Annotated in this window: 43 protein-coding genes (1 of these 43 running past the window's edge); 22 read left to right on the forward strand and 21 right to left on the reverse strand. The window is 52.2% G+C overall.

Features of this window, described 5'->3' with window-relative positions; genetic code table 11:
- The first annotated feature begins 595 nt into the window (after window positions 1–595).
- Complete coding sequence (locus RAC89_RS23430; protein WP_306616177.1) at window positions 596–1,105, forward strand: metal-dependent hydrolase; 510 nt, start codon at window positions 596–598, stop codon at window positions 1,103–1,105.
- Here the strand turns inward: RAC89_RS23430 and RAC89_RS23435 are convergent.
- On the reverse strand, window positions 1,080–1,589 hold the full coding sequence (locus RAC89_RS23435) for a DUF421 domain-containing protein (protein ID WP_373430046.1): 510 nt from the start codon (window positions 1,587–1,589) through the stop codon (window positions 1,080–1,082). The two genes, RAC89_RS23430 and RAC89_RS23435, sit on opposite strands and share 26 nt — an antisense overlap.
- Before the next feature lie 169 nt (window positions 1,590–1,758).
- Here RAC89_RS23435 and RAC89_RS23440 point away from each other — a divergent pair, with 169 nt between their 5' ends.
- Window positions 1,759–3,471 (forward strand): stalk domain-containing protein, encoded by a 1,713-nt coding sequence (locus RAC89_RS23440; protein WP_306616179.1) that lies wholly within the window; start codon window positions 1,759–1,761, stop codon window positions 3,469–3,471.
- Window positions 3,472–3,492: 21 nt separating this feature from the next.
- The gene (locus RAC89_RS23445) at window positions 3,493–5,283 is read left to right on the forward strand and encodes a stalk domain-containing protein (RefSeq protein ID WP_306616180.1); all 1,791 of its coding nucleotides are present in this window, start codon (window positions 3,493–3,495) and stop codon (window positions 5,281–5,283) included.
- Window positions 5,284–5,310: 27 nt separating this feature from the next.
- On the opposite strand, the gene RAC89_RS23450 is transcribed toward RAC89_RS23445, so the two are convergent.
- Window positions 5,311–6,072, reverse strand: a complete 762-nt coding sequence (locus tag RAC89_RS23450) for a YheC/YheD family protein (protein WP_306616181.1) — start codon at window positions 6,070–6,072, stop codon at window positions 5,311–5,313.
- Between the two features lie 224 nt (window positions 6,073–6,296).
- On the opposite strand from RAC89_RS23450, the gene RAC89_RS23455 reads away from it, so the two are divergent.
- Both RAC89_RS23455 and RAC89_RS23460 read left to right on the forward strand, forming a co-directional pair.
- Window positions 6,297–6,803 (forward strand): class I SAM-dependent methyltransferase, encoded by a 507-nt coding sequence (locus tag RAC89_RS23455; RefSeq protein ID WP_306616182.1) that lies wholly within the window; start codon window positions 6,297–6,299, stop codon window positions 6,801–6,803.
- 61 nt (window positions 6,804–6,864) lie between these two features.
- Window positions 6,865–7,632 (forward strand): sugar phosphate isomerase/epimerase family protein, encoded by a 768-nt coding sequence (locus RAC89_RS23460; RefSeq protein WP_284645354.1) that lies wholly within the window; start codon window positions 6,865–6,867, stop codon window positions 7,630–7,632.
- Window positions 7,633–7,737: 105 nt separating this feature from the next.
- Here RAC89_RS23460 and RAC89_RS23465 read toward each other — a convergent pair whose 3' ends face one another.
- The 3 genes from RAC89_RS23465 to RAC89_RS23475 all read right to left on the reverse strand — a co-directional run bounded on the left by RAC89_RS23465 (window position 7,738) and on the right by RAC89_RS23475 (window position 17,028).
- Window positions 7,738–9,435: a hypothetical protein gene (locus RAC89_RS23465; protein ID WP_306616183.1), complete on the reverse strand. Its 1,698-nt coding sequence runs from the start codon at window positions 9,433–9,435 to the stop codon at window positions 7,738–7,740.
- Window positions 9,432–16,223, reverse strand: coding sequence for a DUF7507 domain-containing protein (locus tag RAC89_RS23470; RefSeq protein ID WP_306616184.1), 6,792 nt, complete (start codon window positions 16,221–16,223; stop codon window positions 9,432–9,434). The genes RAC89_RS23465 and RAC89_RS23470 overlap by 4 nt, the downstream gene beginning before the upstream one ends.
- Before the next feature lie 163 nt (window positions 16,224–16,386).
- Window positions 16,387–17,028, reverse strand: a complete 642-nt coding sequence (locus RAC89_RS23475; RefSeq protein WP_306616185.1) for a methyltransferase domain-containing protein — start codon at window positions 17,026–17,028, stop codon at window positions 16,387–16,389.
- A gap of 200 nt (window positions 17,029–17,228) precedes the next feature.
- On the opposite strand from RAC89_RS23475, the gene RAC89_RS23480 reads away from it, so the two are divergent.
- From RAC89_RS23480 to RAC89_RS23500, 5 genes are all read left to right on the forward strand, one after another.
- The gene (locus tag RAC89_RS23480) at window positions 17,229–17,486 is read left to right on the forward strand and encodes an aspartyl-phosphate phosphatase Spo0E family protein (protein WP_306616186.1); all 258 of its coding nucleotides are present in this window, start codon (window positions 17,229–17,231) and stop codon (window positions 17,484–17,486) included.
- 728 nt (window positions 17,487–18,214) lie between these two features.
- Window positions 18,215–19,582, forward strand: a complete 1,368-nt coding sequence (locus tag RAC89_RS23485) for an aldehyde dehydrogenase (RefSeq protein ID WP_306616187.1) — start codon at window positions 18,215–18,217, stop codon at window positions 19,580–19,582.
- Between the two features lie 201 nt (window positions 19,583–19,783).
- On the forward strand, window positions 19,784–21,019 hold the full coding sequence (locus RAC89_RS23490; RefSeq protein ID WP_306616188.1) for an aminopeptidase: 1,236 nt from the start codon (window positions 19,784–19,786) through the stop codon (window positions 21,017–21,019).
- A 104-nt stretch (window positions 21,020–21,123) separates the two neighbouring features.
- Window positions 21,124–22,446, forward strand: a complete 1,323-nt coding sequence (locus tag RAC89_RS23495) for an FAD-dependent oxidoreductase (RefSeq protein ID WP_306616189.1) — start codon at window positions 21,124–21,126, stop codon at window positions 22,444–22,446.
- On the forward strand, window positions 22,424–23,314 hold the full coding sequence (locus RAC89_RS23500; protein WP_306616190.1) for an RNA polymerase sigma-70 factor: 891 nt from the start codon (window positions 22,424–22,426) through the stop codon (window positions 23,312–23,314). The genes RAC89_RS23495 and RAC89_RS23500 overlap by 23 nt, the downstream gene beginning before the upstream one ends.
- Before the next feature lie 50 nt (window positions 23,315–23,364).
- On the opposite strand, the gene RAC89_RS23505 is transcribed toward RAC89_RS23500, so the two are convergent.
- The gene (locus RAC89_RS23505; RefSeq protein WP_306616191.1) at window positions 23,365–24,297 is read right to left on the reverse strand and encodes an AraC family transcriptional regulator; all 933 of its coding nucleotides are present in this window, start codon (window positions 24,295–24,297) and stop codon (window positions 23,365–23,367) included.
- Between the two features lie 126 nt (window positions 24,298–24,423).
- On the opposite strand from RAC89_RS23505, the gene RAC89_RS23510 reads away from it, so the two are divergent.
- Complete coding sequence (locus RAC89_RS23510; RefSeq protein ID WP_306616192.1) at window positions 24,424–26,298, forward strand: ADP-ribosylglycohydrolase family protein; 1,875 nt, start codon at window positions 24,424–24,426, stop codon at window positions 26,296–26,298.
- 146 nt (window positions 26,299–26,444) lie between these two features.
- Here RAC89_RS23510 and RAC89_RS23515 read toward each other — a convergent pair whose 3' ends face one another.
- The 6 genes from RAC89_RS23515 to RAC89_RS23540 all read right to left on the reverse strand — a co-directional run bounded on the left by RAC89_RS23515 (window position 26,445) and on the right by RAC89_RS23540 (window position 31,133).
- On the reverse strand, window positions 26,445–27,239 hold the full coding sequence (locus tag RAC89_RS23515; RefSeq protein WP_306616193.1) for an SDR family NAD(P)-dependent oxidoreductase: 795 nt from the start codon (window positions 27,237–27,239) through the stop codon (window positions 26,445–26,447).
- 119 nt (window positions 27,240–27,358) lie between these two features.
- Entirely contained in the window at window positions 27,359–28,363 is a 1,005-nt protein-coding gene (locus RAC89_RS23520; RefSeq protein WP_306616194.1) for an AraC family transcriptional regulator, read from the reverse strand.
- 231 nt (window positions 28,364–28,594) lie between these two features.
- Complete coding sequence (locus tag RAC89_RS23525) at window positions 28,595–29,110, reverse strand: CBO0543 family protein (RefSeq protein ID WP_306616195.1); 516 nt, start codon at window positions 29,108–29,110, stop codon at window positions 28,595–28,597.
- A gap of 127 nt (window positions 29,111–29,237) precedes the next feature.
- A complete protein-coding gene (locus RAC89_RS23530; protein ID WP_306616196.1) occupies window positions 29,238–29,786 on the reverse strand; it encodes a hypothetical protein in 549 nt (182 codons plus the stop codon).
- Window positions 29,786–30,604, reverse strand: a complete 819-nt coding sequence (locus RAC89_RS23535) for a hypothetical protein (protein WP_306616197.1) — start codon at window positions 30,602–30,604, stop codon at window positions 29,786–29,788. The genes RAC89_RS23530 and RAC89_RS23535 overlap by 1 nt, the downstream gene beginning before the upstream one ends.
- 133 nt (window positions 30,605–30,737) lie before the next feature.
- Window positions 30,738–31,133, reverse strand: coding sequence for a zinc ribbon domain-containing protein (locus tag RAC89_RS23540; protein WP_306616198.1), 396 nt, complete (start codon window positions 31,131–31,133; stop codon window positions 30,738–30,740).
- 231 nt (window positions 31,134–31,364) lie between these two features.
- On the opposite strand from RAC89_RS23540, the gene RAC89_RS23545 reads away from it, so the two are divergent.
- Both RAC89_RS23545 and RAC89_RS23550 read left to right on the forward strand, forming a co-directional pair.
- Window positions 31,365–31,808, forward strand: a complete 444-nt coding sequence (locus RAC89_RS23545) for a helical membrane plugin domain-containing protein (protein ID WP_306616199.1) — start codon at window positions 31,365–31,367, stop codon at window positions 31,806–31,808.
- A 37-nt stretch (window positions 31,809–31,845) separates the two neighbouring features.
- Window positions 31,846–33,027 carry an NAD(P)/FAD-dependent oxidoreductase gene (locus RAC89_RS23550; RefSeq protein WP_306616200.1) on the forward strand — a complete coding sequence of 394 codons (1,182 nt, stop codon included), beginning with the start codon at window positions 31,846–31,848 and terminating at the stop codon, window positions 33,025–33,027.
- 58 nt (window positions 33,028–33,085) lie between these two features.
- On the opposite strand, the gene RAC89_RS23555 is transcribed toward RAC89_RS23550, so the two are convergent.
- Window positions 33,086–33,562 (reverse strand): ferritin-like domain-containing protein, encoded by a 477-nt coding sequence (locus RAC89_RS23555; RefSeq protein ID WP_306616201.1) that lies wholly within the window; start codon window positions 33,560–33,562, stop codon window positions 33,086–33,088.
- 143 nt (window positions 33,563–33,705) lie between these two features.
- Here RAC89_RS23555 and RAC89_RS23560 point away from each other — a divergent pair, with 143 nt between their 5' ends.
- Window positions 33,706–34,413, forward strand: coding sequence for a DUF421 domain-containing protein (locus tag RAC89_RS23560; protein WP_306616202.1), 708 nt, complete (start codon window positions 33,706–33,708; stop codon window positions 34,411–34,413).
- A gap of 92 nt (window positions 34,414–34,505) precedes the next feature.
- A complete protein-coding gene (locus RAC89_RS23565) occupies window positions 34,506–35,237 on the forward strand; it encodes a polysaccharide deacetylase family protein (protein WP_306616203.1) in 732 nt (243 codons plus the stop codon).
- On the opposite strand, the gene RAC89_RS23570 is transcribed toward RAC89_RS23565, so the two are convergent.
- The 6 genes from RAC89_RS23570 to RAC89_RS23595 form a co-directional block, all read right to left on the reverse strand.
- The gene (locus RAC89_RS23570; protein ID WP_306616204.1) at window positions 35,234–36,757 is read right to left on the reverse strand and encodes an oligosaccharide flippase family protein; all 1,524 of its coding nucleotides are present in this window, start codon (window positions 36,755–36,757) and stop codon (window positions 35,234–35,236) included. The genes RAC89_RS23565 and RAC89_RS23570 overlap by 4 nt on opposite strands.
- A gap of 80 nt (window positions 36,758–36,837) precedes the next feature.
- Complete coding sequence (locus RAC89_RS23575; protein ID WP_306616205.1) at window positions 36,838–37,956, reverse strand: amidase domain-containing protein; 1,119 nt, start codon at window positions 37,954–37,956, stop codon at window positions 36,838–36,840.
- 171 nt (window positions 37,957–38,127) lie between these two features.
- Entirely contained in the window at window positions 38,128–40,017 is a 1,890-nt protein-coding gene (locus tag RAC89_RS23580; RefSeq protein ID WP_306616206.1) for an ABC transporter ATP-binding protein, read from the reverse strand.
- 272 nt (window positions 40,018–40,289) lie between these two features.
- On the reverse strand, window positions 40,290–42,578 hold the full coding sequence (gene metE, locus RAC89_RS23585) for a 5-methyltetrahydropteroyltriglutamate--homocysteine S-methyltransferase (RefSeq protein WP_306616207.1): 2,289 nt from the start codon (window positions 42,576–42,578) through the stop codon (window positions 40,290–40,292).
- Between the two features lie 146 nt (window positions 42,579–42,724).
- A complete protein-coding gene (locus RAC89_RS23590) occupies window positions 42,725–43,624 on the reverse strand; it encodes a LysR family transcriptional regulator (RefSeq protein WP_284645379.1) in 900 nt (299 codons plus the stop codon).
- Window positions 43,625–43,928: 304 nt separating this feature from the next.
- Window positions 43,929–44,609: a hypothetical protein gene (locus RAC89_RS23595; RefSeq protein WP_306616208.1), complete on the reverse strand. Its 681-nt coding sequence runs from the start codon at window positions 44,607–44,609 to the stop codon at window positions 43,929–43,931.
- A gap of 199 nt (window positions 44,610–44,808) precedes the next feature.
- Here RAC89_RS23595 and RAC89_RS23600 point away from each other — a divergent pair, with 199 nt between their 5' ends.
- The 3 genes from RAC89_RS23600 to RAC89_RS23610 all read left to right on the forward strand — a co-directional run bounded on the left by RAC89_RS23600 (window position 44,809) and on the right by RAC89_RS23610 (window position 49,363).
- Window positions 44,809–46,890: a sensor histidine kinase gene (locus RAC89_RS23600; protein ID WP_306617742.1), complete on the forward strand. Its 2,082-nt coding sequence runs from the start codon at window positions 44,809–44,811 to the stop codon at window positions 46,888–46,890.
- The gene (locus RAC89_RS23605; RefSeq protein WP_306616209.1) at window positions 46,859–47,524 is read left to right on the forward strand and encodes a response regulator transcription factor; all 666 of its coding nucleotides are present in this window, start codon (window positions 46,859–46,861) and stop codon (window positions 47,522–47,524) included. The genes RAC89_RS23600 and RAC89_RS23605 overlap by 32 nt, the downstream gene beginning before the upstream one ends.
- Window positions 47,525–47,758: 234 nt before the next feature.
- Window positions 47,759–49,363: a copper amine oxidase N-terminal domain-containing protein gene (locus RAC89_RS23610; RefSeq protein ID WP_306616210.1), complete on the forward strand. Its 1,605-nt coding sequence runs from the start codon at window positions 47,759–47,761 to the stop codon at window positions 49,361–49,363.
- Between the two features lie 65 nt (window positions 49,364–49,428).
- On the opposite strand, the gene RAC89_RS23615 is transcribed toward RAC89_RS23610, so the two are convergent.
- Complete coding sequence (locus RAC89_RS23615; protein ID WP_306616211.1) at window positions 49,429–50,628, reverse strand: ROK family transcriptional regulator; 1,200 nt, start codon at window positions 50,626–50,628, stop codon at window positions 49,429–49,431.
- Window positions 50,629–50,824: 196 nt separating this feature from the next.
- On the opposite strand from RAC89_RS23615, the gene RAC89_RS23620 reads away from it, so the two are divergent.
- Both RAC89_RS23620 and dgoD read left to right on the forward strand, forming a co-directional pair.
- Entirely contained in the window at window positions 50,825–51,697 is an 873-nt protein-coding gene (locus RAC89_RS23620) for an AraC family transcriptional regulator (protein WP_306616213.1), read from the forward strand.
- Window positions 51,698–51,769: 72 nt separating this feature from the next.
- The gene (gene dgoD / locus RAC89_RS23625; RefSeq protein WP_284645385.1) at window positions 51,770–52,918 is read left to right on the forward strand and encodes a galactonate dehydratase; all 1,149 of its coding nucleotides are present in this window, start codon (window positions 51,770–51,772) and stop codon (window positions 52,916–52,918) included.
- Between the two features lie 136 nt (window positions 52,919–53,054).
- Here dgoD and RAC89_RS23630 read toward each other — a convergent pair whose 3' ends face one another.
- Entirely contained in the window at window positions 53,055–56,021 is a 2,967-nt protein-coding gene (locus RAC89_RS23630) for a discoidin domain-containing protein (protein ID WP_306616214.1), read from the reverse strand.
- Window positions 56,022–56,323: 302 nt separating this feature from the next.
- On the opposite strand from RAC89_RS23630, the gene RAC89_RS23635 reads away from it, so the two are divergent.
- Window positions 56,324–57,445, forward strand: a complete 1,122-nt coding sequence (locus RAC89_RS23635) for an ABC transporter ATP-binding protein (RefSeq protein ID WP_306616215.1) — start codon at window positions 56,324–56,326, stop codon at window positions 57,443–57,445.
- A 31-nt stretch (window positions 57,446–57,476) separates the two neighbouring features.
- On the forward strand, window positions 57,477–57,671 hold the beginning of the coding sequence (locus tag RAC89_RS23640) for an extracellular solute-binding protein (RefSeq protein WP_373430049.1). 2,766 nt of this gene lie beyond the right edge of the window; the window shows 195 of its 2,961 coding nt (coding positions 1–195); the start codon lies at window positions 57,477–57,479; its stop codon lies beyond the right edge, outside the window.

Raw genomic sequence — 57,671 nt, forward strand, 5'->3', positions numbered from 1 at the left:
CTCCCATGACAGACCTCGACCTTTTAGTTTATTTTATTGTACCAGGTCGCTGATAGAGTGTGTCTACTTTCTAGTCTAGCTCCAAAAAGGGGTCTACAATTGCAAAAGTGCGATAAGAAGCGAAGAAACGGGCCGCTGAGCAGCGAACAGATTCGTCCAATTGCAGATTTGCAGCTAGAGGCACGTGGGAAGCGTGAAAAGGGGTCCGCAATTGCAAAAGTGCGATAAGAGGCGAACAAGCGGGCCGCTGAACAGCGAACAGAATCGTCCATTTGCAGATTTGCAACAAATGGCACGAAGGAAGCGCGAAAAGGGGTCTGCAATTGCAAAAGTGCGATAAGAGGGAACAAGCGGGCTGCCAGCAGCAAACAGAATGGTCCAATCGCAAATTTGCAACTTGAGACGCGGAGGTGGCGCGAAAAGGGTCCGCAATTGCAAAAGTGCGATAAAACGCGAATAAACGGGCCACACGGCAAAAGAACAGATAAGCCCGGTGTTCGGCAGCGCTACTACGAGAAAGCTTCTTTAGCACTATTATTCGATGTGAAGTAATATGATACAATGGAGCTTAGATCACCGAACGGAGGTTCTTATTTTGCTGCAAAAAACACACGGTGTTGCCGGAGTGCTCGCCGCGGAGCTCGTTATTTTACAATCAGGAGTACCTATCCTTTCATGGGAAGCAGCTGCCGGTGTATTGATCGGTTGCTTTGCCGGTCCGTTAGCCGACATAGATAAACCGGGGTCCGTCATGGCAAAGCTCTTTTTTCCATTGTCCGCCTTGCTCAGGTTTCTCCAAATCAAGCACAGAACGTTGACGCATTCTCTTGTTTTCCTTCTCGCTTTAACCGTTCTGGCTATACCGCTGCCGTCCTTCTATTTCTGGACGTTCCTGTTCGCTTATGCCACTCATCCGCTGATTGATTTACTCAACGAGCAGGGGGTGAGACTGCTGTGGCCCGCTCCATTCAAGATTAGGCTGCTGCCCAAATGGCTTGCGATCGAAACGGGATCCGCAGCGGAGGTTATATTTCGCTGGGGTCTTATCTTCGTAGGCGTCTTGCTTCTCGGTCAGGAAGTTATCCAGTGGTATGGGAATCGCTAGGGTTCAAATCCCTGGGGGTGAGGCTTCGATATTCTTTTTTCTTTAATACGGACAGCGCGCCGTTGATTTCTAGGATTGCATACTCCACCTCTTTAACATCGAAAACATCCTTACCACGTAATCCTTGTTCTAAGGCCTCCATGGAATATTTGTATTTAAGGAGGTTCTCCTCAACAAGGAGACCGTCCTTAATAATGACTACCGGCTCTCCGGAAATCAGCTTGCGCGCCGTTTGGCTTTTGAGAGACAGCTGCATTAAGCTATAGCCGATACCACTGATAAGAAGAAGCGATAGTAAAAAATACTGCATTTTGATATTGATATTGAAGGCCATGTTACCGCCTATAGTTCCTAAGGTCATAGAAAGTACAAATAAATGGTGAGAGCTATGTGAGATGAGACGCCTACCTAAGAGCTTGGTGTATGCCCACAACCAGCAAAAAGCCAATATGGTCCTTAGGATAACTTCTAAATAGGGTGACATTAGGATGGATCTCCTTTGATGATAAGAATAATTACCATAAATAGGATAACCAAAATCCTCTAATATTAACGCTCAAGTCCCTTCAACTGGGAAGGGATGATTTTTGTCTCAAATTCTGGTACAGTGGGCTTACCGGCAATTCTATTACTAGTAAAAGGAGTTATTTCGCTTGAACAAGAAATACTTGATTTCAACGGCCCTGCTGCTCGGGTTGCTTGCAGCACAGGGGCAAGCGGCGGATGCTCAAGTGTCCGGCACCACCATCAAGCTCAAGCTGCAGGATAGCGAGACCGCGGCGGAAGTGAGCGGCCTTCAGACGACTTTAGCTACAGCTCCGGTCATAGTAGACGACAGCTTCTACGTGCCCATTCGTTGGGTTAGCGAGCAGCTGGGTATGACCATGGCATGGAAGGCGGAGAGCCGGAGGATCGGACTGACGGCACCACATGCTTATATCGAATGGGATCTGAACCGGGCAACGGCCTCGGTTAACGGGATCTCCGTACCTTTAGAAGAAACGTCGATCATTCAGAATGATAGTTTGCTAGTAAAGCTGAGCTGGATTGCACCCTATATGGGAGTGACCTATGTGTACCAGCCGAACCCGAGCAGGGTGGAGCTTACCTATACCGGGCCGACTAAGACGGCTTACCGTGAATCGGTGTATACCGAGAACATCCAGCCGAACTCTCGGCCTATTGCCAAATTCGTTACCGATAAGGCCGAATATCGCAAGGGAGAGCCGGTAGCCTATGTCGATCTGAGCTATGATGCCGATGCCGAGGGCTTGCCGGAGTACCGTTGGATCGGTCAGAAGGACGCCTTCTTCGAGCCAGGTACGCACGCGGTAACGCTGCAGGTGCGCGATGGGAGCGGTCTGTGGAGCGAGCCGTTTACGCAAAGCGTCAAGGTGACGAACGATACCTTCCTGACAGAGGAGCAATTCCCTTGGTATGCGAAGTCGGTGGGTACTTTGGCCAAGCTCAGCAGTGCGGCATGGAAGCGGAACTTAACCGACGCGCCTGCGATATCCTCCGAGATTACCGAGCGGAACGAGAGGCTTCAGGTCGTGAGCGGCGTAAATCATACCATTGGGCAGAGCGGGTTGCTTAAGAAGCAAACTATCAATGGAAAAGTAAGGCTGTATTCCCATCATGTTCTTGGAGTAAAGGAATCCAAGCAGTTCGCCATCCTTCTGCATAACCCGAATCCTACGGAAACACGACACATCTCCGTCAGCAAACAAGGCATGGGGGGACCGACCTTGTTTCATGGCGCTTCTGCAGCTTCGGCAGTGGCAAGCTTTATGACCGAGCCCGCACTTGATCAATCGATCGAGGTCAAGCCTGGCGAGACAGTAACCTTACAGCGGTACACCCTTCAACCGGGACAAGGCTTTATACATATAAAGGATATGGAAAGCGACGGGCCATTGGAGGCCGGCTTTGTTGTGACAGGGGAGTTTGACTCCATCCGAGCCCTTCCTACTTATGCAGCAGTTACTGATGCAGTAGTTGCTTCGAGTACCGGCGCATCGGAAGTAAAGCTCCAAGCCTACGTGAAGAACTTGACCGCGGTATCCCAATGGACTACGCCGGCGCCTGATGCTACGAATGTAGGTACCGTATACAAGATGCGAATGACCTTCCCGAGTAAAGCGGCGATCGGACTGAGAGCCCCCGACGGTCTTGTGAATGGAACGTTGAAGGTTAACGGCAAGGTTATGCAGCTGCCCGAAGGCGGTCTAACGGAGCAGGACGGCGCTCTACTCATTTATCGTTCTACGGGCCTTGAGGCGGAAATTACGATCGAATGGATGGCTGCACCGGGAAGCACGTCTTCCGCACAATGGATTTACTACCCGCTGGAAGAAAAAAGGTAGGAAAGGACAGGACTAACGGTTATGATAAGCAAAAATAAATCCTTCATACTATGCCTTGGCGCTTCCCTGCTGCTGGGGGCGTTCGTCAGTCAGCAGCACGCGGCGGCTGCAAGCACCACAGCAGCTGCCGTTCCGGAGCATCAACAAATGTTTCTCTACCCTTTGGAGAAAACCGCCTACAGTAACGGAGTCAAGCTGGAAATGCAAGCTCCGCTCGTCGAGCGCGAGGGACGGCATTATATTCCTGCTGTGGAGCTGCCGGGCTTGTTCGGCACTCCCGTCCAATGGAACGAGTCCACAGGTTCGGTTCAGATCACGACACCGAAGGTATTTCTTGAGGCGTCTCTGACGGAGCAGTCTTTCTTTATTAATGGCGAGAAGCAGCCATGGGGCAAGAACGCCTTGCTTCAGGAGAACCGGTTGTATCTGGATATCACATGGCTGGAGCAATGGATCGCTTTTCACTCGAAATTCAATAAAGAGCTAAGCCGTATGGAGCTGCAGTATGTGAAGCCGTCGGCGGATCGTACGCTCTTTACGAATGATGCCATGCCCAATGTAAAGCCCGTTGCGAAGTTTGCCGTCGACAAGGAAGCTTACCGGATCGGTGAGCCGATCCATTATACGAATATAAGCTACGATCCGAAGGGAACCGCGCTGAAGTCCAGCGACTGGATCGGAAATGCCGACGTGATCTACACTCCGGGGCTGTATAAGGTATCCCTAACCGTGCAGGATAGTCTGGGGAACTACAGCGAGACGTATTCCCAGAACATACTTGTACTGGACGAGCCCTATTTAAATGAGTTCGAGCATGATGTTTATCACGCGCCTGTGGGAACGTACGTCAGGAAAGAAGAGGCGGAGCTGCGAAAGTACCTTCGCGGTATTCCGCAGCTGGAGCATAAGGAGCAGAAGCCGACCGACCGGCCGCTAATCGTGAGTGACAGTCCGGAAACCTTCGAGGGCAAGGGCTTCCTGTATCAGGAGAAGGTAAACGGCAAGGCCCGTCTCTACGCCACGCATGTGAACGGTACGGATCGGAGGATGAAATTCGCGATTCTTGTGCGTAATCTAAATCCTGACCGAGAGGTCAAGATCAAGACGACGAATCAAGGCGAGGTATACCCAACAATTTATGCCAATCTGATGGGCAACGAGCCGACGATCGATTTCCTTCAAGCCCGTGGCGAACCGCAGTCCATGGTGCTTCGTCCGCAGGAAGAGGCTTATTATAAAATGATGCCGGACTTCTATCCGGGTCAGGGAATGAACGTCATGTATGACGTCGAAACGGATGGGGATGTATTGTTCTCCTTTGTCGCAATGGAGCATGAGGATCATATCAACGATTTAACCCATTATCCGAAGCTGCCTTATCGCGGCAATGTGCGGGGAACGTTCAGCGGCTCCGAGGTGATCTGGAACATCGATGCCTCAACCGTGAAGAAGCCGTCCAGCTTTGCCATTGGCGACGGCACCTCGGACCAATTCGTCACCGGTTTTGATTATTTCCATAAAGAACCGTCACTCAATCTGGGGAACTATGGCGTGGTCTACAAAATTCACATCGATGCGCCCCCAGCCGTATCCGTTCTTGTGCTTCCTCGCGGAGGAGTATTTAAGGGACCGTTTGAGGTGAACGGACGCATTATCCAAGTACCGGCTTCCGGGGTCATGATGGATTACCAGGGTTATACGATTATTGCGAGGACGAACGGAACGGAGAAATCCATTGACCTCGAGTTCTCACCTGCATCGGGCTCGGCTTTCCCGATCGACATTATTCTATACCCGCTGGATAAAAAGTGAAAAGCAGGAAAAAAGCTCAGCTACGAGTCAGTAGCTGAGCTGTTCTCTTTTGATGATTTTCATATAACGATCGATCTTTCGATAAAGCGTACGATCCTCATGATGACGAAAAAGCTCATAGAACGGATTCGTATTCACTTCGATGATCCACACTCTGCGCTGAGAGTCAATGCCAAAATCGATGCCCAGCCTCCGGCAGTGCTTATAACGCTTCTCAAATTTTCTCGCCGCCATAAATCCTACGCGAATCATTTGTGCCTGTACCTGACGAATTTGTTTGGGTGACAGTCCGGCAAGTCGAAGAGAATCCCGGAACCGAATGGCCTTACCCCCATGATTGTAATTGGTAACAATCCGAGTACCGGAAGCGACCTTGCCCATAATCCCCATGCATAGCCATTTATCCTTCGGCTTCAGCATGAGCAGCCGGAAATCCGCAGGATGTCCCTTCACCTTAACCAAGGATACTCCTTTTTGAATTAAGAAGCGTCCGCCCCTCGTGTGCCCGAACACGATTTTGGATATCTTCTTCGGCGCGACGAGCTGAGCCTGCTGCTCCCGCTGCACCAGATATTGGGAGCCCGATTTGGTAACCTTCATAATACGGTTGCCGAACGAACCGAAAACCGGTTTGACGTAATTGACACGATATTTGCTTAGATACGTACTCAAGCTGCTGCGGCTGAGCGGACGCGTTGGTGGAATATGTCGTGCAAGTCCGCGATGTCCCACCAGTCCCAGATGTCTGCTCCACTTGTCCTTGACATGCCACTGACGCTTTCTAATCATGCCTTTGCGCATCTCCTTAACCTCTTATAATAGTGAATCGTAATCTATATATTCATATGCGGACACTAGAAGGAGGGGTTGGACTTCCCCCTATGCAGATGGTACAATTCGTTGAATACGAATCAAACGGGAGTTGACCGGACATCATGCTTGAGCTGCTGTATACGACCGCAAAGGGTTTGCTGCCGGGAGCTATGCTTGTTATGACTGTTTCCTTGGTATATATGAGCTGGAAAAACGGGATTTCCCCCATGCCCTCATCCTCTCTCGTCCGCCGGACGGTAGCCCAAGAGGTCGGCCGGCTCGGTATTCGCGGAACGATCGTTGAAGCAGGCTCCGGCTGGGGGACTCTGGCATTTTCTTTACAAAGGCGGCTTCGGGGAATACGCATGATCGGCATCGAAAATTCGTTGATTCCGCTGGGGGTCTCGTGGCTCATGGCAGCCGTTCTGAAGCGTGTTCACCCCGAGGTATACAAGGATATAAACTTTCATTACGGAGACCTGTATGCTTATCCCTATGGGGAGGCGGCTGCCGTAGTGTGCTACCTGTTTCCGGGGGCTATGAAGAAGCTTAGCGGCTTTCTCCGCGATAAGCTGCCACCCGGAGCATACGTGATCAGTATCTTCTTTGCCATCCCCGGATGGGAAGCACAAAGGGTGATCACATGCAAGGATATATACCGTACAAAAATTTATGTATACGCGCATATCGACGAAAAGGAAATGTAAGCGTATAATTTATGTGTACTTGTACTAAGATTGCTACCATTTGACAAAGGAGTGAAGATAGGTGAGATTGGCAGCACAGTTGTATACGCTTCGGGAGTATCTTAAGACGCCGGAGGATATCGCCGTAACGTTAAAGAAGGTAAAAGCCATCGGGTATAACGCAGTGCAAGTGTCCGGTGTGGGACCTATCGATCCCAAAGCGCTCAAAGAGCTGACGGACCGCGAAGGATTGAGCATTTGTGCAACGCATATCGGGTACGCAGAACTAACAGAGCAAATGGATCAAGTCATCGAGAAGCATCACTTATGGGGATGTAAGTACGTAGGCCTCGGCGGCATGCCTCAAGAGTTCCGGGGAAGCAAGGAAGGCTACGAAGCGTTCGCCAAGAAAGCCACCGAGATCGGAAGACAGCTGAATAACGCCGGACTTAAGTTTATTTACCATAACCATGATTTTGAAATGGCCAAATTCGACGGGCGGACAGGGATGGACATTTTGTTCCAGGAAACGGATCCGGAATGCGTTGATTTTGAAATTGATGTATATTGGATTCAATCGGGTGGAGGCGACCCTGCGGAATGGGTTCGCAAAATGGACGACCGGATGAAGGTGGTTCACTTGAAAGACATGGTGGCTGTAAACGCACGGGAGCAGCGCTTCGCCGAGGTTGGCGAAGGAAATATGAATTTCGCACGAATTCTGGAAGCCTGCAAGGAGATCGGCGTAGAGTGGGGCGCCGTCGAGCAGGATCAATGCTACGGTGCCGACCCGTTCGATTGTCTGCAGCGCAGCTTCACGAATTTGAGAAGCATGGGTGTTGAGGCCTAATAGCTTCATGCATCGGTGGATAAAAAAAAGAGCACTTTCTTTCTCGCCAGCGAAATGGGGCGGGAGCAGAATGTGCTCTTTGTCTTTACGTATCGATGGAGAAAGCTACTCTTCATGATATCCGATTAGGATGCGGGCTGGGTTGGAGTAGATCAGGCTCTCATAGGTCACATCTCCGACAAGATAGCGGTAGGCAGCGGATAGCCGTATCTCAATCGTATCTCTTGCAGGATGACAGGAGACAGCAACCTCATAGATGATTTCGATGTCATCCCCTGGGGCCACTCTACCAACCGAAACGCCATCCACAAGAGCCGTATATGATTGCCGTACCCCGGAGATCCGGAGGCTTCCGGGAATCCAGGTCGTGTCCTGCGGGATGAGGTCGTACACCATCACGTCCGCCGCGGTGTTGCCGCGGTTCGTCAGCGTGGCCCGGACCGTTACAGGCATACATGGCTCCGCAACAACAGGCTGTACCGCCAAGTTTAAGTACAATACCGGACGGATGACGTGAGTATGCACTACATTGGACCTTACCAAATCCGTCATGGTCCTGCCGTCGGGCAGCCGGTAAGTCGTTTCTACGGAGGCGCTGTTGCTGATGACCTCACTCGCATCGGTCACGGTAGCCAAGAAAGTAACCACAGTCCTGTCTCCCGGCTGCAGCGGCTGCAGGACAACCCCCTTGGCGGGGTGTTCCCGAAGGCTTGGCTTGCGGTCTGTCTCCAGACTGTCCCAAACATATAAGGTGCCTTTAGGCAAAAGATCGAAAAGCTTCGGCACGGCCGGGAGGTTCCCCCGGTTCTCGATTTCAAAGCTGTAGCGGAGCTGACTTCCCACGGCCGCTTCCTCGGCATTGACCCTTTTGCGAATGCGCACTTCGCCATTCCATACGTGAACCGATACCGGATTGGAGAAGACGGCTTGGTGCTCATCCTTATGCCGGTAAGTGACACGGGCCTGGTTTGTAATTCGCTGCGGTTCTGAAGAAGCAGTAATTAAGGCGGTTACCGTCGCAGTGAAGGCTATAGTAAGGGTTGCTCCCGCGTCGAGCGAACCAAGCTCGATCCCCTTAGCGGGGTTAGCTCTCGGATGAAAGCTGCCTTGAATGTTGACACTGCCCTGCAACCATTGTATACCGTCCGGCAGTATATCCTTCAACACGGCCCGGTTCATCCTGTAGTTACTGTCATTGATTATCTCAATGGTATAGGTAAGCAAATCACCACGAAAGCTGTGTGTGCTGGAGACCTTCTTGAGAACACGAACGGCAGGCTGACGCGGGAGCAGCGTGACTCGATTGGACAAAATCTCTCCGCTTGCGATACGCCCGTCAGGGGCGATGAATCGATAGATGGCTCTTGCTTGATTGGTGATTCCGCTAGAACCGGAACCGGCGCCGGAGCCGGGTAAATGCTTCACAATGACCATAAAACTGATCTCAACCGATGACCCGGGTTGAAGGGAGGGGAAGGAGATCCCCTCCCGAAGATCACCGTTAGGACTCGGGAGGTCTCCCACCCTAAGGCTGCCCGCCAGTAGCTCGGTGCCCTGCGGAGGAGCATCAAAGAGAATTGCCTCCGCTTCCCGATCCCCCAGATTGGAAAGCTTCAATCGATAGGTGATCACACTGCCGAGTGAGGGGGCTGCCTCGCTCGCGCTTTTTTCCAATATAAGCTTCGGGCCGACAACGGACGTTTGGACCACATTGGAGTAGGCCTGCCCGCGGTAACGGTCGGTGTTGAAACTGACCACTGTTTGATTCCATATCGTCTTCTTCGGTCGACCCTCCTGCTTCATTCTATAATCACCTCAAAGGTTACAACAACCGACTGGGCAGGTGCGATGGTACCAAGCGGAATACCTGAATCCGGTCGGTCCCCCGGACGTGGCTCACCATTTACCGCTACACTGTCCGCAACCAAACGGGCTCCCTCCGGCACGGGGTCTGTGAGGACGACATTGTTAACGTTATCGTTACTGTTATTAGAGACTCGAATCGTGTACACAATCGTATCGCCTACAATCGCATTGTCCCGACTAGAGCTCTTTATTACCGTGACATCCGGTGCGGAAACGCGAACGGCAACCGGATTCGACAGCACCGAGCCGCTGATGCTTCGGCCGCTTGGCGGAACAAATGTAAACTCGGCCGTTGCCTGATTGGTCACCTGCTGAGGCGACGGAAGGGCCTCGACGGAAACCTGGAGCGTCAGGGTGACCTCTACGGTATCCCCACCGGCGATGGTGCCGACCGAAATGCCGTCCGCCGGGTTGTCACCGGGTCGAGGGCTGCCGTCGATGATCACACTGTTCTCCACGAAGGTTGTGTTAGCCGGAATGGCGTCCCGCAAAATGACGGCGGCGGGAATATTGCCGCTGTTTCGGACAAGGAAGGAATAAGTTACATTATTGCCAACCGTTACGTTGTTTCGATTGGCATTTTTAACTATAGAAATGTTCGGCTGGTAGACAGGAGTGGTTACCCTATTGGAAATCGAGCTGCCTGAGAAGGAGCCGGAGGTAAAGCTGACGCTGGCCTGGTTGCCGAGCTCCGACGGAATCGGCTGCTCATCCGTAACACGAACGGTAAAGTCTACGGACACACTTCCGCCGGAAGGGATGGTTCCGATCGGAATGCCTGTTTGTGGATTGGCGGTTGGGAATGCCGATCCGTTGACCGTTACGCTCCCGGCAACAAATTCAGTTCCGAAAGGCACTGGATCGGACAGAACAACACTGTTGACTGGTTCTATCCCGTTATTCGTAACAACAACCGTATATCGGATCAAATCGCCAACTACCGCATCTATAGCGGGGGTGCTCTTCACTACACTCACATTCGGTGCGGATACAGGAATGTTCAGCACATTCGATACGGAAGTACCCGTCAGCTCTCTGCCGTCCGGTAGGGTGAAGGCGAATGCTGCGGTTGCCTGATTCGTAATAAGCTGATTGTCCGGAAGCCGGTTGATCTCGACAGCGAAGGAAGCCGTAGACGTAAATCCGGGATCAACGGTCCCTATCGGAATACCGTCCTCCGGGCTCGCTCCCGGCAGCGGAATGCCGTTCACGACGACGCTGTTCGGTATGAAGGACGTTCCTTCCGGGATCGTGTCTGTCAGATTGACGACTGCTTCGGTATTCCCCGAGTTAACAACAGACAAACGGAATACAAGCGTATCGCCGACCGTAGCGACGGAACGGTTTGCGCTTTTATTCACATTGACAATGGCCTGAACCACGTCTGTAGAGGTAGTGTTGGAAACAGTCAGCGCGTTGAATGCCCCGGAGCTGAAGCTGACGGTTGCCCGATTGTCAATTACGGCCTCACGGGTGAGTTCCGTAACTCGCAGCGCAAAGGTGACGGTAACGGTGCCGCCGGGCGGAAGGGAAGGAAGCGGCAGGCCGTTACCTAGGACATCGCCGACAGTGTTCCCCTGGACCGTAACGCTCCCCGATTCAAGAGCCGTTCCTTGCGGAAGAACATCCGTTAAGATGAGGTTCGTTACCTCCGCGTTCCCGTTGTTCGTTACGACGATAGTGTAAGGAACCGTATCCCCGACCGCTGCAACATTTCGGGTGGTGCTCTTCACTACACTTACATTCGGGGCGGACACGGGGAACGTAACCGTGTTCGATAGGGCCGATCCGCTCTGTGTTCGTCCCCCGGGTGTTGTAAAGGTAAAGCGGGCTGCTGCGCTGTTCTCGATCAGCTGGTTAGCCGGGAGCTCGTTGATGACTACGGCGAACGATACGCTTGCTGTCCTACCGGGCTCGACGGTGCCTAGGGAAAAGCCGCTGTCCGGCCTCACCCCGGGTAGAGGGGTGCCACCTGCAAGGAGGCTGTTCGTAACAAAGCTTGTGCCCGCGGGGATCGAATCCGTAACCGTCACCTGTGCGGCCCGATTTCCTGAATTGGTTACGAGAATCCTAAATACGACCGTATCGCCTTGTGTAGCGTTATGGGTATCGGCGGTCTTGATCACTGTCAAATTTGTCTGAAACACCGGGACCGTGACATCGTTAGAAAAAACAGAAGCTGACAAAGCTCCCGAGGTGAAGCTGACGGAGGACCGGTTAGTAATGACCCCTGAAGGGGGGATTTGATCAACCCTGACCTGAAAGGCAACGGTAACGGATCCGCCCTGGGGGATGCTGCCGATCGGAATGCCTTCCGGCGGCGAAACCTCCGGCAGGTTCGTACCGTTAACAACCGTGCTTCGGGGCACGAAGGAGGTGCTGCCCGGCATCGGATCGGAGAATACGACGTTATTGATGGGAGATACCCCGTTATTCGTAATAGTAACGGTATAGGGGATGGTATCTCCCACAATGGCTTCTGTTACCGTCGTAGCTTTACTGACGGTAACGTTAGGCGCGGAAACCGGGAAGGTAACCGTATTAGAGCTCGTGAAGCGACTTTCCGTTCGTCCGTCCGGCGTCGTGAAGGTGAAGGCGGCTGCAGCCGCATTCGATAGGCTTTGTGGTGAAGGCAAAGATTCGATAACAACGGAAAAACGTACTGTTACGGTCTGGCCCGGGGATACCGTACCAACGGGAATGCCCGAGGACGGGGTGCTTCCGGGCAACGGTCTGCCATTCAAGCTGACACTATTGTCAATCAATGATGTGCCTGCCGGGATTGTATCCGAGACGGTTATCTCGGCTGGAAGGTTTCCGCTGTTGCTCACTTGAACCGTGTAGACTACAGTATCCCCTACGGTAGCGTTATTCGTATCCGCACTTTTCAGGAGCGCGATAACCGGTTGAGTAACGGGGGTAACCGTAACATTGGAGCTGGAGCTTGCGGAGACAGTGCCCGTTGTGAAGCTGACCGTCGATTGGTTTCGAATGTCAGGAGGAGTAGGCATGATGATGTTCACCTCATATTGAATCGTTGCCGAGGCGCCCAGCGCCAAGGTTCCGATCAGAATACCGGCAGCTGGGTCTGCGAAAGGGCGTGCAGCGCCATTCACCGTCAAGCTGCCGGGTACAAATAAAGTGCCCGGTGGCAGGCTGTTAAAAAAAAGAACATTGGCCGAAGCGGAAGTCCCTGTATTGGTTATCACCGCTGTGTACGTAATCGTATCTCCCCTAGCAACGCTAACGGCATCCGTACTCAAGGTAATGGAGACGTTCGGGAAAGAAACGGGAATCGCGACATGATTAGAGCTTGCGGTTCCGGTAACCTGTCTTCCGCTTGGCAGCGTGTATGTGTAGGTGGCTTTTGCCACATTTGTAAGCAGTCCGCCGGGTGGGAGGGATGTAACGCGCGCTACCATAGTGATGATAGATGGTCCTGCCGCCGGGATGGCGGTCAAGGTGATCCCTGCTTCGGGATGGACCCCGGGTGTGGGTATCCCGTTGATGATAACGCTATTTGGCTCGAACACAGCTTCCTTTGGGAAGATGTCGCTGAGCACAACATCGGCCGAAATGTTGCCGGTGTTGCTGATGATAAACGTATAGCCGACCGTATCCCCCAAGATGGCCGCAGCGCTATTGACTGATTTCAATACCTGAATCAAGGGGGTATACACCGGCGTTGTCACCGGTGCTGCGTAAGAGACACCATGGAAGGTGCCGGAAGAGTAGCTTGCGGCTGCTCCGTTAACGACCATGCCGGAGGCGGGCAGCGAGGTTACCCTTGCATCGTAGACCACTTCGGCCGTTGCTCCGGACGCTATACTACCGATCGGGATTCCTGCTGCCGGTGTCGCGCCGGTTACCGGAAGCCCATTCACGGCAATCCGGGCTGGCTGTGCCGAAAGCTCCGCAGGCAGTGTATCAGTCACAATCACATCCGTGATGGTCGAGGAGCCGTTGTTTGTAACTCTTAGTACGTAACGAAGCACATCGTTAACGGCCGCTTCCGTCGAGTTGACCTCTTTCATAATGGTAACGACAGGAGCGGAGGCACGGATCTCCAGCACATTCGAACTGCTTGACCCAGACAGTGTGCGTCCGTCCGGAAGCACATAACTGTAAAGTGCAACAGCCTGGTTGGAAAGTCGAGAAGACGACGGAAACTCTTTAAGAACAGATTGGAATGTGACGGTAGCCGAGGCGCCCGCAGCAAGCGAACCAAGCTCTATTCCGTCGACCGGAGAGGCCTCCGGTCGTGAGCTGCCATTCACGAGGACACTGCCCGTGACGAAGGCTGTCTGTGAAGGAAGAGGATCCCGAAGCACTACATTCGCAGGGAGACTCCCGGTGTTGCGTAGGACCATCGTGAACGGTACCGGAAGTCCGACCACAGCGTTAGCGACGGTTGTACTTTTGGTAACCTCAATCACAGACTGATATATGGAGGTAACCACGGAATTGGATACGGATTGACCGTAGAAGCTTCCGCTTCGATAGGAGACGCGGGATTCATTGACTGCGGCTGCAGACGTCGGCACGGACTCTACTAGGACTTGAAAGGAAACCGTTATCGAGCTTCCGGCATCAAGGTTGCCGATGTATACACCGGCATCAGGATTGGCCGACGGCAAGCTAACGCCATTCAAGCTAAGGGAACCGGGTACGAGACGAATCCCGTTCGGCAGCGAGTCCAGAAAAACAACATCAGATACGGCGGAAACACCGTTATTGGTTATGACGGATGAATAGGCCAGCTGTTCACCGACGGCAGCGGCTGTCCGATTTACCGATTTGCGTATTGTGATGTTCGGAAGCGCGACCGGTGTTACAACCGCGTTCGATGCGGCGCTGCCGCTGAGTGTACGGCCGTCCGGCGGCTGGTACGTGTAGGTCGCAGAGGCTTGATTCGTCAGCTGCGGCGGAGTAGGAACGGACTCGACACGGACCTGGAAGATGACCGTGACGAAACCGCCTGCAGGTACGGTGCCGATAGGGACCCCGTTTCCAGGTTCTGCCCCGGAAACGGGGGCTCCGTTGATTTGGAGCGAACCGCTGACATAAGCGCCGCCCGCCGGTATGCTGTCTATCAGCAAGACCCTGGCGCCGATGCTTCCCGTATTGCTGACAAGAACGGTATAAGTAATCGTTTCGCCAACCGTCGCTAAGTCAGCGCTTGCCGTCTTCCGGAGCGTGATGATCGGTGTATACACTTGAACCGATGCTTCGTTAGAAGGAATCACTCCGGTAATTGAAGGCCCGCCGGCAAGGCTCTGGAACGTAAAGGCGGCGTTCGCCTGATTCACCAGTTTTTGTGCAGCCGCAGCTTGCAATACTTGGACACGGAAGGTTACGGTTACGGACGAACCGACGGCAAGTGAGCCTAACGGAATTCCCGCTTGAATGTCCGCAGAAACGCGGGCGGCTCCACCCACTATCACACTGCCTGTCACAAAAGAGGTACCGGCTGGCAAAGCATCGGACAAGACGACGCTGGCGGCATTCGCCGTGCCGGTATTGCTCACCGTAACCGTATATGTGAGGATATCCCCGACGACGGCTCCGGAGGAGTTGCTGCTTTTCGTTACGGTAATGCGGGGTGCATTAATATCGACCTGGATGGCATTGGCATTGACGACATAGGCGTCACCGGAGGTGGTCAGCCGCAGTACGGCAGAGGTTTGATTATTGACCAGCCTGGCGGAGATGTCTACGTTCGTAATATCCCAGCCTTGCCGGCCACCGGAGATGTTGGTTCCCGGGTTGCCGTTCGTTTGGTTCCGGGTCCCGAAGGTGCCTGTCGTATCAAGATTTCCGCTGTCGTTATTAATTTGCGAGGCAAAAAAATTGTTTGCCAAGTTGTTAGGCCCTGACAGGGCTGCCAGCGCGCTTGTCGTAGCTCCGAACAAGGCTTGGTCGCCGGTCCGCGTGGCATCGCCTTCCAATGAGCTGAATAAAGCCCGACCGCCGAGGACGCCGCTAACTGGGGTGGCAAAGCCTGTCAGCGTGGTCGTGATGGGGGTGGAGTTCGCCTGCACCAGAACAGCCCCGGCCCGAAGCGACATATTGCGGAAGGGGAGTGTTGGGTTCTGATAGATGACGCCGAGCGTCCAGCCTGCTACATTCACGGGCAGATCATTGCTTCCCGCAATAATGCCCGCAACCCTCCCTGTCGTATAGGTGCCGGCACCGCCCTGTTGAACTAGGGTAGTAACATTGGCGCTCCGTACATAGCCGGAGGCACCGGCGGCCAGCTCAAACTCATTGCTCGTTGCAGGATCCGGGCTTACATTAAAGCTGCCCGTCGGCGTAGTGAAGCTGACCGCATTGTTAATGACGCTCGACAAGTTCGTATTGCCTACGATGTGAGTTGCTCCCCAAATCAGCTCCGCATACAAGACACTGCTTCCGGCGGGAAGCACCAGGACAGCGGAGGAGCTGTTGTTCAAGTAGACGCTTGTCGTTCCTAGTGGATAGGAGCCATGGCGCAATGCGGTATTGACCGTGATAAAAGCTCCAATCGAATCGTTCGTCCCAGGAGCTCCTTCCTGATTGGCTCTGCTGAGTCCAAGCGTGTTGCCGGTAAAGGTAATGGCACCCGTTGCGTTCAGGGTGGCTCTGACTACAAGAGCAATGCGGAGCACCTCCCTTTTGATATGGAAAACATGCCTGAGGTTCGACAGCATTTTCGATAAAGCATATTGGTGATGGTCGAGATTCATGTATGTCCACGATAAAATTGCTAGATACATTTCGTAGAATTGCTTTATCGCCGTTTATTGCGGGTTCGGAGGACCCTTTTATCGTAATCGTCTGTTACAAGGAAAATAAAGGTCGCATTTCCAATAGAAACATAGTTTTGGGGTTGAACGGTATCGATGCGGTTCACGTGTCCTGTCCCTGCTGATATTGGGCCTGTCTTAACGTTTCGACACAGGAAGGCTCGAAATGCGGCTGTCTGCTGTACCACACTAACTCATCGCGCGTAATATTCTCCTTTACGATTAGAAAATGGTACATGATTTCTCGCACAACATTCGGCTGGGAGCTGCGTAGCGCTTCTAATTCCTCGGCATCATACCAGCCTGTCGTGTAGCTGGGCTCGTAGAACAGCTCCATGCGAAGCAGCCGGAAGTCAAATGGGGCCGGCGCGGCATAATCCATCACCGGCGGGCAGCTAAGCTGGATATCAGGCTGAAAAAAATCGTTGGTTAAATAGTAAGGCGTCGTTTCGTCAAACGAGTGCCTTACATAAGGATTGGACATATGGCGAAAATGGTGGGCGTAGGGTGCCAAAATACAGACAATGGCTTTGTGATGACAAACTCTGTAGATTTCGGACAGCACAGCGAGCAAATCGTTGACATAAGACAAGGAGCGAGAGGCCATGACGAAGGCAACCGAGTTATCCGGAAAAGGAAGAGGCTCATTCATATCGCTGACGATATCGACGCCCGGAAGTGACAATCGATCCAGTCCGACAAAGTTTGAGTGCTTGTTCGCCCCGCATCCAAGATCCAATTTCATCGTATCATCCTCCCGCAACTTATTATGACTAGTGTATAAGCATATGTAAGTATATGTTCAGGGTATGGCAGAGCATGTCATATTCTCCCGATCGAAATAATGTTAACAAAATGTTCACGTTTGCAGCGACAGGCTTTGACAAACTTTGCTCGTTCGCTGTCTTATACTAACCATACTTGTTGAATAAGGAGCGCGCGTACATGTTGTCGGAGTTTTGCTTGAACCACATCATAGAGAAGCTGCGGGTTCAAATGGTCGAATTGGCGCTGAAGAAAGGCAGCTTGCTGGATCATGATGTGATCGAGCTGAGCCAGCGTTTGGATGTCTATATTGTTCGGCTGCAAAGGTTGATGAAAGAGAGGGCCGGCCAGCGGATCGCCGCACCGGCTGCACGTCCTGCTGTAATGCGAACAACCTATGTTGTGATGAAGGAAAAGAAGCTCGTTGATCCGGCTTAAGTCGGGGCATCGAGCTTTTTTTGCGTATGATCCCGGTGGATACACAGTCTACAATACCTGTCGTTGCAGCGAAGGCATAGGCGTGGTCAGGAGTTCGACAATATTGAAGCGATGGAATGCGTCGTTCGCCGGTTATTTGTTTACCGCCCCTTGGTTGTTCAGATTTCAGGTGCTCCAGCTATGGCCGACTATTCAATCGTTTTATTTATCCTTCACGGAATACACGTTATTGGACGCCCCGCGGATTCCGGCTTGTTTAGCTCCTTCCAGTTGTTCCGGGGAGGGGCCCCCTGCGGCTTTATGAAGCGGAGAGGCAGGTCGAAGTCAGGGAGACCAGTGGTCCCACCTCGAACCGCAAAAGTGCCAAAGTGCAGAAATATACGCGCTCAACCCTGGCTCGGAAAAGATTTGTGCTAAAACACAACTTTCAGAGAGCATTTTGGCCGGACACGAGGAATGTGGTCAATCAATTGTGACTATTCGCAGAAATCTGTTCCATTTTGGTAGAAATCATGAATGATAGTTGCATTTTTGCAGAAATGCTCAGATCAAAGAACTTAACGGAGGCTTCAAGAGCTTTAACTTGAAGTCCGATAATAAGTTGTTATGTTGACTTAATTGATTGTTCATACTTGGAGTTTGATGACCGGTAGAAGATGAAGTATAGTAACGCTATTCCGTGATGCACAATAGTAGGAAAAACCATACAACAGGGGGCTTCAAGAAGCTTGAATATATCAAATCTCATCAACCAACAACGGGCGTACTTTCGCAGCGGTGCAACCAGGGAGGTCTCCTTCCGGACCGGGCAGCTGCAAAAATTATATGACTTGGTGAAACGGTCGGAAGCGGAGGTGACGGAAGCGCTAGCGAAGGATTTTGCCAAGCCGCCGTTCGAAACGTTCGTAACGGAGGTCGGCTTCCTGCTGGCTGAAATCCGGCACGCGATGAAGCATGTCCAACGGTGGGCCAAGCCCCGCAAGGTCTCATCCAGTATGGCCCTGCTCGGTTCTGCCGGCTTCATTGTCCCGGAGCCGCGAGGCGTCTCGCTGATCATTGCCCCTTGGAATTATCCGTTTCAGTTGGCGCTCGCTCCGCTGGTCGGTTCGATAGCAGCGGGCAATTGCGCTATTCTCAAGCCTTCCGAGCTGACCCCGCATACGTCGGCGCTGATCGCCCGCCTTTGCAAGGAGACGTTCGATCCGGAATATGTTGCAGTGGTGGAGGGAGGAGTGGAGGCCAGCACAGAGCTACTGGAACAGGCCTTCGATCTGATCTTTTTCACCGGCAACACCGGGGTCGGCAGGGTCGTGATGGAAGCGGCCGCCAAGCATCTCACACCTGTCGTACTGGAGCTGGGCGGCAAAAGTCCGACCCTCGTTCACAACGACGCCAAGCTTGAGCTGGCTGCGAAGCGGATTGTCTGGGGAAAGTTTCTAAACGCCGGGCAGACCTGTGTCGCTCCGGATTATGTTCTGGTACACCGGAGCGTGAGGGACAGGCTCGTACAGGAGCTGTCCATGCAAATCCGTGAGATGTATGGGGATGTACTGGCGGACGGCAGCCGCTATCCTGCGATAGTGAACGATCGGCATTTCGAGAGGTTGACTGCGTACTTGAAAGATGGGGTGCCGGTCTATGGAGGACGCTCCGTTCCTGAGCTAAGACGAATTGAACCGACCCTTCTCACGGAGGTGGATTGGAGCTCGCGGGTAATGCAGGACGAGATATTCGGCCCGATTTTACCTATTCTGGAATATGACGATCTGGAGGAGGCCATAGCGCAGGTTGTTGAACAACCGAAGCCTCTTGCTTTATACCTTTTTACCGAAAGCACGGAGGTGCAGGAGAAGGTAATTCAACGAATCTCTTTCGGAGGCGGCTGCATTAACGATACGATTATGCATTTGTCATCTCCTTATCTGCCTTTCGGCGGTGTAGGGCCTAGCGGCACCGGAGCCTATCACGGAAAATTCAGCTTTGATGCCTTCTCTCATGCCAAAGGGGTACTCAAGCAGACTACGCGGTTCGATATCAGCATAAGGTATGGTCGAACGGAGAGGGCGATGAGCCTCCTGAAGCGGTTGTTAAGGTAGAAAAAAAGAGACCCACAGCAACGGGCTGCGGGTCTAAAGATATATATAATGAAAAAGGGGGTCATAAAGAAGTATAGCCCATTTATGTTAAGGATCGATGATAGCTATATTTCAGTTTGATTACAATTTATTAATTAACCTATGGTATAATAAATCGATTTGCAATTATCGTTACTTTACTACATAGGGAGTGTAGTGTATATGGACACATTGAATCTTAGTCTTGAAAAATATGCCGAGCTTGTCGTTCGGATCGGAGTGAATATTCAGCCCGGGCAGGTGCTGCTGATTGAATCGCCGCTGGAGGTTGCAGATTTTACCAGAAAAGTAGTAAAAAAAGCTTATGAGGCCGGAGCAAAATACGTGCAGGTGCAATGGGATGACGAAGAGGTGACCCGGCTGCGCTTCACACATGCTCCGGAGGAATCCTTCGATTATTATCCGGAATGGACGGCCGGTATGATGGAGCAGCTCGCAGAGAGCGGGGGCGCACTGCTGAACATTAAGGTTCCCGATCCGGAGCTGTATAAGGGCATTCCGTCAGATCGGGTAACCCGGGCAACCAGAGCTGCCTCGACGGCCCGGCAGAAGTTTCAAGGCTACGTTCGGAACAAGAAGTTCAGCTGGTGTCTGGTTAAGGCTCCGACCCGCGCCTGGGCGGCCAAAGTGTTCGCCGACCTGCCGGAGTCTGAGCAAGTAAGTGCGATGTGGGAAGCCTTGCTGCATATGAACCGGGTCGATCAGGAAAACCCGGTGGAAGCGTGGAAAGAGCATATCCGTACCCTTACGGAAGTGAAAACGAAGCTTAATGCGAAAAAATACAAAAAGCTCCATTACCGCGCACCAGGCACCAACCTCTCGATCGAGCTCCCCGAGGGGCATGTTTGGCATGGCGGAGGTACAACCGATGACAGCGGTGTGTATTTTGTAGCCAACATGCCGACCGAAGAGGTGTACACGATGCCTTCGCGACTCGGCGTGAACGGAACTGTCACCAGTACGAAGCCGCTCAATCTGAACGGCCGACTGGTGGACCGGTTCTCTTTTACCTTCGAGAACGGGCGCATTACGGATTACCAAGCCGAGGTGGGCCGCGAATACCTTCAAGCTTTGCTTGAGACCGATGAAGGTGCTTTGTACTTAGGTGAAGTTGCGCTCGTGCCGCACGACTCCCCTATTTCCAATACGAAACGCGTGTTCTACAACACGGGGATCGACGAGAATGCCTCCTGCCATCTGGCGATCGGCAGCGCTTATCCGTTTACGATCGAAGGCGGAACGAAGCTGACGAAGGAGGAGCTCCTTGAACGGGGAGCTAATATCAGCATGACCCATGTCGATTTTATGATCGGTTCGAGTGAGCTGGACATCGACGGCGAGCTGCCGGACGGAACAATTGAGCCGGTATTCCGCAGCGGTAACTGGGCGACATTGTAGTGAAATTTCAAAAGAGGCAATCCTTTTTGCGGATTGCCTCTTTTTTTTGTCACAAAAAAGAGGCCTCAAACGACTTATTTGCGAAAACAAGGGAGGGGATTCGATTGAATCAAAGTAAATGGGATGTTGTCGTTGTCGGCGGAGGCTTGGCAGGCTGGATCGCGGCGGTTTATGCCGCAAAGAACGGAAAGCGCACCTTACTGGTGGAGAAGGCTGCGGCATTCGGGGGCAGGGCAGCAACCGTCATTAAGGAAGGGACGGCGCTAAACCTGGGCGCCCATGCGGTCTACCGGGACGGAGAGCTTCCGGCCGTTCTGAAGGAGCTCGGAATCGAGCTGGAAGGAGGGGTTCCTGAAGCAGGGGGGCATGCCAGCTGCAACGGCAAGCTTTATATGCTCCCGGGCTCGCCGCTGTCGCTTCTTTCCTCCAGGCTGTTGTCCTGGCCCGGGAAGCTTGAGCTGGCAAAGCTGATGATGAACGTGAAGTCTATGAATGACAGCATGCTGCCTGCCGGCTCTTTAGCCGATTGGGCGGAGGAAAGCATTCGTGAGCCGATGGTTCGGCATTTGTTCTACACGCTGTGCCGAACCGCGACCTACGCCCATCGTCCCGATATCCAGCTGGCCGGCCCTGTTCTTCGGCAGCTTCGGCATGTCCTGCAAGGAGGTGTGCTGTATCTTCACGGCGGATGGCAGACGATGATAGAACGGCTTCATCTAACGGCAAAAGGAACCGGGTTGGTTACTGCTGTAACTGGAAGGACGGTGCGGCGGGTAAGTCCGGCTGCAGCTGCGGAAACGAGCCGTTATTCCGTTTCCTTCGCGGATGGAGACGCGGTACAGGCAGAGTCTGTCATTCTGGCCATTCCCCCGGCAGAATGCTGCCGGATCGTTGAAGGGGCGGAACGTACCTCCTTGGACGTGTGGCGCCGTCAAGCAGAGCCTGTTACGGCTGCCTGCCTGGATCTGGTCATGCGCAGACTCACACAGCCGCGCGTTCAGTTCGTGATGGGAGTCGATTCACCTTTTCTGTTTACGAATCAATCGAGAGCCGCTACACTTAACGATAATGGACTTCTTGCCGTTTCGCTGCTCAAGTACCACGGAGCGGATCAGCCTCAAACCGAACAGGACAAACGGCATATGGAACACATCATGGAGCAGCTCCAGCCGGGCTGGAGAGAAGAGACGGCCGCAGTGCAGCATTTACCGCACATGACCGTCGTCCATGACCACCCGCATATCGGACGGACAGAGCTCCCCGGACCCGCCGTACCTGAAATGCCTGGTCTGTATGTTGCGGGGGATTGGGCCGGGCACCGGGAGCTGCTGGCTGACGCATCGGCCGCCAGCGCCAAGAGAGCGGTCGGTGCACTGCTCGGGCAGGAGTCGAAAGGAGGCAGGAATGCAAATCGATCAGCTGTATGAGACGTATCGGCCGTTGTTATTTTCCATAGCATACCGGCTGCTTGGAAGTATTTCGGATGCGGAGGACATCGTACAAGAAACCTTCTTGGCTTGGAGTGAGCGCACTAAGCAAACAGCGGCAGTGCAGGGGGAGCCGGTTACTCATATCAAGGCATATTTGTGCCGCATTCTCACAAATCTTTGTGCCGACCGAATCCGCAAGCTCAGAAGGCAGCGGGAGTCCTATGTCGGACCGTGGTTGCCGGAGCCGCTAACGAACGCAGGCCCGGAGGATGCGTGCATCCGCAAGGATACGATTCATACGGCCTATCTTCTGCTGCTTCAGCAGCTGAATGCCGCCGAACGAACGGTATTCGTGCTTCGTGAGGCGTTTGACTTCAGCTACGATGAGATTGCAGAGATCACTGGAAAAAGCTCCGCCAATTGCCGTCAAATTTACCGCAGGGCGCGGCAGGGCATGCCAGCTAGGGAGGAGCAGGATGTGAAGCCTCCCGACACGAAGGATAATGAGCGGGCAAGAAGCATCTTGTTGGAGTTTGGGCAAGCGCTGGAACGAGGCAATGTTCCTAAAGTGCTGCAGATGCTTACGCAAGATGCGATCCTGATTTCGGACGGCGGCGGAAAGGTGAATGCGGCGTTAAAGCCGATCCTGACGCCGGAGCGGATCGTCGCTTTCATTATAGGTACGGCATCCAAGCTGCCTGAAGGCATGCAGGTCAAGAGTGACCAGGTGAACGGTCTTCCCGGTTTGGTGTATATGCTGGAGGATCGAGTGTTATACGTGGTTTCGTTTGCCCTGGAAGGGGAACGGATCAGCGGGATCTACCTGGTTTCTAACCCGGATAAGCTGGAGCGACTGAATTCGTAAAGCCATAATCATGTTAATAATCTTATGAATATTAGTAAGAACAAGCGCTCTCAGTCGGAGTGCTTGTTCTTTTTTTCATCGGCTTGATTCCTGAAATGCTGCCTGTCCTCCCGATAGTGGAGCGGGGACACTCCCTCGATCTTTTTGAACAAGCGGCTGAAGTAGAACGGGTCCGCATACCCGACCTCCTGGGCAATTTCTTGAACGCTTTTGCCGGTATGGCGGAGGAGGTGCTTGGCTCGTTGAACCCGAAGCTGCTGAACATAGTGGTTCATGGTGGTGCCGGCATACTTTTTGAACACCTGGCATAGGTATTCGTATTTATAGCCCTGGGCTTGTTCCAGCTTCGCTCTGTTTAGGTCCGATTCGTAGACATTGTTCAAATAGTTAACCAGCCTGCGGAAGGTGATATACGATATCGGAAAATCGGTGTCCAGATGGCTCTGCTCCAGGAAGTCGTTGGCGATGAATCCGAGAATTTCGGCTAGGTGAAGCGTGCTTTGGTAGCGAAAATAGCCGCGTGGCTCCTTCATGGCTTCCAGCAGCTCCTCGAACCGGCTAAGCAGCTTGTAGCGATGACGGCACCGGTGCCATCTTGGGAGGATGATCAGATCCTCGTGGCTGAATTCGACCGTTCGCAGCTCGGTCCGTTCGGCATGGACTATCGTAAGGTCAGGCGCTTGATGTAAGGCGAATTCGTTCATGCCGGGATGGCAGGAGAACTGGGTCCAATAGAAGGTGCCCTGCCGTTCCTGCGGGCTCCAGCCGGTATGCTGCTCCCAGGGATGGAGCAATAAGGAATCCCCGGCCTGCAGGACGAAACGGTTATCCCCGGCTTCCAGATGCACCGTGCCCTCGGCTGCTACGATCAATTCGTAATAAGGATTGTAATGTTTATTGAAAAAGGTGGTGTTGGCATTCGCATCGAACAGATCCGCCCACTTCACATCCGGTACGGACAAACGTGACATGGAATAGTACATAGAATGGCTGCCTCCGATATTTTTAATAGATGAAACTAAATCGTGTTCATGGCTTCGCGCAAGCTACGTTTCTATAATCGAAATAGGATGCTTCTATCATAACCGAAATCGAAGGAGACGGGGATCATGCAAAGCAATATTATAAATGAAAAGGACTATTATCGGATCGTATACGGCGGATGGCTCGGTAAAAATATCGGGGGCACGCTTGGCGCTCCCGTAGAGGGTGTCAAGAAGCTGCTTGAGCTGACCTTCTATCCGAGATTGCCTGAAGGTCCGCTCGAAAACGATGATCTCGATCTTCAGCTGGTTTGGCTGCATGCGCTGGAGCAGTACGGTCCCTATCTTACCGCACGCGAGCTCGGGCAGGAGTGGCTGGAGCATATCTTTTTCCCGTACGATGAATACGGTTACGCGCTGACCAATCTGCGGAGAGGACTCATTCCGCCGGTAGCCGGCTCCTTCAATAATCCGTTCACGAACTGCATGGGCTCTCCGATCCGTTCGGAAATATGGGCGATGACGGCGCCAGGCTTACCGGAGAAGGCCGCGTATTACGCGTATCAGGACGCGATCGTCGATCATGCGGGCGGTGAAGGGGTCTATGGGGAAATGTTCTTTGCCGCCATTGAAAGCGCTATTTTCTTCGAGAAGGACCGCGACCGGCTGATTGAGATCGGCATGATGTTTATTCCCCCTACGTGCCGCACCTACAAGGCCCTGCAGGATCTGCTCCGCTGGCACCGGAAGGGGAAAAGCTGGACGGAAGCCCGCGCGTTGATCCTAGAAGTGCACGGAAGCGACAACTTCACCGACGCACCGCAAAATATTGCGTTTACCATTCTCGGCTGGCTGTACGGGACCGACTTCGAGGACGCTATCCTGAAGGCCGTCAATTGCGGCTACGACACGGATTGCACGGCAGCGACGCTTGGCGCCATTCTGGGCATGCTGCTCGGACCGGAAGGATTGCCTGACAAATGGGTGAAGCCGGTTGGCGATCGCGTCGTCGTGAGTCCCCCGATCAAAGGATTCCCGGCCCCGGGCAATCTGGACGAACTGACCCGTCGTACGATTCGGATGGGTAAGCAGGTATTGGCTGCCTGGGATTCGGACATTGTGGTGCATCCCGAGGAACCGACCTGCATGAGCCGCCGGAAGCTTTCGCTGGAAGAGGTAAGGGAACTCTGGGGCAGATCGGCAACCTCTACCCGCTACTTATTGCCGAAGGGAACGGTTCATAACGAAGCGCTTGAGCTGGTCCTTGAATTCGGAGAGGAAGGACCGGCGATCGGCGTGAACAAGGAGAAATCGCTGCGAATCACGCTCATCAACCGCTCGCAGATTAACCTGAGGGGAAGTCTCTCCATGGATTTGCCGGAAAACTGGAAGGGGCCGGAGGCCATCGAGGTCGTGCTAAAGCCAAACGAGGAGGTCGTCTGGGATGCCGTCGTGTTTTCCGCAGGGACAGCGGCTCCGTATTATGAGCTGAGCCTCATCTGGTCAAGAATACACGACCGCTCGGTGTGGACCGCGGAGAAAGTGACGTTTGCGCTCGTTGGCGCAGCCCGCTGGACGGTATGGGGACCTGACGGCAGCGAAGGCGTCGAAGCGGAGTTCTCCGGCAATCGTTTGGATTGGGAGAAGGCCGTGGCTACCGATACGGAAGGTTTATACCGGGCTAAGACGACGCTGATTAATCCGTCGGATCGGAAGGTCAGACTTATCGCAGCGTCTAACACCCCCATCATACTTAGATTGAACGATGAGATCGTCATTAACTGTCAGAGCATCCCTGCATTCATGCCGGCGTATCACCGTGCGCCTAAGGAACAATGGATCGAGCTGACTCTCGCTGCCGGTGAATATGAGGTAGAGGTGGAGGTGCGTAAGGAGGGAGTGCCGCTGGAAACTTACATCCTGCCGGTGTCCACACGGGATACCGAAACTCCGGGACCTTTTTATTACTATACGGATATGCTGTTTGGAACAAACCGATGAGGTTACAAGCAAGCTAATCACAAAGTTGTTGGAAAATTTTAACCACAGGTAAATCAATGAAAAAGCAGCACTCTCCCAAATTGGATTATGCTGCTTTTTGTAATGTTCTACGGGAGGAGAGGTAAACAACGCATAGGATCACCGCGTTAGAAAATAGTCGGCACTATTCCCCCATCGATTCGAATAGGAGAGCCTTTAAATGCTGATGCATAAGGACTGCATACGAACGTAGTTAGTCTTCCGATTTCAATAGGCCTAATAAATCGCTGAATTTCCGATTGAGGCAGGTTTGCAGACATAAATTGCTTTTCTTTTTCCTCGAAAGTCATGTCCTCATTCGTGTACATTCCTTCAATGATCTGATGCACATTCTCGGAGAGCGTTGGCCCCGGCATAATTGTATTAACCGTAACTTCCGTGCCTTTGGTTAGTTTCGATAAACTTTTAGAAAGTGAAAGCAGCATGGATTTCGTTATACTATACTGTGGCATGAGTCCTGAGGGCATCATTGCTTCTTCACTTGCAATAAAAACAATGCGCCCATAATCGTTTTTCAGCATGCTAGGCAGGTAAAGCTTTGTTAAACCATTGGCTGCAAGTACATTGGTACGGATATACCTTTCCCAAACCTCATCGTCGATGTTCTCGTATTGCAGTACTTCATAAATGCCCATGTTGTTAACTAAAATATCTACCTTGGGATATTTTTTAAATAAAGTTTCTCTTTGACCAGGATCAACAAGATCGGCTGCAGCATTCTGAGGAGAGGTAGCCGGAAAATCCGACTTCAATTCATGTACGGTTCGTTCTACCTCTTCCTCGTTTCGTCCGTTAATAAGTACATGAACCCCTTCTTTGGCAAGTTCAATCGCAATGGCTTTGCCTATCCCTCTCGTTGATCCTGTAACTAAAGCCGTTTTATTGGCTAAATCCATATCCATTATCCATGTCTCCAATTCACAATTTGTTTTACGTTCCGGATAAGGATGATTTTACGTTGTCTGGACCGTTCAGAAAATAGCGTCATGCGTCAAAGTTCTTGCTTTACGCGCCAAAAGACTTAGTAAATGGCCGCTCTCCGCCAATTCGAAGGAGTATCGCCTTCCCAAAGGCGAAAGGCGCGGTAGAACGAATTCTGGTCTTCGTACCCGAGCAAGTAAGCCACTTCTTTAATATCAAGCAATGGGTCCGCCAAGTACTCCCGTGCCTGCTCTTGTCTAGCTTGGGTCAACAGCTGCTTAAAGCTCGTCTTCTCGTTTGTAAGTCGGCGCTGCAAGGTACGAGGGCTCATTCTCAGCTCCTTAGCGACGGTCTCAATGTCGGGGCGCCCGCCTGTGAGGGTACGTTTCATAATCCCTTTGACCGTCTCGGGAATGGAGCGGCTGCGCCGCTGTTCATCGAGCGATCGGTCCAGGGCAGGAGTCAACATTTCCAGCAATTCCTCATTGTAAGAAACGAAGGGAAGATCCAAATCTCTTCGATGCAGCGTCAACCGGTTATGCTTGGCACCGGTCCGGATACGGCAGCCGAAGTAAGCTTCAAGGGCCTGAATATCGCCCATTGAGTGTGCGAATTCTACGTATTTCGCCTTCAAAGATTGACCGGTTCCCCGGCGCCCAAGCTCCATCAAACATGCCAGTGTAATCCCAACCAGCATCGGCGGACCGGAATGTTGGCTAGATAACCATTCCAGCTCGATCGTGCAATGCTCGCCCTCCTCGGAAATGCTTAAGCTCTCGGGCGGACATAGTTGTTTGTACCGTGCCATTCCCTTTAGAGCATCACGGTAGTTGCGTGCGTGGTAAGTCGCTAAGACAGTTGGGGGATACTTCGCAGTTTCAAAGAGGGTGGCTAGCTGGATGATCCCTTTGGCTGTATCACCCATTAGCTCGGAATACGCCTGCCAAATCGCAAAATATTGGGCGGTGGTAACCACCGGTTCGTTAATAATGGTAAGGGGTAGCTGCGCTTTGCGAGCTATCTCATGGCCGGCTATTCCTATTTGACGGAATCCTGCCCAAATTCCCGGAGGAAATGCAATACGGTCCGCGGTAGGTGAGGTCATATACTTGGGCCTCCTATAGTATGCATTAGGGGTCTGGTAACCCCAGCTGACTGGTTGTACTTAGTATTCCCAGTCTAATCTACTCTTCGCTATCACACAACAGTCAGATTAACGTCAATTAGCACCCTACGGTTTATCCCGCAAGGTGCTTTTGAACGCATTCGAGGAACCGCGAAGTGAGAAGGAGCAGGAGGCTTGTCCCTATGCAGGAACTGCAGCAGGGAACCACACTTAAGGCATTTTTTCGACATGGCCAAATTTTAGAAAGAACATCGCATTGATAATGATAAGCAGCAGATACGCATACAGCGGCTTCTTTTGATTCAATCGCAGTAGGGGGAAAATGAGGATGTCGACAAAGACAGACCAGCCGAGGCTCCAGCCGTTAAAGTAGGTAAACAACCCCATCCTATAGACGATCCATTCATGGAAACCAAAGGTCAGTGCCCATCCTAGATTATATAATAATTGCTTCAGCAGTCCGTTAGGATAGTGAGACAGAAACAAAATGGTTACACAGGGAAATACTACAAAGGTGAGCAGCAGCTCGAACAAGGAATGCTTCCACTGAAAGTATGGCGATTCAAATCGCCATAGGATATCAGCCCCTGTTAAATAAAAGTAGAGCAGGCTGCCGCATATGAAAAAGTAGGTGCTGGACATGTAATCGTTAATATTCTTCCAGTCTCCCCATTTCCACGCCGCTGCAATCCACCCCAAATAGCCGATAAAAAAAATAATCTCCATGTCTCAATCGCTTCTTTTCTGAAATATTGCCCAAGCAGAAGCAAGGGATCATCACGTTTCCGAGAATAGTATGCCCTATATTACATGAAGATTATTTAAAAAAACACAGTAAATGGTAAAATTGGTACTAAAGTAACTCTTTCGCTGCGCGGCGTCCCGTGAAGAAGAGCAGGAGAAACGAGATGCTGCCAAGCATAATGATAAGAATGGATAAATACTGGGAATCATATCCTGGGAGATGAATGAGAAATGGCACAAGCAGCATAGATACGGAACTAAGCAGAAAATACAACCTCGCTCGTTTACGCAGAGTATGAGCCAAGGCAACTGCGCCGTGCTCCGCTGCATGGTTCCTTGCGGCATCGAGAAACCTGCTTACCATGGCCAGCATGAGAAACTGTACCAAACTTCCGTAGGTTAATAAAGGAATGCTGATAATCCCATCTCTTCCCGAGCTTGGCAGCAGGGGCAACAGGTCTGCGGCAGAGAGGAAGGTTAGGGCAATTGCATAGGGCAGGGCATGGGAATATTCCTTGCGAACCCGGCTTGCCCGATGGATGGCGTTCCATAGAAGTACATAGCCAACCAGATCGGGCAGCAAATCGAAGAATAAAATTCTGACATCGATGAGGATCCATACCATTGCCCAGGCAAATCGGTTAAAGGCTCTATGCATTAGTCTTGACCCCCGTTTCGCTGGCGAACGTAGCTGAGCAGCTCCCGGTTATCGAACTGAGGCCATTGTCCGATGATTCCGTGCGATGCCGCCTCCCGTCCCTCCGCATCCAGCAGCGTCAATCGCAATCGATAAGCATGGTGCCGCCGTTCATCCATAGGGGGTAGCTGGAAACGATACTCCATTCCAATGTAGTCCCCAGGCTGGAGAGTCATCGGGTAGCCGTTACGATCCAGGGCATCCTTTCCGTTCAGCTCCGCAGTAAAAACACCTTGCAGCTGACGCTCGAAGCTAAGCTTCAGCGAATGGAGCGTTATCGCTTGCTTCACTCGATATCCGGTACTCCCGGAGCCGTCCGATGAGCCCGCCGAATGGGCTTGCTCCATGCGGCTTTCTCCCGTTACGCTGCGATTCGGAAAGATCGTTATACTTCCGATGGAAACGACTTCTTCCGTCCCGTCGGTGTAATACACACGCATCCGGTCAAAGGCGTACGGCTCCGTTATTTTCTGCATATCGAAGGTAGCGGGACTAAGAATTTGCTCCATTACCTGAAGCCTCCCGAATTCCGACCGTGGCAGCGAATGGTGAACACGCAGCCAAGCTCCGTTAGGCAGCTCGTATTGGTACGGCTTTTTCTTCATATCCGTATTGGCTATATAATAGATGCTTGTGTGAGCAAACAAGGAGGCGTCCAGCTCATAGTAATGCTCCAGGAATATCGGATTCTTCAGCTTCTGCGATTCGTAGTAACCGATGCTTCCCGACCACACGGCCAGCAGGAGAACGAGCAGGAGAGAAAGCTTATATTTTCGCACCCGGAACCCTCCTTTACCCATCTCGTTACCTACTGAATACTGACGAAGCTCCGCTCCTTATTGTTGCTGAATGCACATAAATAAGGCTATCAGCTTGAGATCGTCCTCAAGAGATAGCCTGTCGTAAGGAGAGTCACGGCTCGCGGGAAGGATTCTCCAAATCAATGATGACCGGCTCATTCGGGAATTTATAACCGCAGCCGGGACAATACTTCGTATCGGCCAGCACGACCTTGCCGCATACGCATTCTTTTTCTTTCTTTACCTCGACAATTTTGTGTTCCAGAAGCTTGATTTCCTGCTCAATGAGCTTGATGGCTTCAGCGCCGGAGGCGATAGCCGTTTCCGCTAGAGAAAGGCTTCCTGAGGAATAAGCTTGATAGACCTGCTGCCCAATGAGCTGGTACTGACGCTCGATCTCCTTTTGTTTGGCGAAAATGGAGGCCTTGATCCGTGTAATTTCCACGGTCTGCTGCGCTTTTTTCGCTGCCTCCGAAGCGCCCTGCTTCATTTTGTCAAAGAAAGACATAGGTTCCCCTCCATATCTTGACGTCTTTTTCTTCCTACAGTAGTTTATGTAACACAGGATTCGTAAAGTCCTTCCCTAATGGAATCGTTTTTTCCCAGGAAGAAATGTGAAAAGAACTACTTTCTTATTGACGATTGGCGTATCCTGTCGTATTATGTATAAAGTAATTGTGAATTAAATCACATGATACGGATCGTTTATTACTCAAATAGGAAATAGGAGTGTGTTCTTATGCAAGCTGTAGAAACACAGAACCAAGCACCAACTGGCAGCACTGAGGCGGTTGATGCTCAAGGGCTGACCCGTTTGCTGACTCAACTGGCCAAGCCGGAGGTTCAACAATCCTTGCTTGTCCTCATCGATAATCTTCCTAGACTGACTGCAGCAGCAGATAAGCTGGCCCAAGTCTATGAAACGGCAAGCACGCTGGCAACGGACCCGGTGTTCGTTGCGGACATTAAGGGCGGCTTCGAGGAGATCGTCCTGCCCGTTGCGGACAAAGCGAAAGGAATTGCCTCGGCCGTTATGGAAGCAAGCGATAGGGCACAAAATGAAACGGATTCGATCGGATTGTTCGGACTGCTCAAAATGATGAATGATCCCCAGGCACAGAAGCTGTTTCGGTTCCTGCGCGCATATCTAGCGGTTGCCAACGAACGGGAGAGCGCGCGATAAGCTGCGGACTAATAGAGATAAGACGGAGGTTTTTTCAATGACTCAAAAAATCGTAATTCTCGGCGGCGGCTACGGCGGATTGCTTAGTGCAATCACCGCTAGAAAATATTTCACACCGGAAGAAGCATCGATCACCCTTGTCAACCGGATCCCATCCCACCAGATCGTAACCGAGCTGCATCGTTTGGCGGCCGGGAACATTTCGGAGCAGGCCATTGCTTTGCCTCTGGAGAAGCTGCTTCATGGCAAGTCGGTGAACCTTATCGTACAGAACGTGGAGAGCTTCACACCGGATCAGAACAAGGTGCTGCTGCAGGACGGCCGAACCCTGGAATATGATATGCTGGTTGTCGCTCTCGGCAGCGAAACGGCCTTTTTCGGCATTCCGGGCCTGGAGGAAAACAGCTTTACTCTTAAATCCGTGCGTGACGCGAACCGGATTCGAGCGCATATCGAGGCAAAGCTGCAAGCCTATGCCCAAACGCATAACCAATCGGATGCGACTTTCGTTATCGGCGGCGGCGGACTGACCGGTGTTGAGATGGTAGGCGAGCTTGCTGACGAGCTGCCGGCGATGTGCCGCAAGCTGGGCATCGACTACAGCGAAATCTCACTATACTGTGTAGAAGCCGGTCCTTCCATTCTGGCAGGCTTCCCTGCAGATCTCGTTGACCGCGCAAGAACAAGCCTGGAGAAGCGTGGAGTGACGTTCCTTACGGGTGTGCCGATAACGGAAGTGAAGGGCAGCACCGTATACCTCAAGGACGGCAATACGCTGGAAACCGGCACTTTGGTTTGGTCAGGCGGCGTTCAGGGCAACCCGATTGTTGCGGCTTCCGGCATCGAAACAAACCGCGGCAGGGCTACGGTCAATGAGTTCCTGCAATCGACCTCGCATGCCAACATCTTCTTGGCTGGAGATAGCGCGGTTGTGATGATGGCCGAAGAGGGCAGACCTTATCCGCCGACCGCTCAGCTGGCTTGGCAGATGGGAGAGCTCGTAGGCTACAATATGTTTGCATACGTACGCCAAGCGTCCATGCAAAAGTTCGAGCCTGTGAACTCGGGAACCCTCGCCAGCCTGGGACGCAAGGACGGCATCGCCACCATCGGCGCTTCGAAGACCAAGCTGAAGGGCTTCCCGGCATCCGCTATGAAAGAAGCCAGCAATATTCGCTATTTATCCCATATTAACGGTTTATTTACACTGGTGCATTAAGCTAAACAGGCAGTCTGCTCACCCAAGAGCAGCTGCCTGTTTCTTTATTGTGGTGCCTTTACTTGTGAGAAGTCAAGTTCCGTATCAGCAAATTGTTATATTTATCCGAATGCTTCAGTTCATCTAAAATAATACCGAAAACCGTATCCTTGTAGATTCCATGGGGAAGCCCGAACCATATTTTACGATACCGTTCGACAGCTTCCAGCTCGCCCTGCTGTGCCTTCTGCAAACCGGCGATGTAGGAGGTAACCTGCTCCGGAGCCTCATTGCTTACGCCGGTGACCTCACGTCCGGTTAATTCCCTATACATTTGCCGAAACATTTGGTTATGGCCCCGCTCATCGTTTCTTATGGAAGCTATCGTGTCGGCTTGTTCCCGGTTCGGTGCAAGCTTGATCAACTGATCGTAAAACAGTTCGTCGTTGCGCTCTCCCTGTACGGAGGCCTTTATCATTTCTAGCGCCTCTTGCGTGGTGATGGACCAGATAGGAACGAAGGCAGCTCTGTTCCAATAAGAATTTACATAATACATGGAATGATCCTCCAGTTTCTGTCATTCAATACAAGGCAATCTATGTGCATCAGCCCAGAATGGTGCATGGGTGATTAAGTTCTATAGATCTGACTCATAATGGGAATTAAGCATACACTTCCAACCCAAGGCGGAGACGAGCTATGAATGACTACCTCGATATTCTACTAAGAACGGTAACTTCTCTGATCCTCTTGCTGCTGATCGCCAGGATCCTTGGAAAGCAAACCATTTCCAACATGACCTTCCATGACTTCGTTGCCGGAATAACCTTAGGGGCTATATCGGCCAATTTGGCTTTTAATAACAAGATTCCTTGGGCTTACTTGCTCCTGTCCCTTTCGGTGTTTACACTGGCTTCCTTTATTTTTTCACTGATTGCCTTGAAAAGCCGGGGTCTGCGGGGATGGATCTCCGGGTCTCCGACCGTGCTGATTCAGGATGGCAAAGTCCTGGAGAATAATATGCGGAAAGCCCGATATACGTTGGACTCTCTGAATCAGGGCCTGCGGGAGAAAAATGTGTTCAATATGGATGAGGTAGAGTTTGCCATTCTGGAGGACAACGGGAAGCTGTCTGTTCTCAAGAAGGAAGAACACCAGTTCGTGACCAAGAAGGATCTTCAGCTTTTAACGGGGGCGCAAGCCTTTCCGGTCGAGTTAATCATGGACGGCCAGCTGATCGAGAAAAATATGGAGAGCAGCGGCATTTCACGGGAATGGCTCGAGCGTGAACTGGAGCAGCAGGGGAAACAAGTATCGGACGTTTTCTATGCCGTAAGGGGAACGAAAAAACAGCTGTTTTTTGATTTTTATAAAGAGAAAATTACGATGCCTGTCGATAAGGAATGAGTATTTCGCGGAGCACAGTCAAAAGCTGTGTTTTTTTCATGTTTTGGGTAATTCTATTCCATAGAAAAATTCGGATTCTAAAGGAGTATGGGATGAGAACCTTCGTGCTATTTTTGTCGTTATCTATTATTTTTATTACGACTGCCGGTGCAGCCGGACCTAAGAAAGATCGGTATTATTACGAAAAAACCGGTCAAGTCGTCTGGGAGATACCCACCGAAGAGAAGGTCGTGGCCTTAACATTTGACGATGGACCGCATCCGCAGCATACGGTACAAATTCTTGACCTTTTGAAGCAGTATGAAGCCAAGGCAACTTTTTTTGTTGTGGGGAATAAAATAAAGGCGGCACCGGAGCTGCTTCGGCGTGAAGTGGACGAAGGGCATGAAATCGCGAACCACACGTATAGCCATGCATACATGGGTATACGAACCGATATGAGAAAAGAGATCAACGACACGGAACAGCTGATCGTCGCTATCACAGGCAAACGATCCACCTTGTTCCGCCCGCCCGGCGGGATTTACAACGATAACCTCGTTACGATGGTGAATCAGGAAGGGTACAAAATGGTGCTCTGGTCATGGCCGCTGGATACGAAGGATTGGGACACCCCGGGTGTAAATAAAATCGTCGATCGCGTGCTGAAGAATGCGGACAACGGCAGTATTGTGCTTTTTCACGATTATATCGAGGGACCTACACAAACAATTGATGCCTTGAAGGTAATATTGCCGGAGCTGCAGAAGAGAGACTACCGATTTATTACCGTTTCGGAATTGTTATCTCACCGAAAAAGCAGTGAAGCCCTGCATAACCGCTAGTGTTTTTTCACCGTTGCAAGAAGGACAAGCAAGCCAAGCAATAGGAAGGAAAGCAGCATTCTGGCAGAGCTGTTTAACTCAGGCGATAACGAAGTAAACGGGATAAAAGAATCCAACCAATAGAAGCAGATATACAAGACAAATAGCAGCAGAAGCGATTTGGCGAACAAAGCTGCGTAGGGCAAGAATACAACACGATGTTTGCATAGAATGAAGCTGTTCCAGCCGAGCGAGACGGCCTCCAGCACCATTAGCTCCAAAGCCGTACCAATATATCGTAGCTCGGGAATGGCAATCAGCGTATAACCGGCCGTTACGGCACACAATAGCCCCGCAACCAATCCGTAAATGGTATGCGCGCTTTTACCCATCACCCAGAGGATCGTTGTCGTCAGCTCCCGGAGCCCCACAAGCAAGGGCATGATGCTCAGGAAGGCAATCGCGATCCCGGCTGAGGCATTATGAAATAAAATCATGGCCAGCTCATGATGGTAATACCAAATAAAGAAGGCTGACCCCAGCCCCCAAAACCAACCCAGGGTAAGCATTCGTTCTACCCGAAGAAGGAACCTTTCTTTCTTCTTGTTAAGCCAAGCCCAAGATAGCTTTGATGCGGAAATATGCGATAAGGAGGCGGTTACTAGACTCGGCAAGTACACTACACTTGCAGCCATGCCCGTAAATTGTCCGTAAACGGCAGTTGCCTGGGAGACGGACAATCCGGAAGCTTGAAGACGGTGCGGAATGATAAGCGCATCCAAAAACTCGGATAACGGTATGATGATTCGAGTCCCCATAATGATTAAGGATTCGTTCGCGAATTGGAAAGCGCTGCTCACGCCAAAGCTATGCCATCCCCCAATGGAGCTGAGACCAGAGGCTTTTAGTTCACGAAGCAGGAGAATGGATAAAAAAAGAAGTGCAGCGACAGCGCCGCTCCACGCACCAACCAAGGCTCCGCCTACAGCTTGATGGAGGCTTTCCTTTATCCACGCTATGACTAAAAGCAGCATAACAGTGACCCGAACCGCTTGCTCGATCAATTCGGAAACTGCGACAACACCGTACATCTCCAAGCCTTGAAATAAACCGCGAATCAGATTAACCAACGGGACGATGGCTAGAACGGGAGACAAATAAAGAAATGCTCTGCTCATTTGAGGTTCATCAAATAATAAAGCAAGCCGGCCTGCTCCTAGATGAATCAGAAAGCATAGTATGACAAGGAAGGGCACAAGATATAACAGAGACAGCCAAAAGTATCGAAGGCCTCTTTGAAAATCGCCTGCCGTACGAAGAGTCAAGACTGTTGGATATCCGCCCGTTGCTATAGTAAAGAGAAGCCCATATGTAGAATAAACCATTTGGTATAGCCCGACGCCTTCAGATCCGAGCATCTGAAATATCGGTATGCGGACGATTCCTCCAAGTATTTTGACGCACAGCATAATAAGCGATCTTGTAACAAATTGGATAGCTGAAGTGGACAACCTCATTCGGCGTAATCTCCCTAGGTTCATATTTAGCAAGTGAGATCATTTCCGCAATTACCATATATAGTAAGCATACGCGGAACCCGAATGAGGTATGTCCAACAATTCTAATCTCTCACATGGATCAGCCAAAATACCGTTGATTTATCCCAACCGAGATCCCACGGAACACGGTAACGGTCTGCGGTATGTGAGTTCACTAGAGGGTAGCCCTGCGGATCAAATCCGGTAAGGACGGAGAAATGATCGATATCTCCATGGATTTCATAGGCAATTAAATCCCCGGGCTTCATCTGGGCAAAAGCTCCTTGAGGGAATTTGGCAGACGTTTTGGAAACCTGTCCGTACGTTCCTCGGGCGACAACCCGAGCATAACCTCGGCCGATAAGGAAGTTTTTCAGGGAATCGGTTCGAACCCAAGCCTCACTTCCACCATAGCCCGGACGGTATCTCCAGTAACCCGTCATGCCAAGCCCTCCGCCCTCCTTAGGATCGCCTAAAACCTGTGAGGAGAAGTTGGTGCAATCTCCGCCCTGTCCGGTATAATCGTTGTATTTGCCGTTATACTTGTGGTTGTTTCCTGCTCCCCATGCCAAGCCTGCGTATTTATCGGCATATTGCACCGCTTTGGCCCGGTCGTATCTGACATGCTTCTTCTCGGATGGTTTGGTTTCGGATTCTCCGGCCTCGATGGTCAGCTGCTCTTTCAGCTTCACCCACAAAGGAATTTGCTTAGGGTCTTCTTCCAGAGGATCCAGGTACCATTCCTTGCGGATACGCCACTGACCGTCGACTTTCTCGAGAGCTAACGTATGTCTCGTACCGATGCCGAAGCTATGTTCCGATCCTACATGTTGGGGATAAGCATAGGTAAGCTTCATAGATTGCGATAAGGATACCTTTGCCGAATTTTTGCCGACCTTCATCCGCTGAATGTGGATATCACTTTTGATTTCTACAAACTGGACCTCTCTTTTTTCCGCCCAAGCATGAATATATTCACTCCGTTTGACCTCATGCTTGTACGCATACTGGCTTATTTTTTCATTTTTCATGTATTGGGATTGAATCCGTTCCGGAGCATCTAACAGAAGTGCCTCGGCCCGCTGTTGATATATCTGTTCAATCACCGTTTGGAGCGCATCCTGCTCAGGGGTATCGGCATGGGCGAAGCCCGGAAACATCAAGCATGCGGCGAGCCCCAGCCAAAGCCCAATGATCTTCAATCTGTTTCACTCCATCCCATTCTGTGCTTGTCGGCTGTTGGGAGCCAGACATAATTTCACCTAAAAGCACCTGAATCATACGGGAGATCTGAAACCCGGTTAACCACATAATTTTGTAACCCCAAAAAATGATGCCCCACAGCAACGAACTGCGGGGCATCATTTTCTGGATCATCGCTGCTGCATGGGGGCCTGCAGCTCCCAAGGATTCATGGCCTTCAGCTGCTTCTCATACAGCTCCCGGTACAGGCCTCCTTGCTTGAGCAGCTCCCGGTGGCTGCCCATCTCCACTACCTTCCCGTGATCAATGACCAGAATCCGGTCAGCGCGTACGACGGTAGATAAGCGGTGAGCGATAATGAAAGTCGTACGCCCCTTCATCAGCCGCTCCAGCGCCTCAGTGACGAGCGATTCCGATTCCGAATCCAATGCGGAGGTCGCTTCATCCAAAATGAGGATGCGAGGCTCCTTGAGCAGGGCGCGGGCAATGGCAATGCGCTGCTTCTGGCCTCCGGACAGACGGACGCCTCGTTCCCCGATGATCGTGTCATAGCCTTGCTCCATATCCGTAATGAACTCGTGTGCATTCGCAGCCGCGGCGGCCGCCAGGACCTGCTCCCGGGTCGCCTCGGGATCGCCGTACATAATATTCTCGTAGATCGTGCCGGAGAATAAGACGTTCTCCTGGAGCACAACGGCAATCTGCCTGCGAAGGTCATATAGATCGTATTCCCGAAGATCGATCCCGTCGAGCTTAACCGCTCCTTTATCTGGATCGTAGAAGCGAGGAATCAAGTTGACCAGCGTCGACTTGCCTGCCCCGCTCGGACCGACAAGGGCAATGACTTCTCCAGGCATCGCTGTAAAATGGATGTCCTTCAGTGCGGGCCGCAGCTCCTGCCGCATAGGCGGAAGGGGCGGCTTCATCCGAGGCGGAAGCCAGTAGAAGCTCTTCTCCGGCTTAAGCGGCTGGACCAGATCGGGATCCAGATTCGGATCCGCCTCTTTAGGCTTCTCGGGAAATTCGCTGACATAGGTGAAGGAAACGTTATGGAACTCGATCTTCCCGACGCAGTGGGGGAGCTTGACGGCGTTCTCCTTCGATACCACTTCCGGCGTCATATCGAGCACTTCGAAGATTCGCTCCACATGTGTCATCGAGTTCTGAATCGTAGCGTTCGCCTCGGCGAAGCGCTGAATCGGTCCGTACATTTGTCCCAGGTAGGCCTGAAACGCAACCAAAGCGCCGATGCTTAACTGTCCCTGGAGCACGAACAGCCCGCCTACGAACCAAGTGATTAAGGTTCCCGAATGTGTGAAAATGTTGCTGATTCGACCAAGCGATTGCGATAGCAAATTCGCCTTGTTGGCCAAGCCGATATGGTGTACGGCTTGCTTCTCGAAGCGATTCATTTCCTTCCGCTCCTGTGCAAACGCTTGCACAACCTTCATTCCGCTGATTCGCTCGACAAGTACACCGTTAATCCGTTCCATCTGCCGATGGACGGAGCGCCAGGATAGCCGAATGCGAACGTTCAGGTTCGTGAAGGTCAAATAATACAAGGGAAGAATCCAGAGTGCCAGCAGGGCGAGCTGCCAATGAAGAGAGAATAACATGAATCCGGCGAACAGGATCAGGAACAGATCGATGATCAGATTGATTACGCCGCCGTTAACCATCTGCTGGGCGCCGTTCACATCGCTTGTAATCCGCGAGACGATGCTGCCTACCTGCCTGTTGTCATAGAAGCGCTGAGAAAGAAGCTGCATCTGGGCGTAGAGCTGCTTACGAATATCGAATACCATGCGGTTCCCGAGACGAAAGGTTGCGGTATTGCGCCAGAAGCCGGTCCAGATCCCGCACAAGTACAAACCGGCCAATGCCAGCACCACCTTGCCCAGCGTCCAGAAGCCCTCCTTGCCGGGGAGTACATCGTCGATGAGAATTTTCGTCATCCACGGCGCGATAAGGGGATTTGCGAATTGGGCGATGCCAAGTGCTAGAATTAGCACAATCCGCATCCGGTAAGGCCACAGGAACTGGAGATATCTGCGAAGCATGGACGTATTGCTCTTTGGTCTTTGGATAGGTCCTGGAGTCATTTCTAGGGTGCTTTTCATAGTAAACACCTGCTTCCGATAGCGATTCGTTTTGCCTCTATAGACATTATCATAGTAATGTCTGGAAAAAAATGAAATATATCCTCAGAATCCATGGACAATTGTGCTTCGGAGCTATAATTCATTTCGATGCTTGCTGAAAAAGCTGAAAGGACCTGGAGATTGTCCTCCAGGTCCAAGGCAGGCATATTATATTGAAAAGAGAGGTCAAATCAGATGACGACTTGGTGCTTGGCACGGGCATGTCGAGTTGCATCCACCATATTTCGCAAGGAGGCTAACGTTTCCTCCAAGCCTCGTGTCTTCAGCCCGCAGTCCGGATTGATCCAGAACAGCTGAGGATCCAGCACACGCAAGGCACGGTCGATCATGCCGGTCATTTCCTTGACCGAGGGGACACGAGGGCTGTGAATGTCGTACACTCCAAGCCCGATACCCAGCTTGTACGTATGGCTCTCAAAGCTGTGAATAAGCTCTCCGTGACTGCGCGAGGTTTCAATGGAGATAACGTCTGCATCCATAGCTTCAATGGACGGAATCATATCATGGAATTCGCAATAGCACATATGTGTGTGAATTTGCGTAGTGTCCCGTACCGAACAGGTAGTCATACGAAAGGCTCTGACAGCCCAAGCCAGATAAGCGTCCTGTTCTTCCCGCTTCAGCGGAAGCCCCTCCCGCAGGGCCGGCTCATCCACTTGAATCATGCCGATGCCCGCGTTCTCCAGCGCCTCCACCTCTTGCCGCAGGGCATAAGCCAGCTGGTAGGCAATCTCCTCCCGAGGGAGATCGTCACGAACGAAGGACCAGTTCATCACGGTGATCGGCCCGGTGAGCATCCCCTTTACGGGGCGTGCCGTCAATGATTGGGCGAATGTGGTTTCAGCAACGGTCATGGGTTCCGTAAAGGCAACGTCCCCATAAATGATCGGAGGCTTTACACACCTCGAGCCGTACGATTGCACCCAACCGTTCTGAGTAAAGGCAAAACCGGCCAGCTTTTCTCCGAAAAATTCAACCATGTCAGTCCTCTCGAATTCTCCGTGTACCAGCACGTCAAGCCCAATGTCTTCCTGCAGCCGAATCCAGTTTGCGATCTGCTCCCGGATATAATCTTTATATTGCTTCTCGGTCCAATCTCCCTTACGCCATAGCTGACGGGCTTTTCGCACCTCAGCTGACTGAGGGAAGCTGCCGATCGTCGTCGTCGGAAGCAGCGGAAGCCGCCATTTACGCTGCTGAGCGGCATGTCTTGCAGCAAAGGGACGGTTACGGTCTAAGGGACCAAGGCTGATCTCCGAGATCGCTTGCTTCATCTCCGTTCGGCTGCGTTCGGGAGACCGCTTCAGCGTTTGCACAGCGCGGTCGTGCCGGTCGAGTTCGGCGGCTACGGCTTCCGTCCCGCTTGAAACGGCCTTCGCCAGCAGCACAATCTCCTCCAGCTTCTCCTCTGCAAAGGAGAGAGCTTCCAGCAATTCGGGCGCCAGCTTGGTTTCTTGCTTCACCGTGACAGGTACATGCAGCAGACTGCAGGAGCTTTGGATGATGAGCCGTTCCGGAGAAACATAGGCGCCGATTTCGTTAAGCAGAGCCAGCTTCTCTTGCAGTTCCGCTTTCCATATGCCTCTGCCGTCAATAACCCCGGCTCCCAGCACCTTATCGGCCGGAAAGCCGAAGGTCCGCAGGGAAGATACGTTGCCCGCGAGGCCGTGGACAAAGTCAAGCCCTATCCCGGCAACAGGCAGGCTGATGAGCTCGCGGTAAGCGTCGGCAGCCTCGAAGTAAGTTTGCAGCATGATGCGCAGGCCCGGAACAGAGGAGGCAAATGACTCATAGACGGTCTTAAGCCGCCGTAGGTCGGCCTCATCGGGGTTCGTTACCAGAATCGGCTCGTCGAGCTGTACCCAGCTGACGCCTTCCCGAGAAAGCTCCTGCAGCACCTGGACATAGAGCGGAAGCAGCTTGGCGAGCCAAGCGTCCAGCTCAGCTGGGACGTAGCCCTTGGACAGCTTCAGGAAGGTTAACGGTCCGAGAATGACCGGCTTGCCGTCTATGCCCAATTGCTCCTTGGCTTCCCGATACGCTTGAAGCGGCTTATTCTCGGTGAGCACGGGAGTGATTCCGCCAAGCTCAGGGACGATGTAGTGGTAGTTGGTGTTGAACCACTTCGTCATTTCGCAAGCGGCGGCTTCCTTGGTCCCGCGAGCCATGCCGTAATAAACGGAAAGAGGAACAACGCCGCCCCCATAAGGGAACCGTTTCGGAACCAAACCGAACATAGCCGCTGTATCGAGCACGTGGTCGTAGTAGCTGAAATCATTGACGGGAATATAAGTAATTCCTTTGTCCTGCTGCTTCTGAAGATGGGCTAAACGAAGCTTCCGAAGCTGAAGGTGAAGCTCAGATTCCTCCAGCTTGCCTGACCAGAACGCTTCTAGCGCTTTTTTCCATTCCCGGTCCGTACCGATGCGGGGGTAACCTAATACACTGCTTTGTACCATCTTGTAAACACCCTTTGCTCTAAATTTTTGGGTTTGTGAAGAATTGTTTACAAGAAAGATAACACGTTTTTCCAGTTATGCTGTAACTCCCATTCCCTATACTTGGTTATAGCTTTGGACTATAACGACGGCGACAGGCAAGCCCGTTAAGACACAAAATGCTGAAGTGCCTGCACATAGGCTAGTCCGAGCTTGGAAAGAGAAAGGTCTTGATGCGAAATCCAGCCGACGTTAATGGATTCTTCCAGGTCTAGGGGCACAGGGACAATTTCGTTGCCGTTCAAATCTGCGCTTAATACGCCAGTCGAAATCGTATATCCGTTTAAACCGATCAAAAGATTGAAGAGGGTAGCGCGATCATTTACACGAATGCTCTTCGGCCGGGTCATGGTGCTCAGTATTTCTTCGGCGAAGTGAAAGGAGTTATACTCCCCTTGATCAAAGGACAAATAAGGGTATGGCTGAAGCTGCTCGATCGTTACGATGGGCTGCTTGGCCAGCGGATTTTTGCTGCTGATAAAAATATGGGGCTTGGCTGTAAACAGTCCGGTAAACTGTAACCGGGCTTCTTTTAGCAGCTTGTGGATGACCTTTCGGTTAAACTCATTCAAGTACAGGATGCCGATTTCGCTCCGCATGCTCTTAACATCCTCGATAATCTCGTAGGTCTTGGTTTCCCGTAAGGCAAGCTCATATTCCTCCTGCCCATACTGTTGCACCAGCCGGACGAAAGCGTTCACGGCAAAGGCATAGTGCTGCGTCGAAACGGAGAAATGCTGCCTTGAAGGCTGGGTGCCCAGATAGCGTGCTTCAAGCAATTCCGCCTGCTCTATCACCTGGCGGGCATAGCTCAGAAATTCAACCCCCTCCTGAGAAAGCCGAATTCCCTTGTTCGATCTTTCAAAAATAACGATTTGAAGTTCTTCCTCCAGATCTCGAATCGCATTGGAGAGGCTGGGCTGAGCAATAAATAACCGTTTGGCGGCCTCATTGATAGAGCCTTGCTTGGCCACCTCGATCACGTACCGCAATTGCTGAAGTGTCAAAATGCTTTCTCTCCTTCCGGCTTCCTGATCTCTCATCTCCTATCGATCATTATAAACAAAACGCAATCGAGAAGAAATCCGGTGAAGTCGATGAAGCTATTTAATAAAATGATCTTGATAAGCTAAATGAGTTTATGAAGGCAAGCTGATCGTGCAGCAGATGATGTCATTGGACGGATATGCCGCAGGCCCAGAGGAGAGATAGACTGGCATCGGCCGGATGAGCTGGGGACGTAGCCCTAGCCCCGGGTTGAGTAAAGAAGCCCTTACTGCCTCTTAGGTAGAAGGGCTTCTTCCGGATGCTTTATACTGCGGTAGTGACGGCTTCTTGGGCCGCCGGTTTAGCGGCCGCTCCACTCTCAAAGGCAAGAATCCAGCCGTACCATGTGTAGATCAGAAAGGATAACGGGAAGACGAATTTCATCATGGACTCGGTAGGAACAATCAGCAGTGCGAAGAGCAGTATATGAACGATCGCAGGCCATTTGGAGAGAATGCGGGCCCGAAGCATGGCAATTCCCATAAGCGGAAGTGCTATAAGCATGACGGGGAACAGCAATTTCATCATGTAGTAGCCCGGCCAGCCTTCGCTCATTTGGATTTTCATCACGAGGTCGGAGGTTGCCTTTAACTGTTCCTCGGTCGTGATATTGTCGAACAGCACAGGGTATTGGTAGATTTGCAGTACCGCATGGGTTGTATCGAACATAAATACGATAAATATCATAACAAAACTAAGCCAGCCCCACCATCTCAGTCCCTTCGACTGGCGCAAGTAGAGTCCGGGTAGTCCCATCAGCAGCATGGTGACGGCAATGAACAGCGCCACATGTGTCCACACCGCCGTTGGGACGAAATACGACAATTCCGCCACACTGGCGGGCACATCCTCGAGATGAATAAATTGGACAACGGTAATGATCAGGCCGGAAAGCAGCAGCATCCAGCCGCTAAAACGAAAATACGCGTTAGGTACTGAGATCAAGGGCTCCACACTCCTTTTGACGATATGCGATATTCTCAACGGACGTTATTGTAGCTTCCCGTCCGTCCCGGATACAAGGGCAGGATTCCCGACGGGGCCGGGAACTTCTTCAGGCGCCAACATTCCTGAACCATCGGGATCGGGAGCATGCTATACTTGGAGAAATAGTCCTCGAGCCTGGGGGGAAAAGGAATTGGCAGTGCGCATTTTGATTCATATCCTATGGTGGATTGCGGCGGGGATGTCCATCATGGTTTCGTTCTACAGCCATATCCTCGGTGTAAGTGTATATTCCGAGCCATGTGAAGGTAACGTATGCAGCAGCTTTCTTCAGTTAAACGCGATTCAGCTTGAACAGCTTGCGTCTCTCGGTTTGCCGGCAGGACTGTACGGCGGTTTCATCGTCGTTCTTTTGGCCATCCAGAACCTATCCTCATGGATGGTCGGTTTTCTCGTTTATCGATACGGCTGGCGGGATTATTACTCGGTGATTGCGTCCATGCTGCTCGTTGTAACAGGCACGATCTTCAGCACGGATGATTCCTTATTTGCAGATGCCCCGGTCCTCATGAACCTGTTTCTGCTTTTGAACGGCTTCGGCTCGATGTATTTGTTCTTTCTGTTCTTGTTTCCGAACGGGCGCTTCTTCCCTCGGTGGACGGTGGTCCCTGCGGTGGTTTGGCTCATCGTGATGGCGATCACCTTATGGTTTCCCTCGTTGACGCTGTTGAATACCGTGAGCTGGGGACCGTTGATGAAAAATGCATATATGCTGGTTATGCACGGTCTGGTTTTTGTGGCGCAGGGCTACCGTTACCGGCACGGGGCAACGACAGAGCAGCGCCGTCAAATCGTCTGGTTCTTCCTCGGCTTCGGAGGTTATTCGATAGCCGGCATATTCGGTATGCTGGAGATCTTCGTCAGCCATGGCCTGCTTAGTATGACTACGATAACCTTACTATATATAGGTCTTCTCGTACTGCCCTTTTCTATCGGGATTACGGTGCTCGAAACGCGTCTTAGACCTCTCTCCGTTGCTTTCAACCGGACGCTTGTCTATATCGTACTCAGCAGCTTGAGTCTGCTGGCATACGTTATGCTGGTCGGCGCCTTAGGCGTATTGCTACAGGGCAAGGTGCATATGATCGTAGCTTTGCTGGCTACCGGATTGGTCGCTGTGATGTTCCATCCCCTGCGGGAGCGGATACAAAAGGAAGTGAATCATCTTGTCTATGGGGAGAAAGACGACCCTTACCGCATTTTGTCGGAGCTGACACAGCGGCTGGAGGGAGCCTTCACGCATAGCTCCTTGCTGCAAACGGTCGTGAACCAGACAGCACAGGCGTTGAGGCTCCCGTATGCAGCGATCGAGCTGCACACCGGCGAGGGGCCGGTTCTGCTCGCCGCGTACGGACATCCGTCAGGAAACGGCTGCACGATGATTCCGCTCGAGCTGCAAGGCGAGGCTGCAGGACAGCTGGTGCTTGGCGTAGAGCGGTTCGAGGAAACGCTGCCGCCGGGGAAGCGCCGTGTGCTGGGCGACCTGGTCGGCCAAGTGAGCATTGCTGTACAGGCGGTTCGCCTGACGCGGGAGCTGCACCGGTCGCGGGAGCGGCTCGTTACCGCCCGCGAGGAGGAGCGACGCCGCCTGCGACGGGATCTGCACGACGGGCTCGGCTCCGGTCTCGCCGGCGTACTGCTGCGGCTCGACGAGGCGGTGCAGCAGCACGAGACGCAGCCCGAGCGGGCGAAGCAATCCGTCGAGGCGGCCCAACAGCAGCTGCGGGCCTCGATCGCCGACATTCGGCGGCTCGTGTACGCGCTGCGTCCTCCGGCCCTCGACGAGTTCGGCCTCGCTTTTGCACTGCAGGAGCTGGCGCAGCAGTATGAGAGCGGCAGCCTGCGGATCGTGCTCGATGGAGCGGAGCGCGAGCTCCTGCTCTCAGCCGCAGTTGAGGTGGCTGTCTATCGCATTGTGCAGGAGGCGTTAACTAACGTGGTTCGACATGCTGGAGCCACTGTCTGTACGATCCGAATCGCAGCTGAGCCGCAGGCTTTGCGGCTGCAAATACGTGATAACGGCCGAGGATGGAGTGAGCTGAAGGATCGGGCAGGCGTAGGTGTCCATTCGATGAAGGAACGGGCGGAGGAGCTGGGGGGAAGCTGTACGATCCGATCGGAGGACGGGGAAGGAACGGAAATTGTTGTACTCCTCCCGCGGGAGGAGAGAAGGGAGGGAGGGGCTGTTTATGGAGAAGATACGCATCTTATTGGCGGATGATCATCCGATGTTTCGGGAAGGGCTCGTCTCCTCGCTTAGCTCGGTGGCGGAGTTCGAAATTGCGGGCGAAGCTTCCGACGGGGAAGAAGCGGTCCGCCTAGCCGAAGAGCAGCAGCCGGACATCGTGCTTATGGACATTAGCATGCCGGGGAAGAACGGCATCGAGGCGACGAGGGACATCATCCGCACCAGCCCGCATATCGGCATCCTGATTCTGACGATGTTCGATGATGATGCTTCGGTTTTTTCGGCGATGCGGGCGGGGGCCCGCGGCTACATGCTTAAAGGCGCCCGGAAGCAGGAGATCGTCCGCGCGATCTCGGTTGTCAGCAGCGGGGAAGCGATTTTCAGCTCCTCCATCGCGCGAAAGATGATGTTTTACTTTGACAGCATAATGGGTAAAACCGCCGCCGCGCATCCGCTGCTTCCGATGCTGACAGAGCGGGAGCGGGAGGTTCTGGAGTGGCTCGCCCGCGGTTCGGACAATGCGGAGATCGCGAGGAAGCTGAGCTTGACGCTGAAGACCGTGCGCAATCATGTGTCGAACATCCTGAATAAGCTTCAGGTCGCCGATCGCGCACAAGCGATTTTGTTGGCGAGAGAGGCCGGGCTGGGCGGGGAGCTTCAAGGGTAGTGTTCTTGGCTCTGCTTGTTCATTGTTACAGCCCGCGAATGCCCCTTTTTGCCTACGTATCTGCCTTGCCGCGCAACCGCCTGCTGACGATTTCGCTTATTTTCTTTCCCTATTAAAGGATTTGCAAAGCGAACAGCGTATAAGTATAAAGATAAGCTTTGGAAACCAAATGCGTCCAAGGACGTAAGAAGCCATATTGTTGCTTCAATCATACATAGGGAGTGGAAATGGATCATGAGAAAAAAACGTTGGACCCCCGTGATGGGCGGTGCGCTGGCAGGAATGCTGCTTATCGCAGGCTGTCAGCCGGTAGGCAAAGTAGACGTAGCCCAGATCATTGCAAATAATGCTTCGGTCAAATCAATGGAGGGCAAGCAGTTGATTGCGCTGGAGATAACGCCGGATCCTTCAGACAGCATTTCAGCGGATCAGCAGGTGTTCATGGATTTATTCGGCACGATGAAGCTGAATATGACGGAGGTTAAGGCGAAATCACCTTTGGAAGTGTCCGTGAAGGGAAATTTTGAATATAAAAAGGGCAGCATTCCGTTTCAATTGACGATGAAAAGCCAGCAGGAATTCCTCCTCTGGATTGAAGGCGCCAAGAAGCCGATCCTGATCAAGAACAACATGGACGCTATGAAAGAATCGGGAGAGAAGCTTCAGAAGGTGATGATCGAGCAAATGGAGCAGATGCAGCTAAGGGCTGTTGAATCCGCACCGAAATTGGTCGCCGCTCTTCTCGGCGCAGCCCCGAATCCGAAGACGATTTCCGTTCAGGAAGCGGCCCAGACGATTCAGGGAGAAAGCTTGATGCTGAACAATATTCACGCTGAAATTTATGGTCATGAGCTGATTGATTTGTTCAAAGGCTTCGTAACGAATCTGCTGTCCGACGAGAAGGCTCTGAAAGAAATCATCGGCGTCTTTTATGACATCTATGCCCCGATGATCGAGGAAATAGCCAAGCAAGCGGAAGAGGAAGAGCTCACAGGCGATGGCAGCTCGCAGGTTGAAATGATGCTGCCGTTCCTGAAAAACAAAACGCTTGCAGTAGAGTTCGTCTACACAATGATCAGCGAGCAGCTCAAAAAGGTAATGAAGGATTTCGATGCTTCGTTCGAGCAATTCCGCGAATCCGAAAGCGGCAAGAAGCTAAGTGAAGCGCTGAATGATAAGCAGGTGCTGAAGGTTGATCTCTACGCGGACGGTAAACAGCAGATCCGTAAATCGAATACGGAGCTGCTGCTGACAATGCCGGAGGAAGACAAAAGCGGCGTGAAGCAGATCAAGGTAACCATGGCGGAGGAGCGCTGGAATATCAATCAACCGGTGACACTTCATACGATAGATACGAAGGACGGCGTTGTGGATATCAGCCAGTCGATGGGTGACGTTAACGCAAGCAAGCTTCTGGCGTCCCTCGATCCGAAGTCGACCGTTTACCAGCTGCTGAAAAACGATCTGAAAATCACGAAAAAGGAAATCAATATGCTGATGGACGACTCATCCTTCAGTGCTGCTTCTACGAAGCCTTACAACGATCAAGGCACAGTGATGGTGCCGCTCCGCTTTGTCAGCGAACAGCTGGACGCTGAAGTCAGCTGGAATGACGCGGCCAAGCAAGTGACGATTACGGACCCGCTTACCGGGAAGGTGATTGTGCTCACGATAGACAGTACCGAGGCTACAGTGAACGGCTCGTCCCGTACATTGGAGAAAGCGGCGATCTTGGTGGAAGGTTCGACATTCGTTCCCGTACGCTTCGTTTCCGAGAACCTCGATGCGAAGGTAGAATGGGATCAAAGCATGAATATGGTAAAAATCACTCGAGATTAAGCACTTATTCCGTCATCATAGTAACGGGCTCCGCGATGCTATACAAATCGCCGGAGCCCTATTTTTTACTGGAACAAGGAAATATGAGCTTTTTGATCGAAGGCGAAATTGGCTGCTCCGAGCGGTCCGCCGATATCATGCAGCGCATTAACTTTCACGGCCGTAACGGCGCCAAGCGAGCTGCTGGCACGCTGGCGCATGACGGATGCGGCTGTGTCCACGAACAGCTTGCTTGCATGGGGCATACGGCCGCCCAAAATAATAGCCTCCGGATTGAAAAGGTTGACAAGATTCGCCATGGCGATACCAAGATACGAAGCTGCTTGCTTGATGATAGCCCCGGAGAGCTCGTCTCCCAGGTCGGCCGCTTTGCCGATATCTTCGGCCCTCACCATCTGCAAGTCAGAGTCCTCATTATTTAGTAGGACGCTTGCTTCGCCTTGCCGGATACGTTTGCGAAATTGCTGTTCGATGGTCGGCGCGCTGGACAGCACTTGCAGGCATCCGTGATTGCCGCAGTGACATAGGGGGCCATCCGGCAAAATCGTCGTGTGACCAAGCTCGCCGGCACCTCCGGTGGAACCGGACATGAGCTGACGGTCAATGTAAATCCCGGCCGCAATCCCGGAACCTACTCCCAAATAAATTTGATGATGGTAGTCTTGTCCTGAGCCGTAACGGCATTCCGCTAACCCGCGGGCGCGGTGACGATTTATCGTCACGGAGGTCCAGCCGAGCTCCTTCCGGAGGATGCCGCCGACATCGATATGATACCATCCGAGCTCCGGCGCACTCCGAATGGTTTGGTAATCGGAATCGACCAACCCAGGTACACCGAGACCAAGAATCGGAATAGGGGGCTGCTCCAGACTGCCGATAAACGGTTTTAATTGAATAAGAAGGGAGTGAAGCACATCCTCGGCTGACGATGAAGCGGCGGGAATGGAAGCTTTCTTGATAATATTTCCGCTTAAGTCGAATGCGCACAGTGTCCATCGCGAGTTGTCATAGTCCGCTCCGATGATCGTACCCGCATAGGGCACCAGCTCCAAATACGTGGCGGGTCTGCCTTTGGTTGCCATCCGGTCGGTCGTTTCCCGGACCAGCTTGCTCTCGATCAGCTCTGCAATCGAGACAGAAACAGTCGCTCGGCTAAGGCCGGTCAGTCTGGTCAGATCGATTCTTGATACGTTGCCGTGCTTCCGCAAGGTTTGCAGGATGTTTAGCTTGCTTCCTTTTTTATCGCTGATTTCACTGCCCGCCATAAAGATCGTTACCTCTTTCTATCTTCAAACAATCCATGTAAAATTTCTATGAGCATATAACAATCCTTCACTTTCGTCAAGATTGAGATGATAACATAGATCGTTCTGATGTAATCGGGTAAATATTGGTTGAAAATCGGTTCTATAAATTCGTATCTTAACAATAGTAAATATAATATAAAGGAGGAGGGCTAGGGTGAATCCTCTTCATCAACGGATACCAACCCATCAAGGCTTTCAAATGGCTATGGTATTTAAGGATACGAAGCTGCCCCACAATGAGCTGCCCGACCATATCCATGATTGGTTCGAGCTTGTGTATGTGTATTCCGGCTCGGGCGTATTTTTTATTGATCAATATTTTTACGACATGGAGGCGGGCGACTGTTTTCTGATTCCGGCGAACACCATTCATCGGGCACTGCCCAATGCCGATTGTCCGGTGACGTCAACGGCTTTGTTTTTTAACGCAGTCACCGTGCCGCAGATGCATTCGGGGGACTCCTTTTCGTTAATGAAGTGTTTCGAGCAAGCTAAAAGGCATAACAATTACAAGTTTCATTTGCCAAGCGGTGAGAACCGCACGTTGGAAACGCAGCTTGACGGGATCAACAAGGAGCAGCAGCAGTGCTCTCCGGGCTACCGCCACGCAATTCTTCTCCACCTTTCCCAAATTTTATTGCTGTTGACCAGGGCAAGCTCAAGTGAAAGGGAGGACACCTCGTTCTCTTTGGGCCCCGAGTGGATGAAGGAGGTGCTGGCTCATATTGACGACCATTTGGGCGACGATCTGAGCCTGTCCGCGCTAGCGGCGAACCATTGCGTATCTCCGGCGCATCTGTCCAGAACCTTTAAGAGATGTACCGGGCTAACGATCACGGAATACGTAAACACCAAACGAATATTGAAGGCGGTCGAATTGCTGCAGACCACCCGGCAGAGCATTGCCGAGATCGCCCTTGCATGCGGTATCGACAGCTTGCCTCACTTCCACAGCACGTTCAAAAAAATGATCGGCCATACACCCGCCCATTTCAGGCGTCAAGCGGATGAGCTGATGAAAAAATAAAAAAGATATGTAAAGATATGAATTATGTTGTATAATGAAAAACGTCATCATAAGCAAAGGAAGGGATTTTATATGAAAATTAAATCCATTGAGCTTTTTAAAGTACCGCCTAGATGGTTGTTCTTGAAAATGACGACAGACGATGGGCTTGTCGGTTGGGGCGAGCCTGTTGTCGAGGGAAGGGCGGATACCGTCCGTGCGGCCGTCGAGGAGCTTAGCTCTTATCTGATCGGACAAGATCCGATGCGGATTGAAGACCTGTGGCAGGTGATGTATCGGGGAGGATTTTACCGGGGGGGTCCGGTATTAACCAGTGCGATGTCCGGAATTGAACAAGCGCTGTGGGATATTAAAGGAAAATACTACAATGCTCCGGTGTATGATCTGATGGGCGGCGCGTGCCGCGACAGCATTCGGGTTTATAACTGGATTGGCGGGGACCGTCCTAGCGACGTAAAGGAAGCGGCCCGAAAGCAGATCGAAGCGGGCTTCACTGCGGTGAAGATGAACGGTACGGAGGAGCTTCACTATATCGACACCTTCGATAAGGTGGATGCCGTCCTGCAGCGCATTGCTGCAGTTCGTGAGGTAGGCGGTCCTTCCTTTGGTATCGGCATCGACTTCCATGGTCGGGTTCACAAGGCGATGGCCAAGATTCTGGTTAAGGAGCTGGAGCCGTTCCGTCCAATGTTTATAGAGGAGCCGGTGCTCCCGGAGAACAATGAGGCATTGAAGGAAATCGCTAAGTATACCTCGGCACCGATCGCTACAGGTGAGCGGATGTACACCCGCTGGGGCTTCAAGGAGCTGCTGCAGCAGGGGGTTGTGGATATTATACAACCGGATGTATCCCATGCCGGCGGCATCATGGAGACACGCAAAATTGCAGCTATGGCGGAAGCTTACGATGTGGCGCTTGCTCCGCACTGTCCGCTCGGTCCGATTGCATTGGCAGCCTGCCTGCACGTGGATGCCTGCTCGCCGAATGCGTTTATACAAGAGCAGAGCCTCGGGATTCACTACAATCAGGGAAGTGACCTTCTTGATTACTTGAGCGATCCGAAGGTGTTCGGTTACAACAACGGCTTTGTTCAAATTCCTCAAGGACCGGGACTGGGAATTGAAGTAAACGAGGAGAAGGTCCGCGAGATGGCCCGTATCGGTCACGACTGGAAAAATCCGCTGTGGCGCAATGCGGACGGCACCGTAGCTGAATGGTAAATCCAAGAGCAGCCTGCCTGTATGTAGAGGGCAGGTTGTTTTTTGCAGATGAGAAAGTGAATGTCTTTCGGTTTCTGTATGGCAAAAGAGCCGGCACTTTGCGAAGTGAACCGGCTCTTTCCCATTCATGACGAAATTATTGTGTTATGAAGCGGATGTTGTACCGCACTGAGTTCTCGGCATTCTTTTTATCCCGAACGATGAGAACCGTTTTGCCGAAGAGTGTAGACGCAGCCCTTACTTCTACATCATCCCGCATATCGTGCGGCCGGATTACGGGTACTTGGGTGCTCCCGGCAGGGACAGTGATCGTGTAATCAAAAACATGGGGTGCGAATGCAGGTAATGCTTTGTTGTTTACCTTTATCCCCTTGAGCAGTGGCAACCGGTCGGACGGAAGCTCCGCTGTGTCGAGCCCCCCGCCGCCAACCGGGCTTCGTTCTATATTTTGCACAGCTGCACTGCCTAGACGGTCCGTTAACTGCTGACGATATAGACTCGTCGGGGATACATGCACGCCATAATGCTCCCAATGAGCGTCTGCCCGAGGCCTTTGATCTTCCCCGCTGGGGAGATACGGCTTCGGCTTGTTACCGATGTGACCGATAGCGTAATTCTGCGCGGTCGGAGGCTGCTGGGACACCAGATCGCCCTCTGTATTCCATGTGACGTAATTCGCTCCGGACCAGCCGTGGCCGCTTCCCAGCCTGCCCCTGTCTTGAACGGCAATGTCCGATTTCACAAGATCATACAACCCGCCGACGGACCAGCGATGATGCGGCTCGCTTGTCGCGTATTCGGTGATTGATGTGCTGTCGAGGAAAACGTTCGGGCCTTGTACGCGGCTGTCGACGACAAAGGCGTGTCTTGCGGTTTCCGCATAATTGCGCTGCATCAGCGTCAGCTCTCCGCTCATTTTGTAAGGATAGCGGCGTTCGCCTGTAATTTGACTGACCATATCGAGCGACTGATTGTCTTGAACGGTAACCCACTTGGAGCCCCGGCTGACATGAGCCAGCGCATGATTCAGGTGGAGACCGGTGACTTCTCGCATCCAAGCGTTCTTGACGTTGGAGAAGACGGCGAAGCTTACGGCATGATTCTCGTCGGCATAATACGGTTTTCCGCCGTTCGTAAGAGTCACGCTCGGATCGAATGCGGAAACGACGCGCAGCTTCTCGATTCCAATCTGTTCAATTCGGTCGGGATCCTCGTATTTAATGACCGCACCGCCGCCCCAGCGCTGCTCGATCGAGTTCGCAAGAGGCGCGTCGATAGTAACGACTTGACCGTCAATCGCTGTAATGACGCGGTCGAAATCCAGGTTGAAAGGAGACCACTGCTGCGTGCCTTCTCTTTCGACGATCGTATCCATGTCGATCTCATGTATCCAGCGGGCATTGCCGTAGCGGCGTACCTTCACCGTATCCCCAACCGCAAGGCCGCTTGCGTCCTCCACGTGGAAGGATCGTGCCCCTGACGGGACGAATAAGTCCGTCACCCTAACGCTGGTATCCATAAGGAGCTTAGGCGCTTCTCCGCGAATTTGGAGCAGATCCCGCTTCGTCGTACCTGTGGCATAGAGGACCGTTTCGTCTTCCTCTTGCCCCTCGCCCCGAAGTACTACACCGCTCGCATTGACCTTAAGGCTGCCTTCGATCTCGTAGGTGCCTTTCTTCAATAATACGGCGCCGCGAAAGCCGTCGGCCGATTGAGGCATTTGAGATACCTGATCGATTGCAGCTTGAATCCGCGCGGTATCATCGCCTTCCCCCGGTTCTATGACAACCCTTGCCTGCACATCCGGAAGCTTGACGCCTCCACCCATGTAGCCGGCGTTGGAGAAATCGATGATGCGATTGCCGCGATAATCGGAAACGTACTCCATGCGTCCTTTCTTCCCGGTAAAGGCGATCTGACTTTGATTAGGATCGATATCATCCGGGTTCCGAACGGTAAAGTAAAAGGTATCATAGACCGGAGCTTTACCGTTGAAATGGAAGGTCAATCGAATTTCGTACGGCCCATCCGTTTGTACCTGCCCCGGGAAGACAAGTGCTTTCTCGGCTCCTTGCTGCAGGCTCGTTGGAGCAAGCTGGTGGAGAACAACTTGATCCGCGCTCGACCAAAGGGCGGCCGTCACGGTGCCGTCAACATAAGGCAGCAGCTTGACGGAAGGGTAGGCATCCCCTTTTTGCAATAAAGCCGGTTTGCCGATTTCCCGAGTCATGAACGTATGTTCCAGCTGCACATCGACCATGAGAATGGCCGGATCATACACATCCACCCACACGCTTGATTCTTTGGTTACAGTATCCAGTGTGGCTTTGCCTACTATTTTTGCCACCCCCTCAGAGGAAGCGTTTACAAGACCGGACGGATCCACTCCCGCAACGCCGGGCTGTGAGCTTTCCCACGTGATTTGCGCTTCAGCTAAGTCAGTCCCTTGGCCATTGCTCAGTTTTCCACCCAGTTGAAGCGGGTAGGACTCCCCTTTGGCAAGTCGGATGGTGTCGTACTCGTTCATAGCTCCCCCTGCTGCGTCAGCTACATAGACGCTTTCCAATACCGTTGGAATCGGCTTGCCGTTCGTATCATATAGTGCAAATTCGTTCAATTGAAAATTCGTATTCGATAAGGCAACCGTAACTCTTACGTACCTCGCCGTGGCGGCTGGGAAAGGAATGGCTTCGATTTTACCTGAGATTGAACCGGTTACCTTCTTGGTTGCGGCTTCCTGCCATGTCTGCTGGTCAGTCGATGTGTGGATGGAATAGCTGCTTACGGCACCGGTTCGGAAATCGAGCTCCGCCAGATCAACGGTCCGGATATTGCCCAAATCTACGGTGAGCCATACGGTTCCATCGCTGCGGTCCGCACTGAGCGGCTGCCAGAAGGTCGCGGGATCCCCGTCGACGGCTTGGACGGCTCGACCGCATGAGCAGTCTGAGCTTTGCGCTACTTTTTTATTTAGCGCAAGGTTCACCCTCGCTTCCTCGGATGCGGTCGCCGTCGGCGTGGAAATGCCAAGCGGAGGCAGCAGGAAGGAGACTAACAGTATACCAGTAAGCCAGGATCGGAAACCACTTTTTGCCTTTGACACAGGTTGTTCCACCTTTCATTAGGGAATGTGCAGCACGAGAGACTCGTTAGGCCGGCCGGAATCGAGTACTCCCAAATTATGATAAGATAGCCTTTTTTTGATTACAAGAGAATGTCTCGCTAAGTTGACACAAACCAAACGGAAGCATATTTAGAAGGAGCGGAAGCGTAATAGAACAACATTTTCCAAAATATCCTTAGCACTCATGTTGTAGATTTTGTGGAAATTCTTCACACCGTCTTCACATCCCTTACGCTACAATAATAGTAAGATCGTGTAAATTGTACGCGGAGGCGATAGCAATGGCCAAGATTCTAATCAATCACTTATATAAACGGTATGCGAAGGATAAGCCGCCGGTCGTAAAGGATTTCCATCTGGAAATTCAGGACAGAGAGTTTCTCGTTTTCGTCGGCCCGTCCGGCTGCGGCAAATCGACAACGCTTCGCATGATCGCAGGCTTGGAGGATATCTCCGAGGGAGAGATCTATATCGGGGATACGCTGGTTAACGACCTGCCTCCGAAGGATCGGGATATTGCGATGGTGTTCCAGAATTATGCGTTGTATCCTAACATGTCGGTATATGAAAACATCGCCTTCGGACTTCGTTTACGCAAGCTGCCGAAGCACGAGATTGATCTCGCGGTGAAACGGGCCTCGAGGGTGCTCGAAATTGAGCAATATCTGGAGCGCAAGCCAAGAGAGCTCTCCGGGGGGCAGCGGCAGCGGGTGGCGCTCGGTCGGGCGATCGTACGAAATCCGCAGGTTTTCCTAATGGATGAACCGCTCTCGAACCTGGATGCGAAGCTTCGGGTGCAGATGCGCACGGAGATCATCAGCTTGCATAAGAAGCTTGGAGTTACCATGATCTATGTTACGCACGATCAGATTGAAGCGATGACCATGGGAGACCGCATCGTCGTCATGAAGGATGGCGTGATTCAGCAGGTGGATACGCCGGAGACGATTTATACGTTACCGAATAACACGTTTGTGGCCAGCTTTATCGGTTCGCCGCCGATGAATTTCATCGAGGGCCGAATTCAAGAAGGGGCCGGCGGGAAGCTGGAATTCCACACGCCGCGCTTTGCGCTGGAAGTTCCGGAAGGCAAAACACAAGCGCTTACGAAAAACAAACAAGTGAACCGCACCGTGATCTTGGGGATCCGACCGGAGAATGTCAGCTTGGAATCCCTAGTGTTCCAGGCGTTTCCCAAAGCGATTGTGCCGGGAGTCTTTAAGCTCGACGAGCTGATGGGTGCCGACCGCTTTCTGCATCTGGACATAGGCAAGGATAAGGCGCTAGTCGCACGTGTGAATCCGAGGTACCGCTTCAATGAGGATGATAAAGTCGAGGTTGCTCTCGACATGTCCAAGGCGCTGTTCTTTCATCATGAAACCGGCGAGCGCTTGCTTGATTAAGATCTATGGGGGAAAGGAGTGAAAAGTACCCATGCCCGTGTTGACCAAGTGGAAAACCTGCAAACGCTTACTTTCAACGTCGTTGATCGTAGCACTCGCTCTTACCAGCGCGCTTCCGGGAGCTCTTCCTAAGGCCGATGCCGCAGGAGAAACGCCGGCTGCCGCGAGTACCAGTGCTTCATTAATGAAAGACACGGAGCCGTACTATGCGGATGTATGGAAAGGC

The sequence above is a fragment of the Paenibacillus sp. GD4 genome, from assembly GCF_030846225.1.
GTDB lineage: Bacteria > Bacillota > Bacilli > Paenibacillales > NBRC-103111 > Paenibacillus_G > Paenibacillus_G silviterrae.

Bases quoted from the DNA above. Each gene is read 5' to 3' on its own strand.
- RAC89_RS23490 (WP_306616188.1), top strand. From the start codon at position 19,784: ATGGACACATTGAATCTTAGTCTTGAAAAATATGCCGAGCTTGTCGTT.
- RAC89_RS23560 (WP_306616202.1), top strand. From the start codon at position 33,706: ATGAATGACTACCTCGATATTCTACTAAGAACGGTAACTTCTCTGATC.
- RAC89_RS23475 (WP_306616185.1), bottom strand. From the start codon at position 17,028: ATGAAATTGGATCTTGGATGCGGGGCGAACAAGCACTCAAACTTTGTC.
- RAC89_RS23605 (WP_306616209.1), top strand. From the start codon at position 46,859: ATGGAGAAGATACGCATCTTATTGGCGGATGATCATCCGATGTTTCGG.
- RAC89_RS23450 (WP_306616181.1), bottom strand. From the start codon at position 6,072: ATGATTAGAAAGCGTCAGTGGCATGTCAAGGACAAGTGGAGCAGACAT.
- RAC89_RS23635 (WP_306616215.1), top strand. From the start codon at position 56,324: ATGGCCAAGATTCTAATCAATCACTTATATAAACGGTATGCGAAGGAT.
- RAC89_RS23470 (WP_306616184.1), bottom strand. From the start codon at position 16,223: ATGAATCTCGACCATCACCAATATGCTTTATCGAAAATGCTGTCGAAC.
- RAC89_RS23555 (WP_306616201.1), bottom strand. From the start codon at position 33,562: ATGTATTATGTAAATTCTTATTGGAACAGAGCTGCCTTCGTTCCTATC.
- RAC89_RS23610 (WP_306616210.1), top strand. From the start codon at position 47,759: ATGAGAAAAAAACGTTGGACCCCCGTGATGGGCGGTGCGCTGGCAGGA.
- dgoD (WP_284645385.1), top strand. From the start codon at position 51,770: ATGAAAATTAAATCCATTGAGCTTTTTAAAGTACCGCCTAGATGGTTG.
- RAC89_RS23505 (WP_306616191.1), bottom strand. From the start codon at position 24,297: ATGTACTATTCCATGTCACGTTTGTCCGTACCGGATGTGAAGTGGGCG.
- RAC89_RS23455 (WP_306616182.1), top strand. From the start codon at position 6,297: ATGAGCTGGAAAAACGGGATTTCCCCCATGCCCTCATCCTCTCTCGTC.
- RAC89_RS23580 (WP_306616206.1), bottom strand. From the start codon at position 40,017: ATGCTTCGCAGATATCTCCAGTTCCTGTGGCCTTACCGGATGCGGATT.
- RAC89_RS23520 (WP_306616194.1), bottom strand. From the start codon at position 28,363: ATGACCTCACCTACCGCGGACCGTATTGCATTTCCTCCGGGAATTTGG.
- RAC89_RS23530 (WP_306616196.1), bottom strand. From the start codon at position 29,786: ATGCATAGAGCCTTTAACCGATTTGCCTGGGCAATGGTATGGATCCTC.
- RAC89_RS23500 (WP_306616190.1), top strand. From the start codon at position 22,424: ATGCAAATCGATCAGCTGTATGAGACGTATCGGCCGTTGTTATTTTCC.
- RAC89_RS23510 (WP_306616192.1), top strand. From the start codon at position 24,424: ATGCAAAGCAATATTATAAATGAAAAGGACTATTATCGGATCGTATAC.
- RAC89_RS23480 (WP_306616186.1), top strand. From the start codon at position 17,229: ATGTTGTCGGAGTTTTGCTTGAACCACATCATAGAGAAGCTGCGGGTT.
- RAC89_RS23550 (WP_306616200.1), top strand. From the start codon at position 31,846: ATGACTCAAAAAATCGTAATTCTCGGCGGCGGCTACGGCGGATTGCTT.
- RAC89_RS23615 (WP_306616211.1), bottom strand. From the start codon at position 50,628: ATGGCGGGCAGTGAAATCAGCGATAAAAAAGGAAGCAAGCTAAACATC.
- metE (WP_306616207.1), bottom strand. From the start codon at position 42,578: ATGGTACAAAGCAGTGTATTAGGTTACCCCCGCATCGGTACGGACCGG.
- RAC89_RS23465 (WP_306616183.1), bottom strand. From the start codon at position 9,435: ATGAAGCAGGAGGGTCGACCGAAGAAGACGATATGGAATCAAACAGTG.
- RAC89_RS23540 (WP_306616198.1), bottom strand. From the start codon at position 31,133: ATGTCTTTCTTTGACAAAATGAAGCAGGGCGCTTCGGAGGCAGCGAAA.
- RAC89_RS23435 (WP_373430046.1), bottom strand. From the start codon at position 1,589: ATGTCACCCTATTTAGAAGTTATCCTAAGGACCATATTGGCTTTTTGC.
- RAC89_RS23570 (WP_306616204.1), bottom strand. From the start codon at position 36,757: ATGAACCTAGGGAGATTACGCCGAATGAGGTTGTCCACTTCAGCTATC.
- RAC89_RS23565 (WP_306616203.1), top strand. From the start codon at position 34,506: ATGAGAACCTTCGTGCTATTTTTGTCGTTATCTATTATTTTTATTACG.
- RAC89_RS23445 (WP_306616180.1), top strand. From the start codon at position 3,493: ATGATAAGCAAAAATAAATCCTTCATACTATGCCTTGGCGCTTCCCTG.
- RAC89_RS23525 (WP_306616195.1), bottom strand. From the start codon at position 29,110: ATGGAGATTATTTTTTTTATCGGCTATTTGGGGTGGATTGCAGCGGCG.
- RAC89_RS23545 (WP_306616199.1), top strand. From the start codon at position 31,365: ATGCAAGCTGTAGAAACACAGAACCAAGCACCAACTGGCAGCACTGAG.
- RAC89_RS23515 (WP_306616193.1), bottom strand. From the start codon at position 27,239: ATGGATATGGATTTAGCCAATAAAACGGCTTTAGTTACAGGATCAACG.